This is a genomic window from Serratia sp. (in: enterobacteria) (assembly GCF_051654945.1).
In the GTDB taxonomy this organism is placed as follows: Bacteria; Pseudomonadota; Gammaproteobacteria; order Enterobacterales; family Enterobacteriaceae; genus Chania.
Genome location: NZ_JBOFZA010000072.1, coordinates 628,115 through 685,785, shown reverse-complemented (window position 1 = coordinate 685,785; position 57,671 = coordinate 628,115). Strand labels below are relative to the sequence as shown.

49 protein-coding genes (1 of these 49 cut by a window edge) are annotated in these 57,671 nt (G+C 54.2%); 26 read left to right on the top strand and 23 right to left on the bottom strand.

Annotation, left to right across the window (positions count from 1 at the left end; translation table 11 throughout):
* Positions 1-195 precede the first annotated feature (195 nt).
* The 6 genes from cspE (at position 196) to ACRDCA_RS13715 (ending at position 4,579) form a co-directional block, all read left to right on the top strand.
* On the top strand, positions 196-405 hold the full coding sequence (gene cspE, locus ACRDCA_RS13740; protein ID WP_438690009.1) for a transcription antiterminator/RNA stability regulator CspE: 210 nt from the start codon (positions 196-198) through the stop codon (positions 403-405).
* 222 nt (positions 406-627) lie between these two features.
* Positions 628-849 (top strand): cold-shock protein, encoded by a 222-nt coding sequence (locus tag ACRDCA_RS13735; RefSeq protein ID WP_025119391.1) that lies wholly within the window; start codon positions 628-630, stop codon positions 847-849.
* A 109-nt stretch (positions 850-958) separates the two neighbouring features.
* Positions 959-2,185, top strand: a complete 1,227-nt coding sequence (locus ACRDCA_RS13730; protein WP_438690008.1) for a winged helix-turn-helix domain-containing protein — start codon at positions 959-961, stop codon at positions 2,183-2,185.
* Positions 2,186-2,621: 436 nt separating this feature from the next.
* Positions 2,622-2,804 (top strand): Trm112 family protein, encoded by a 183-nt coding sequence (locus ACRDCA_RS13725; RefSeq protein ID WP_438690007.1) that lies wholly within the window; start codon positions 2,622-2,624, stop codon positions 2,802-2,804.
* Positions 2,801-3,550 (top strand): 3-deoxy-manno-octulosonate cytidylyltransferase, encoded by a 750-nt coding sequence (kdsB, locus tag ACRDCA_RS13720; RefSeq protein WP_202712295.1) that lies wholly within the window; start codon positions 2,801-2,803, stop codon positions 3,548-3,550. The genes ACRDCA_RS13725 and kdsB overlap by 4 nt, the downstream gene beginning before the upstream one ends.
* Before the next feature lie 132 nt (positions 3,551-3,682).
* Positions 3,683-4,579 (top strand): YcbJ family phosphotransferase, encoded by an 897-nt coding sequence (locus tag ACRDCA_RS13715; RefSeq protein WP_438690006.1) that lies wholly within the window; start codon positions 3,683-3,685, stop codon positions 4,577-4,579.
* Here the strand turns inward: ACRDCA_RS13715 and elyC are convergent.
* Positions 4,576-5,349: an envelope biogenesis factor ElyC gene (gene elyC, locus ACRDCA_RS13710; protein ID WP_438690005.1), complete on the bottom strand. Its 774-nt coding sequence runs from the start codon at positions 5,347-5,349 to the stop codon at positions 4,576-4,578. The two genes, ACRDCA_RS13715 and elyC, sit on opposite strands and share 4 nt — an antisense overlap.
* Before the next feature lie 152 nt (positions 5,350-5,501).
* Here elyC and cmoM point away from each other — a divergent pair, with 152 nt between their 5' ends.
* The 7 genes from cmoM (at position 5,502) to ACRDCA_RS13675 (ending at position 16,259) form a co-directional block, all read left to right on the top strand.
* Entirely contained in the window at positions 5,502-6,287 is a 786-nt protein-coding gene (gene cmoM, locus ACRDCA_RS13705) for a tRNA uridine 5-oxyacetic acid(34) methyltransferase CmoM (protein WP_438690004.1), read from the top strand.
* Positions 6,284-7,606: a chromosome partition protein MukF gene (mukF, locus tag ACRDCA_RS13700; protein ID WP_438690003.1), complete on the top strand. Its 1,323-nt coding sequence runs from the start codon at positions 6,284-6,286 to the stop codon at positions 7,604-7,606. Before cmoM ends, mukF begins: the two co-directional genes overlap by 4 nt.
* Positions 7,587-8,315, top strand: a complete 729-nt coding sequence (mukE, locus tag ACRDCA_RS13695; protein ID WP_438690002.1) for a chromosome partition protein MukE — start codon at positions 7,587-7,589, stop codon at positions 8,313-8,315. Before mukF ends, mukE begins: the two co-directional genes overlap by 20 nt.
* A complete protein-coding gene (gene mukB, locus ACRDCA_RS13690; protein WP_438690001.1) occupies positions 8,312-12,766 on the top strand; it encodes a chromosome partition protein MukB in 4,455 nt (1,484 codons plus the stop codon). Before mukE ends, mukB begins: the two co-directional genes overlap by 4 nt.
* Positions 12,767-12,970: 204 nt before the next feature.
* Entirely contained in the window at positions 12,971-14,818 is a 1,848-nt protein-coding gene (gene ldtD / locus ACRDCA_RS13685; RefSeq protein WP_438690000.1) for a L,D-transpeptidase, read from the top strand.
* Between the two features lie 176 nt (positions 14,819-14,994).
* Entirely contained in the window at positions 14,995-15,543 is a 549-nt protein-coding gene (locus ACRDCA_RS13680; protein ID WP_438689999.1) for a DUF882 domain-containing protein, read from the top strand.
* A gap of 68 nt (positions 15,544-15,611) precedes the next feature.
* Positions 15,612-16,259, top strand: coding sequence for an MBL fold metallo-hydrolase (locus ACRDCA_RS13675; protein WP_438689998.1), 648 nt, complete (start codon positions 15,612-15,614; stop codon positions 16,257-16,259).
* Positions 16,260-16,322: 63 nt separating this feature from the next.
* On the opposite strand, the gene ACRDCA_RS13670 is transcribed toward ACRDCA_RS13675, so the two are convergent.
* From ACRDCA_RS13670 to ACRDCA_RS13650, 5 genes are all read right to left on the bottom strand, one after another.
* A complete protein-coding gene (locus ACRDCA_RS13670) occupies positions 16,323-17,513 on the bottom strand; it encodes an amino acid aminotransferase (RefSeq protein WP_438689997.1) in 1,191 nt (396 codons plus the stop codon).
* A 247-nt stretch (positions 17,514-17,760) separates the two neighbouring features.
* Positions 17,761-18,858 carry a porin OmpF gene (gene ompF / locus ACRDCA_RS13665; RefSeq protein ID WP_438690157.1) on the bottom strand — a complete coding sequence of 366 codons (1,098 nt, stop codon included), beginning with the start codon at positions 18,856-18,858 and terminating at the stop codon, positions 17,761-17,763.
* A 302-nt stretch (positions 18,859-19,160) separates the two neighbouring features.
* Positions 19,161-20,561 (bottom strand): asparagine--tRNA ligase, encoded by a 1,401-nt coding sequence (asnS, locus tag ACRDCA_RS13660; protein ID WP_438689996.1) that lies wholly within the window; start codon positions 20,559-20,561, stop codon positions 19,161-19,163.
* A gap of 277 nt (positions 20,562-20,838) precedes the next feature.
* Positions 20,839-22,044, bottom strand: a complete 1,206-nt coding sequence (gene pncB, locus ACRDCA_RS13655) for a nicotinate phosphoribosyltransferase (RefSeq protein WP_438689995.1) — start codon at positions 22,042-22,044, stop codon at positions 20,839-20,841.
* Positions 22,045-22,297: 253 nt separating this feature from the next.
* Positions 22,298-23,998, bottom strand: coding sequence for a GGDEF domain-containing protein (locus tag ACRDCA_RS13650; RefSeq protein WP_438689994.1), 1,701 nt, complete (start codon positions 23,996-23,998; stop codon positions 22,298-22,300).
* 345 nt (positions 23,999-24,343) lie between these two features.
* Between ACRDCA_RS13650 and pepN the strand changes: the two genes are divergently transcribed.
* On the top strand, positions 24,344-26,959 hold the full coding sequence (gene pepN, locus ACRDCA_RS13645) for an aminopeptidase N (protein WP_438689993.1): 2,616 nt from the start codon (positions 24,344-24,346) through the stop codon (positions 26,957-26,959).
* A gap of 41 nt (positions 26,960-27,000) precedes the next feature.
* Here pepN and hdeB read toward each other — a convergent pair whose 3' ends face one another.
* The 6 genes from hdeB to ssuE all read right to left on the bottom strand — a co-directional run bounded on the left by hdeB (position 27,001) and on the right by ssuE (position 31,878).
* On the bottom strand, positions 27,001-27,327 hold the full coding sequence (gene hdeB, locus ACRDCA_RS13640; RefSeq protein WP_438689992.1) for an acid-activated periplasmic chaperone HdeB: 327 nt from the start codon (positions 27,325-27,327) through the stop codon (positions 27,001-27,003).
* 244 nt (positions 27,328-27,571) lie between these two features.
* Positions 27,572-28,345: an aliphatic sulfonates ABC transporter ATP-binding protein gene (gene ssuB, locus ACRDCA_RS13635; protein ID WP_438689991.1), complete on the bottom strand. Its 774-nt coding sequence runs from the start codon at positions 28,343-28,345 to the stop codon at positions 27,572-27,574.
* Positions 28,345-29,136, bottom strand: coding sequence for an aliphatic sulfonate ABC transporter permease SsuC (gene ssuC / locus ACRDCA_RS13630; protein WP_438689990.1), 792 nt, complete (start codon positions 29,134-29,136; stop codon positions 28,345-28,347). The genes ssuB and ssuC overlap by 1 nt, the downstream gene beginning before the upstream one ends.
* A gap of 11 nt (positions 29,137-29,147) precedes the next feature.
* The gene (ssuD, locus tag ACRDCA_RS13625; RefSeq protein WP_438689989.1) at positions 29,148-30,296 is read right to left on the bottom strand and encodes an FMNH2-dependent alkanesulfonate monooxygenase; all 1,149 of its coding nucleotides are present in this window, start codon (positions 30,294-30,296) and stop codon (positions 29,148-29,150) included.
* A gap of 15 nt (positions 30,297-30,311) precedes the next feature.
* Positions 30,312-31,277: a sulfonate ABC transporter substrate-binding protein gene (locus ACRDCA_RS13620; RefSeq protein WP_438689988.1), complete on the bottom strand. Its 966-nt coding sequence runs from the start codon at positions 31,275-31,277 to the stop codon at positions 30,312-30,314.
* Positions 31,278-31,299: 22 nt separating this feature from the next.
* On the bottom strand, positions 31,300-31,878 hold the full coding sequence (gene ssuE / locus ACRDCA_RS13615; RefSeq protein ID WP_438689987.1) for an NADPH-dependent FMN reductase: 579 nt from the start codon (positions 31,876-31,878) through the stop codon (positions 31,300-31,302).
* 479 nt (positions 31,879-32,357) lie between these two features.
* Here ssuE and pyrD point away from each other — a divergent pair, with 479 nt between their 5' ends.
* Positions 32,358-33,368: a quinone-dependent dihydroorotate dehydrogenase gene (pyrD, locus tag ACRDCA_RS13610; protein ID WP_438689986.1), complete on the top strand. Its 1,011-nt coding sequence runs from the start codon at positions 32,358-32,360 to the stop codon at positions 33,366-33,368.
* Positions 33,369-33,525: 157 nt separating this feature from the next.
* Positions 33,526-34,074, top strand: a complete 549-nt coding sequence (locus ACRDCA_RS13605) for a cell division protein ZapC (protein ID WP_438689985.1) — start codon at positions 33,526-33,528, stop codon at positions 34,072-34,074.
* Between the two features lie 5 nt (positions 34,075-34,079).
* Here the strand turns inward: ACRDCA_RS13605 and ACRDCA_RS13600 are convergent, their stop codons facing one another.
* Complete coding sequence (locus ACRDCA_RS13600; protein WP_438689984.1) at positions 34,080-35,183, bottom strand: YcbX family protein; 1,104 nt, start codon at positions 35,181-35,183, stop codon at positions 34,080-34,082.
* Positions 35,184-35,287: 104 nt separating this feature from the next.
* Here ACRDCA_RS13600 and rlmKL point away from each other — a divergent pair, with 104 nt between their 5' ends.
* From rlmKL to rmf, 6 genes are all read left to right on the top strand, one after another.
* Positions 35,288-37,408 (top strand): bifunctional 23S rRNA (guanine(2069)-N(7))-methyltransferase RlmK/23S rRNA (guanine(2445)-N(2))-methyltransferase RlmL, encoded by a 2,121-nt coding sequence (gene rlmKL / locus ACRDCA_RS13595; protein ID WP_438690156.1) that lies wholly within the window; start codon positions 35,288-35,290, stop codon positions 37,406-37,408.
* 5 nt (positions 37,409-37,413) lie between these two features.
* Entirely contained in the window at positions 37,414-39,318 is a 1,905-nt protein-coding gene (locus tag ACRDCA_RS13590; RefSeq protein ID WP_438689983.1) for an ABC transporter ATP-binding protein, read from the top strand.
* Between the two features lie 117 nt (positions 39,319-39,435).
* Positions 39,436-40,710, top strand: coding sequence for a membrane integrity-associated transporter subunit PqiA (pqiA, locus tag ACRDCA_RS13585; protein ID WP_438690155.1), 1,275 nt, complete (start codon positions 39,436-39,438; stop codon positions 40,708-40,710).
* Positions 40,697-42,343, top strand: coding sequence for an intermembrane transport protein PqiB (gene pqiB / locus ACRDCA_RS13580; RefSeq protein WP_438689982.1), 1,647 nt, complete (start codon positions 40,697-40,699; stop codon positions 42,341-42,343). Before pqiA ends, pqiB begins: the two co-directional genes overlap by 14 nt.
* Positions 42,340-42,897: a membrane integrity-associated transporter subunit PqiC gene (pqiC, locus tag ACRDCA_RS13575; RefSeq protein ID WP_438689981.1), complete on the top strand. Its 558-nt coding sequence runs from the start codon at positions 42,340-42,342 to the stop codon at positions 42,895-42,897. Before pqiB ends, pqiC begins: the two co-directional genes overlap by 4 nt.
* Before the next feature lie 270 nt (positions 42,898-43,167).
* Positions 43,168-43,335, top strand: a complete 168-nt coding sequence (gene rmf, locus ACRDCA_RS13570) for a ribosome modulation factor (RefSeq protein WP_071680718.1) — start codon at positions 43,168-43,170, stop codon at positions 43,333-43,335.
* 71 nt (positions 43,336-43,406) lie between these two features.
* Here the strand turns inward: rmf and fabF are convergent, their stop codons facing one another.
* The 4 genes from fabF to ACRDCA_RS13550 all read right to left on the bottom strand — a co-directional run bounded on the left by fabF (position 43,407) and on the right by ACRDCA_RS13550 (position 47,650).
* Positions 43,407-44,681: a beta-ketoacyl-ACP synthase II gene (gene fabF, locus ACRDCA_RS13565; RefSeq protein ID WP_438689980.1), complete on the bottom strand. Its 1,275-nt coding sequence runs from the start codon at positions 44,679-44,681 to the stop codon at positions 43,407-43,409.
* Positions 44,678-45,202 (bottom strand): winged helix-turn-helix transcriptional regulator, encoded by a 525-nt coding sequence (locus tag ACRDCA_RS13560; RefSeq protein WP_438689979.1) that lies wholly within the window; start codon positions 45,200-45,202, stop codon positions 44,678-44,680. The genes fabF and ACRDCA_RS13560 overlap by 4 nt, the downstream gene beginning before the upstream one ends.
* Positions 45,203-45,314: 112 nt before the next feature.
* Positions 45,315-45,833, bottom strand: coding sequence for a bifunctional 3-hydroxydecanoyl-ACP dehydratase/trans-2-decenoyl-ACP isomerase (gene fabA / locus ACRDCA_RS13555; protein WP_024485665.1), 519 nt, complete (start codon positions 45,831-45,833; stop codon positions 45,315-45,317).
* Positions 45,834-45,901: 68 nt separating this feature from the next.
* Positions 45,902-47,650 (bottom strand): AAA family ATPase, encoded by a 1,749-nt coding sequence (locus ACRDCA_RS13550; RefSeq protein ID WP_438689978.1) that lies wholly within the window; start codon positions 47,648-47,650, stop codon positions 45,902-45,904.
* Positions 47,651-47,858: 208 nt separating this feature from the next.
* On the opposite strand from ACRDCA_RS13550, the gene matP reads away from it, so the two are divergent.
* Positions 47,859-48,317, top strand: coding sequence for a macrodomain Ter protein MatP (gene matP / locus ACRDCA_RS13545; protein ID WP_438689977.1), 459 nt, complete (start codon positions 47,859-47,861; stop codon positions 48,315-48,317).
* A gap of 65 nt (positions 48,318-48,382) precedes the next feature.
* Here matP and ompA read toward each other — a convergent pair whose 3' ends face one another.
* The gene (ompA, locus tag ACRDCA_RS13540) at positions 48,383-49,441 is read right to left on the bottom strand and encodes a porin OmpA (RefSeq protein WP_438689976.1); all 1,059 of its coding nucleotides are present in this window, start codon (positions 49,439-49,441) and stop codon (positions 48,383-48,385) included.
* Positions 49,442-49,800: 359 nt separating this feature from the next.
* Positions 49,801-50,307 carry an SOS-induced cell division inhibitor SulA gene (gene sulA, locus ACRDCA_RS13535; RefSeq protein ID WP_438689975.1) on the bottom strand — a complete coding sequence of 169 codons (507 nt, stop codon included), beginning with the start codon at positions 50,305-50,307 and terminating at the stop codon, positions 49,801-49,803.
* 229 nt (positions 50,308-50,536) lie between these two features.
* Between sulA and ACRDCA_RS13530 the strand changes: the two genes are divergently transcribed.
* Positions 50,537-51,193 (top strand): TfoX/Sxy family protein, encoded by a 657-nt coding sequence (locus ACRDCA_RS13530; RefSeq protein WP_438689974.1) that lies wholly within the window; start codon positions 50,537-50,539, stop codon positions 51,191-51,193.
* Positions 51,194-51,196: 3 nt separating this feature from the next.
* On the opposite strand, the gene yccS is transcribed toward ACRDCA_RS13530, so the two are convergent.
* Both yccS and ACRDCA_RS13520 read right to left on the bottom strand, forming a co-directional pair.
* Positions 51,197-53,332 carry a YccS family putative transporter gene (yccS, locus tag ACRDCA_RS13525; RefSeq protein WP_438689973.1) on the bottom strand — a complete coding sequence of 712 codons (2,136 nt, stop codon included), beginning with the start codon at positions 53,330-53,332 and terminating at the stop codon, positions 51,197-51,199.
* Positions 53,333-53,363: 31 nt separating this feature from the next.
* Complete coding sequence (locus ACRDCA_RS13520) at positions 53,364-53,810, bottom strand: YccF domain-containing protein (RefSeq protein ID WP_438689972.1); 447 nt, start codon at positions 53,808-53,810, stop codon at positions 53,364-53,366.
* Positions 53,811-53,967: 157 nt separating this feature from the next.
* On the opposite strand from ACRDCA_RS13520, the gene helD reads away from it, so the two are divergent.
* Positions 53,968-56,022 carry a DNA helicase IV gene (gene helD, locus ACRDCA_RS13515; RefSeq protein WP_438689971.1) on the top strand — a complete coding sequence of 685 codons (2,055 nt, stop codon included), beginning with the start codon at positions 53,968-53,970 and terminating at the stop codon, positions 56,020-56,022.
* Positions 56,023-56,056: 34 nt separating this feature from the next.
* Here the strand turns inward: helD and ACRDCA_RS13510 are convergent, their stop codons facing one another.
* Complete coding sequence (locus ACRDCA_RS13510; RefSeq protein WP_438689970.1) at positions 56,057-56,515, bottom strand: methylglyoxal synthase; 459 nt, start codon at positions 56,513-56,515, stop codon at positions 56,057-56,059.
* A 127-nt stretch (positions 56,516-56,642) separates the two neighbouring features.
* The gene (locus ACRDCA_RS13505) at positions 56,643-57,290 is read right to left on the bottom strand and encodes a DUF2057 family protein (protein WP_438689969.1); all 648 of its coding nucleotides are present in this window, start codon (positions 57,288-57,290) and stop codon (positions 56,643-56,645) included.
* Positions 57,291-57,530: 240 nt separating this feature from the next.
* Here ACRDCA_RS13505 and ACRDCA_RS13500 point away from each other — a divergent pair, with 240 nt between their 5' ends.
* Positions 57,531-57,671 carry the 5' end (the start) of a CoA-binding protein gene (locus ACRDCA_RS13500; protein ID WP_438689968.1) on the top strand. 273 nt of this gene lie beyond the right edge of the window, so 141 of the gene's 414 nt are visible here — the first part of the coding sequence; the start codon lies at positions 57,531-57,533; its stop codon lies beyond the right edge, outside the window.

Below are 57,671 nucleotides of genomic sequence, written 5' to 3'. Positions count from 1 at the left end.
ATGAGTAAATGCATACCGGCCTGTGATGCAGCGCTATTTATGTACGAGTATAGAGTCAAGTAGTTCCTCCCAAGACGTTATCATCTGATTCCGCTTCAAAGACGAACCTTCTAAGTACCTCCCATAAGTAATGATTCTGACAAACGGCCAAATTGCCATAGGGCAGGTTTTGTAAATATTTAAAAGGTAATAGTTATGTCTAAGAAGACTGGTCAGGTTAAGTGGTTCAACGAAAGTAAAGGTTTTGGTTTCATTGAACAGCTTGATGGCGGCAAAGATGTATTCGTACACTTCTCTGCAATCATGACCGACGGTTTCAAGACTCTGGCAGAAGGCCAGCGTGTTGAGTATACCATCCAGGACAGCCCGCGCGGGCCGGCTGCCGCCAACGTTGTTGCTCTGTAAGTTTACAGGTCAAAGCGTTACGAGAGCTTAATACAACCATAATGACGCCTTGGTGCTGATTTATGCGGAAGATATTAGGTTCAACAAGCCCGCTTTTAAGCGGGTTTTTTAATTTTTGCTCACGAGAGGTTTGTTACGAAAAACTTTAGGATGGGCTGGTAGCATCCAGACAATAATAACAAGAACGTTGTTAGGGATGCTCAAGTGAAAGGATATAAAAATATGTTTAAGAATACTGTGTTAAAAATGGGCCACGTGAAATGGTTTGATCAGGCTCAAGGCTATGGTTTTATTTCACCTGTCGATGGTAGTGACGAAATTTATGTTAGCCGTCGTGCTATCGCCAATACCAAGAACAAGTCATTAAACGAAGGTCAGAACGTCGAGTTCTCGATCTATCGTAGCTCTCACGGGCTGTCAGCGGCAGACGTTATCGCGTTCTGATCCGCACTTTCCTCGCCAGTGCCGGTGCCGCCACCCCAAGCACTGGCGAAGAAAATTTCCCCAGGATCCTCTATCATCAGGCCATTGCTCAATGACCTTGGATATCAGGATGCCAATCCCAGTTATTTCGCTTTCTTCTGCCCGCGCGCTTCATCTTGCCGCTCAAGGGCTGCTATCCCCGATCAAACGCCAGGCTCGCCCCGATGATGTCGTTACCGCCATTGAGCGTATGGGCCTGCTGCAAATTGACACCATCAGCGTGGTGGCCCGCAGCCCTTATCTGGTGCTGTTCAGCCGCCTGGGTGACTATCGGCCAGAATGGCTGGAGCAGGCCTTGGCTAGCCGTAAGCTGTTTGAGTACTGGGCGCACGAAGCCTGTTTTCTCCCTATCAATGATTTTGGTCTGTTACGCCACCGCATGCTGCAACCGCAGGGGATGGGGTGGAAATACTCGCAGCAATGGATGCAGGAGCATCAGCAGGCTATCGACGAGCTGCTACAACATATCGCGGTTCAGGGACCGGTACGCTCGGCCGATTTCAGCGCCGAGAAGAAAGGCGCCAATGGTTGGTGGGATTGGAAGCCGGAAAAGCGTCATCTGGAAATTCTGTTTACTTCTGGCAAGCTGATGGTGGCAGAGCGCCGTAATTTCCACCGTGTCTACGATCTTACCGAACGATTATTACCGCAGTGGGATGACAGCGTGCATGCTCTCCCGTCAGAGGCGGCACAACAAGAGATGCTCAGCCGTAGCTGCCGTTATTTGGGCGTGTTTAAAGCCGAATGGCTGGCAGATTATTACCGCTTAAAACGCGTGACACCTAAACCGTTACTGGCAACTCTAGTAGAGCAAGGGGAGATCTCAAAGGTTGCGATCGCAGGGCTGGAGGGGGAGTTTTATGTCCATCAGTCGCTCGTAGCCGAGCTGGCGTTGGCAGAGCAGGGGAAGTTGAAATCCTCGGTGACCTGTTTGTTATCTCCGTTTGATCCGGTGGTGTGGGATCGTCGGCGCGCGCTGGAATTGTTCAACTTTGACTATCGGCTGGAATGTTACACGCCAAAAGAAAAGCGCCAATATGGTTATTTTACACTGCCGCTGTTGCAGCGCGGCGAGTTGATTGGCCGGCTGGATGCAAAGATGCACCGCAAGCAGGGCATTTTTGAGGTGATCAGTTGCCATCTGCAACCCGGGGTCAAGCTGGGCAAGCAGCGCTGTCTGGATATTCGACAAGCTATTACCCGCACGGCGAAATGGCACGGGGCGCAGCGGGTCTCGCTAGGAGACGTGCCAGCAATTCTGGCTGCGGAGTGGGGACAAGGCTGGGAAGTAGAATAACGAATGACCCCTCACCCCAACCCTCTCCCAAAGGGCGAGGGAGCTAGTGCAGAGTCGTAGGCAGACAAGGTGGCACTGCGTAGGGGCGCTGCATGCCGTGCCCGTGTTAAGGTCAGGCGCAGGAGTTAAACTGTGGCACGTTCGGTCCCCTCTCCCTGTGGGAGAGGGTTAGGGTGAGGGCGTGCGTTTCAATTGCTGTAGTTGGCAAACAGCGCGATGATTTTATGAAGACGTTTGATCATTTGCAGGTTCTCATTTTTTTTGTGATGTACATCACAAAAAATTCTACGCCTGCCGATTGGCCGATTCAACCCCCGCAGAAAAATTTCCCGTTCGGCAACCGTCTGAGCAAATCAGGCGGTGATTAACCGGCCTCATGGCGTTATGCTATCCTCACGCACTTTCCCCGTTAGCATATCTTCCCCCTGGAGGAAGCATGGATCACCGTTTACTCGAAATCGTTGCCTGCCCGGTCTGCAACGGCAAGCTCTATTTCAACAAAGAACACCAGGAACTGGTCTGCAAGCTGGACGCCCTGGCCTACCCATTGCGTGATGGTATTCCGGTATTGCTGGAAAACGAAGCGCGCACCATTCCACTGGACGAGAAACACGCATGAGTTTTATCGCTATCATCCCGGCGCGTTATGCGTCCACCCGCTTACCGGGTAAACCGTTGGCGGATATCCACGGTAAGCCGATGGTGGTGCATGTGATGGAGCGTGCCCGTGAATCGGGGGCTTCCCGTGTGATCGTCGCCACCGATCACCCTGAAGTGGCCAAAGCAGTTGAGGCTGCTGGCGGTGAGGTGTGCATGACCAGCCCGGATCATCATTCCGGTACCGAACGCCTGGCGGAAGTGATCGAAAAGTGTGGTTTTGCCGATGATGAAATCATCGTCAATGTGCAGGGTGATGAGCCGATGATCCCACCGGTTATCGTGCGTCAGGTGGCAGAAAACCTGGCGGCCAGTAGCGCAGGGATGGCCACGCTAGCGGTGCCGATCGAAACCGCAGAAGAAGCCTTCAACCCGAATGCGGTCAAGGTGGTAATGGATGCGCAAGGCTATGCGCTCTATTTCTCACGCGCCACCATCCCTTGGGATCGTGAACGTTTTGCTCAGTCCAAAGAGACTATCGGCAACAGCCTGCTGCGGCATATCGGAATTTACGCCTACCGTGCCGGTTTTGTCCGCCGCTACGTCAGTTGGCAGCCAAGCCAGTTGGAACAGATTGAACTGCTGGAGCAACTGAGGGTGCTGTGGTACGGCGAAAAGATCCACGTTGCGGTGGCGCAGGCCATTCCGAGCGTTGGCGTCGATACGCCAGAAGATTTGCAACGCGTACGCGACAGCATCAAGCGTTAACCTCCCGTTGGCCGGGGTCCCCGGCCATCTCAATGCCTGATTTATCGCTTTTATTGATCTGCATTGAGGAATTTCTCCGCTCATCGTTCGATGATGTCAGATGCTTATCCTTAATCTGGAGGGTTTCACCCCATGGAGCAGCTGCGTGCCGAATTGAGTATTGTGCTGGGGGAGTCCGTTGGTCGTCTGGAACGCGTCAGCGAACAGCCCTATGCCCATCTGTATTCGCTGTACGATCGCCAGGATCATGCGATCCCGTTGATGGCGAAAAGCTTTGTCTGTGAAGGCATTGCCCAACAGGAAGCGTATAAACTTTCCATGTTGGCACGTGAAGGGGATATTCGCCTGCCCACGGTATTTGGTGTGGTTTACACACGGCAAGCGCCCTACAAAGAGATTTTGCTGATTGAACGCCTGCGTGGCGTATCGGTCGAGGCTCCAACCCGCACCTTGGCCCGCTGGGAAGCCTTGATGGACCAGATTGTTGACGGCATGCTGGCCTGGCACCGCATCGACAGCCACGGCTGCGTCGGCACGGTAGACGGTACGCAGGAAAATGATTGGTTCAGTTGGTATCAGCAGCGTATCGAGGTGCTTTGGTCAACCCTGGGCAATCTGAATTCACCGCTGTTAACTATGGAAGATCGCCGCCTGCTGTACCGCACGCGCGAAATGTTGACCGAATTTTTTGCCGGTTTTGACGATCCTTGCGTGCTGGTACACGGTAATCTGGGTTTACGCAGCATGTTGAAAGATGCCAAAACCGACCAACTGCTGGCGATGCTCAACCCAGGTATGATGCTGTGGGCACCACGGGAATATGAACTGTTCAGGCTCTGCGAGGCGGGGATGCCGGATCGTTTGATGTTCCACTACCTGCAACGTGCGCCGGTGGCGGAGTCCTTCTTGGCTCGCCGCTGGCTTTACGTGGTGTGGGAAGCGGTGGCCAGGATGATCCATACCGGCAAGTTGGATCGCCCAGCGTTCGATCAGGCCGCGCAGCAGCTACGGCCCTGGCTGGCGAATTAATCGCTGCTGGCCTCGCCATCTCCTTTTAGCCGTTGCCACAGGCTGCCCAGCGCTTCGTACGCCGCCCGTTCGCTATGACCAAGGAACATGGCAGAAGGCATCACCCGATCCCAGATATTCAGCGGTGAGGTAATAGCCAACTGATTGGCCGGAGCCGGGATGGGGTGCAGGCCTTGGGCCTCGAAGAAGCGCATGGCTCGCGGCAGGTGATTGGCGGATGTCACCAGCAAAAACGGCTGTTGCCCTACCAATTGGGCGACCTCTGCCGCTTCCTGCTCGGTATCTCGCGGACGATCGACCAATACGATGTCGCTGGCAGGCACGCCCAGGCTTTCAGCTACCAGTGCTGCGGTAGCCGCGCTGCTTCGCGTTTTCGCGCCTTTTCCACCGGTAAAGACCAGCTTGCTACCTGGGTGCGACAGGTATAGCCTGACGCCTTCCGCCACCCGCGGCAGGCTGTTGTTGAGCAGGTTGGAACTGGGTGCCCAGTCTGGGTTATAGGTGTAACCGCCACCCAGCACCACGATATAGTCAACCGGGCCGTTGCCCCGATAGGTTGGGTAGCTGGCTTCCAGTGGCTGCAACAGCCGATCGGCGACCGGTTGCAGGCTGAGCAATAGCAACAGCAGCCAGCTCAGGCTTAACATGACTTTGCCGCTTTTCTGCCAGCGGGTAAACCACAGCAGCAATAGTGCCAGTCCCATCAGCAACAGCAGTGCGGGGAGTGGCATCATCAGGTTGCCTATAAATTTTTTTAAGTGAAATAACATCAAAAATCAGGTCCTTTTGGGCGAAAAAACGACATCTGGCCGCATTCATGCTGCAAGAAGATTTATTCTAAGCCAGTCTGTGCCAAAATAGCAGGTTTGAATGGGCAGGCGTTTTGCCGCAGGCCAAGATTAATTCAGCGGAGCCGTAGTCCATGCAGGATCGCAATTTTGACGATATTGCCGAGAAGTTTGCGCGTAATATTTACGGCACCACCAAGGGGAAAATCCGTCAGGCGGTGGTCTGGCAGGATCTGACCACGCTGCTGGCCCAACTGCCGCAGCGGCCACTGCGCATTCTGGATGCCGGTGGGGGCGAAGGCCATATGGCCTGCCAACTGGCAGAATTAGGACATCAGGTCTTGTTGTGCGATCTTTCTGGTGAGATGATCCAGCGCGCTGCACTGCTGGCGGAGCAGAAAGGTGTGAGCCACAACATGCAATTCATACAAAGTTCGGCTCAAGAGATAGGGCAGCATTTGGCACAGCCGGTTGATCTGATATTGTTCCATGCTGTTTTGGAATGGATCGCCGAACCGCAGGTGGCATTACAGGCGTTGTTTGACTGCCTGGTGCCCGGCGGCGCGCTATCCTTGATGTTCTTTAATGCCAACGGTCTGTTGATGCGTAATGTGGTGTTGGGGAATTTCCAACTGGTGGATCCCGAAGTCAGACGGCGTCGCAAGCGCTCGCTGTCGCCGCAGTATCCACACAGCCCACCGCTGGTCTACGGCTGGCTGGAGCAGATGGGCATGCAGATTTCAGGGAAAACCGGCGTGAGGGTTTTCCATGATTATCTGCAAAGCAGGCAGTTGCAGACACAAAAATTTGAAGAACTGCTGGCGCTTGAACAATTGTATTGTCGGCAAGAGCCGTACGTGAGTTTGGGGCGCTATATTCACGTCTCGGCGCATAAACCGAACCTGAAGGACGAACTATGAGTGAATTTTCCCAGACAGTACCCGAACTGGTCGCCTGGGCACGGAAAAATGATTTCTCTATTTCGCTCCCTACTGAGCGTCTTGCGTTTTTGCTGGCTATCGCCACGTTAAATGGTGAGCGGCTGGACGGCGAGATGAGCGAAGGTGAGCTGGTTGATGCATTTCGCCATGTCAGCAAAGGGTTTGAACAGACGCATGAAACGGTGGCGATCCGCGCCAACAATGCGATTAACGACATGGTGCGCCAGCGCCTGTTGAACCGTTTTACCAGCGAGTTGGCGGATGGCAATGCCATCTACCGCCTGACGCCGCTGGGCATTGGTATTACCGATTACTATATCCGCCAGCGTGAGTTTTCGACCCTGCGTCTTTCCATGCAGTTGTCGATCGTGGCGGAAGAGCTGAAGCGTGCCGCAGACGCTGCCGAAGAGGGTGGCGATGATTTCCATTGGCACCGCAACGTCTTTGCTCCACTGAAATATTCGGTGGCGGAGATCTTCGACAGTATCGACCTGACCCAGCGCCTGATGGATGAACAGCAGCAGAGCGTGAAAACCGATATCGCGGCGTTGCTCAACCAGGATTGGCGTGCGGCGATCTCCAGCTGTGAGATGCTGCTGTCGGAAACCTCCGGCACCCTGCGTGAACTACAGGATACGCTGGAGGCCGCAGGTGATAAACTCCAGGCCAACCTGCTGCGCATTCAGGACGCCACGCTGGGAGAGATGGAACTGGGCTTTGTCGATAAGCTGGTGTTTGATTTGCAAAGCAAGCTGGATCGCATCATCAGTTGGGGCCAACAGGCGATTGACCTGTGGATCGGCTATGATCGCCACGTGCACAAGTTTATCCGTACCGCCATCGATATGGACAAGAACCGCGTGTTCGCCCAGCGCCTGCGCCAATCGGTGCAAAACTACTTCGATAATCCTTGGACACTGACCCATGCCAGCGCCGATCGTCTGCTCGATATGCGTGATGAAGAGCTGGCGTTGCGCAGTGAAGAAGTTACCGGGGAACTGCCGTCCGATCTGGAATATGAAGAGTTCAGTGAAATCCGCGAACAGCTGGCAGCGATGATCGAACAGGCACTGAAGGTGTATCAGGAACAAAAAATACCGCTCAATTTGGGAGAGGTAATGCGCGATTATCTGGCGCAATTTCCGCGAGTGCGTCACTTTGACGTTGCCCGCATAGTGGTCGACCAGGCAGTGCGCCTTGGTGTGGCTGAAGCTGATTTTTCAGGGTTGTCCGCGCAGTGGCAGGCAATCAATGATTACGGAGCCAAGGTACAGGCCCATGTCATCGACAAATATTGAACAAGTAATGCCAGTCAAGCTGGCCAAGGCATTGTCTAACACGCTGTTTCCGGCATTAGATAGCCAATTGCGCGCAGGTCGTCATATCGGTATTGATGAGTTGGACAACCACGCATTCCTTATGGATTTTCAAGACGAGCTGGAAGAGTTTTATACCCGCTACAGCGTCGAGCTGATCCGGGCGCCGGAAGGGTTCTTCTATTTGCGCCCGCGCTCCACCACGCTGATCCCACGCTCGGTGCTTTCCGAACTGGACATGATGGTCGGCAAGATCCTGTGCTATCTCTACCTGAGCCCAGAACGCCTGGCGCATGAAGGGATCTTCAGCCAGCAGGAGTTGTACGATGAGCTGCTCAGCCTGGCGGATGAGAACAAGCTGCTGAAGTTCGTCAATCAGCGCTCCACCGGTTCGGATCTCGATCGTCAGAAACTGCATGAAAAAGTGCGTTCTTCGCTCAATCGCCTGCGCCGCTTGGGCATGGTGTATTTCATGGGCAGTGACAACAGCAAATTCCGCATTACCGAGGCGGTGTTCCGCTTCGGTGCCGATGTGCGCAGCGGTGATGATCCACGCGAAGCCCAGTTGCGGATGATCCGCGACGGTGAGGCCATGCCGGTTGAAAACAGCCTGTCACTGAACGATGAGAGCGACGCGGAAGATGCGCAGGCAGACACCACCCCGGACAGTGCAGAGGATGAACAGGAATGATTGAACGCGGTAAATTTCGCTCACTGACGCTGGTTAACTGGAACGGTTTCTTTGCCCGCACCTTTGATCTGGATGAACTGGTCACTACGCTTTCGGGCGGTAACGGGGCCGGTAAGTCCACTACCATGGCGGCCTTCGTCACGGCGTTGATCCCGGATCTGACGTTGCTGCACTTTCGTAACACCACCGAGGCCGGTGCCACCAGTGGCTCGCGCGATAAAGGCCTGCACGGTAAATTGCGTGCCGGTGTCTGCTACTCCACGTTAGATGTAGTCAACTCGCGCCACCAGCGTGTAGTGGTTGGGGTTCGTCTGCAACAGGTGGCGGGGCGCGATCGCAAGGTTGATATCAAGCCCTTCACCATTCAGGGGCTGCCAACGGCGGTGCAACCGACCGAACTGCTGACCCAGACCGTGGGCGAGCGTCAGGCACGCGTCCTGTCGTTACAGGAGCTGAAAGAGCGTGTGGAAGAGATGGAAGGGGTGCAGTTCAAGCAGTTCAACTCCATCACCGATTACCATGCCCTGATGTTCGATCTGGGGGTGCTGCCCAAGCGTCTGCGCACTTCTTCCGACCGCAGCAAGTTCTATCGCCTGATCGAAGCCTCGCTGTACGGCGGGATCTCCAGTGCCATCACCCGCTCGCTGCGTGATTACCTGCTGCCGGAAAACGGCGGCGTGCGCAAGGCGTTCCAGGATATGGAAGCCGCGCTGCGCGAGAACCGCATGACGCTGGAAGCAATCCGCGTCACCCAGTCGGACCGCGACCTGTTCAAGCATCTGATCTCTGAAGCGACCTCGTATGTGGCCGCAGACTACATGCGCCATGCCAATGAACGCCGTATCCATCTGGATGGGGCATTGGTCTTGCGTAACGAGTTGCTGGGCAGCCGCAAACAGTTGGCCGCAGAGCAGTTCCGCCATGTTGAGATGTCGCGTGAACTGCACGAGCAAAGCGGCGCAGAATCCGATCTGGAAACCGATTATCAAGCCGCCAGCGATCACTTGAATCTGGTACAGACGGCGATGCGCCAGCAGGAAAAGATCGAGCGTTATGAAGGCGATCTGGAAGAGCTGACCTACCGTCTGGAAGAACAGAACGAAGTCGTTGCAGAAGCAGGCGAGCAACAGGCCGAAAACGAAGCGCGTGCCGAAGCGGCAGAGCTGGAAGTCGATGAGCTGAAAAGCCAGCTCGCCGATTATCAGCAGGCACTGGACGTGCAGCAAACCCGTGCCATTCAGTATCAACAAGCACTCCAGGCGCTTGAACGCGCTCGTGCGTTGTGCCAGGTGCCGGATCTCACCGCCGAAAATGCCGAAGAGTGGCTGGATACCTTCCAGGCGCGTGAGCAGGAAGCGACCGAGTCCCTGTTGCAGCTGGAACAAAAACTCAGCGTGGCGGACGCGGCACACAGCCAGTTCGAACAGGCCTATCAGCTGGTGGGTAAAATTGCGGGTGAAGTCAGCCGCAGTGAGGCCTGGCAGACTGCGCGCGAACTGTTGCGTGACTGGCCTTCGCAGCAGCATCAGGCCGAGCGTGTACAGCCGTTGCGCATGCGTTTGAGCGAGCTGGAGCAGCGTCTGCGCTCGCAGCAGGACGCCGAGCGTCTGTTGCAGGAGTTCTGTAAACGCCACGGAGAGAGTTATCAGCCGGATGAACTGGATGCCTTGCAGCAAGAACTGGAAGAGCGTTTAGAGTCGCTGTCGCAAAGCGTCAGCGATGCCGGTGAGCGCCGGATGGAAATGCGTCAGGAACTGGAGCAGATCCAACAACGCATCAAAGAACTGACCGCCAGGGCACCGATCTGGCTGGCCGCGCAGGATTCACTGACCCAGCTCAGCGAGCAGAGCGGTGAAGCCTTCGAAGATAGCCAGCAGGTTACCGAATACATGCAGCAACTGCTGGAGCGCGAACGCGAAACCACCGTTGAGCGTGATGAAGTCGCCAGCCGCAAGCGTGAAATCGAAGCGCAGATTGAACGCCTCAGCCAGCCAAGCGGGGCGGAAGATCAGCGTCTGGTGACGTTGGCCGAGCGCTTTGGCGGCGTACTGTTGTCGGAAATCTACGACGATGTGACCATCGATGATGCTCCGTACTTCTCCGCGCTGTACGGCCCGTCGCGCCACGCCATTGTGGTGCCGGATCTGTCGTTGGTGCGTGATCAACTGCAAGGTCTGGAAGACTGTCCGGAAGATCTTTACCTGATCGAAGGGGATCCGCAGTCGTTTGATGACAGCGTGTTCGCCGTTGAAGAGCAAGACAAAGCGGTAGTGGTGAAAATCGCCGATCGTCAGTGGCGTTACTCCCGCTACCCGGAAGTGCCGCTGTTTGGCCGTGCTGCGCGCGAAAATCGCCTGGAAGTGCTGTACGCAGAGCGTGACTCGTTAGCAGAACGCTACGCCACTCTGTCATTTGACGTACAGAAAACCCAGCGTTCTCATCAGGCGTTCAGCCGCTTTATCGGTTCGCACCTTGCCGTGGCGTTTGACGCGGATCCCGAAGCGGATATCCGTGCTCTGAACAGCCGCCGTGGTGAAATCGAGCGTGCGCTCAATAACCACGAAGCGCAAAATCAGCAGCAGCGCCAGCAATTTGATCAGGCCAAAGAGGGCATTTCCGCGCTCAACCGCCTGATACCGCTGGTGTCACTGTTAAATGACGAAACCTTGCAGGATCGCGTTGAAGAGATCCGCGAGGAAATGGAAGAGGCGCAGGATGCTGCGCGCTATATCCAACAGCACGGTGTTGCTTTAGCCAAGCTGGAGCCGATGTTGTCGGTACTGCAAAGCGATCCGGAGCAACATGAACAGTTGCAACAGGATTATGTACAGGCACAGGCCACCCAACGTCAGGCCAAGCAGCAAGCCTTTGCCCTGACGGAAGTGGTGCAGCGCCGCGCGCACTTCAGCTATACCGATTCTGCCGGCATGCAGAATGCCGATAACGATCTCAACGATAAACTGCGTCAGCGCCTGGAGCATGCGGAAGCCGAACGTACTCGCGCTCGTGAGCAATTGCGCCAGTACCAGACCCAGTTTACGCAATACAGCCAGGTGTTGGCCTCGTTGAAAAGCTCTTATGACGCCAAGCGCGACATGCTTAAAGAGTTGAGCCAGGAGCTGGTGGATATTGGCGTGCAGGCCGATGCCAATGCCGAAGCCCGTGCGCGTCAGCGTCGGGACGAATTGCATGCCTCGCTGAGTAACAACCGTAACCGCCGTAACCAGTTGGAGAAGCAACTGACCTTCTGCGAAGCGGAAATGGACAGTCTGCAAAAAAGACTGCGCAAGCTGGAGCGGGATTATTACCAACTGCGTGAGCAGGTGGTGACCGCCAAGGCGGGCTGGTGTGCCGTGATGCGTATGGTGAAAGACAACGGGGTTGAACGCCGTCTGCACCGTCGTGAATTGGCCTATATGGACGGTGACGAACTGCGTTCAATGTCGGATAAGGCGTTGGGGGCGTTGCGTCTGGCGGTGGCGGATAACGAACATCTGCGCGACGTGCTGCGTCTGTCGGAAGATCCGAAACGGCCTGAGCGTAAGATCCAGTTCTTTATCGCGGTCTATCAGCATCTGCGCGAACGTATCCGCCAGGATATTATCCGCACCGACGATCCGGTTGAAGCCATCGAACAGATGGAGATCGAACTGGGCCGCCTGACCGAAGAGTTGACCGCGCGCGAGCAAAAACTGGCGATCAGCTCGAAGAGCGTGGCCAACATCATCCGCAAGACCATCCAGCGTGAGCAGAACCGTATCCGGATGCTCAACCAGGGGCTGCAAGCGGTGTCCTTCGGCCAGGTGAAGAGCGTGCGGTTGAACGTCAACGTACGTGAAGCACATGCCACCTTGCTGGACGTGCTCTCCGAGCAGCAGGAACAGCATCAGGATCTGTTCAACAGTAACCGCCTGACCTTCTCGGAGGCTTTGGCCAAACTGTATCAGCGCCTGAATCCGCAGATCGACATGGGCCAGCGCACGCCGCAAACCATCGGTGAAGAGCTGCTTGACTACCGTAACTACCTGGAGCTGGAAGTGGAAGTCTTCCGCGGTTCCGACGGCTGGCTGCGTGCGGAAAGTGGCGCACTGTCCACCGGGGAAGCGATCGGTACCGGTATGTCGATTCTGGTTATGGTGGTACAGAGCTGGGAAGAGGAATCACGCCGCCTGCGGGGTAAAGATATTTCGCCTTGCCGTCTGCTATTCCTCGATGAAGCCGCGCGTCTGGATGCCAAATCCATCGCCACGCTGTTTGAGCTGTGCGATCGTCTGGAGATGCAGCTGATTATCGCCGCGCCAGAAAACATCAGCCCGGAAAAAGGCACCACCTATAAACTGGTGCGTAAGGTGTTCCAGAACCATGAGCATGTACACGTGGTTGGTCTGCGTGGTTTTGCCAGCGAACAACCTGCTTTAGGCGCGCTGGCGGAAGAAACGTCGAAAGGCTAAAAAAACGCCCTATAAATCTGAAAATAGCTGCCTGAAGGTGGCTATTTTTTTGTATGACGTGGATGATAGGCCTGCTTTTTTTCCAGCGGTAAGCTGGGATGAAACAGTTATTTACGGTGCTGAGAGCAAAAGCGCCGTTCTGTTTGTATACTGAAACTAATAATAGTCTGTGCGGTATTTTTGTGAGCCTACAGGGGGCAAGGGATGTTGCTTAAAAATGGAAACTCAGTACGACGTCTGGCATTGAGTTGCGCAATCACGTGTGGTTTTGCCGTGTCGTTTTCCGCATGGGCAACTGTACCGGCGTTGCCGGTAGTGTCATCGTCATCGGGGATGTCCGTGGCACAAAGTCGTGCCGAACTGCTTGCGGCGCTGCCGAAAAGCGTAGTGCCGTTTTATCTCTCAACCTTGGCACCGTTATATGCTGCCAACCAGATGCAGCCTATGTGGCAGGATCGGGAAGCGGTTCTGCAATTCCAGCAACAACTGGCCGAGTTGGCGATTTCTGGCGTACAGCCACAGTTTACCCAATGGGTAAAACTGCTGACCGATCCGGCGATCACCGATATGGCGCGTGATATTGTGCTGTCGGACGCCATGCTGGGTTATCTGCAGTTTGTGTCCTCGATCGGGGCTAACGGCAACAACTGGCTGTACAGCAATATTCCCTACAAGTTGAACGTACCGGCCAATACGGTGATTAACCAATGGCAGCTCTCGATGCATCAGGGGAGAACGCTGGCCTATATCAACTCGTTGGCTCCACAGCATCCTCAGTATGCCAAAATGCATCTGGCGCTGCGCGAGATGCTGGCAGATGGTCGCCCATGGCCACAAATGGCCAATGGTGCCAGCCTGCGTCCAGGGCAACTCAGCGACGATATTCCTGCGCTGCGTGATATTCTGGCACGTACCGGTATGCTGAACGTCAGCCCGGTGAAGAGCGCTTCACCTGAGCCTGAAGTGACCAATGCAAGTGCCACGACCCCGGCGGCGGATGACGATCTTTCAGTCGATGAAGAGAAGAACCGCGATACCGCAGGGACCGTCGTAAGCCCGGCAGCGGCACCGATCAAAGATCTGGCCCCATCTCCAGAGGCGACCGCGCAGGTACAGCCTGCCAGCCCGGTTTCGGTAACGGATAATCGTTACACGGATGATTTGGTTGAAGGGGTGAAACGTTTCCAGACCTGGCAAGGGCTGACGCCTGATGGCGTCATCGGTACCCGGACGCGTGAATGGCTGAACGTTTCGCCGCAAACCCGTGCTTCATTGCTGGCGTTGAACATCCAGCGTCTGCGCATTCTGCCTGGGCACGTCGATACCGGCATTATGGTCAACATCCCGAACTACTCGCTTACCTATTATCTCAATGGTAATGAAGTGTTGTCTTCGCGAGTGATTGTTGGCCGCCCAAGCCGCAAAACCCCGCTGATGAGCAGCGCGCTGAATAACGTGGTGGTCAACCCGCCATGGAATGTGCCAACCAAACTGATCCGTGAAGATATCGTGCCCAAGGCGATGCGTGACGCCAGCTACTTCCAGAAACATGGCTACCGGGTTTTCTCTGGCTGGAGCAACGATGCAGAGGCTATCGATCCGGCCATGATTGACTGGGCTGTGGTTTCACCGCGTAATTTCCCTTACCGTATACAGCAGGCACCCGGAGCCAGCAACTCTTTGGGGCGTTTCAAGTTTAACATGCCAAGTTCGGATGCTATCTACCTGCACGACACGCCGAATCATGGCCTGTTCCAGAAAGATATCCGTGCGTTAAGCTCTGGCTGTGTACGCGTCAACAAGGCTTCCGACCTGGCCAACATGCTGTTGCAGGATGCCGGTTGGAACAATACGCGCGTCTCTTCCACGCTGAAAGGCGGTAACACGACGTACGTGAACATCCGTCAGCGCATCCCGGTTCAACTGTACTATCTGACCGCCTGGATCTCAGAAGACGGCAAGCCGCAGTTCCGCACAGATATTTACAATTATGATGCGACAGTGAGATCGGGTGCACAAATTTTGGCTCAGGCCGAAAAATTGATGCGATAAATGCAGTAATTCTAGATAAATAACGGTCTGAATGTCTGGCTAGTTACCCGCACTCTTTTGGTGAGTGCAGGTAAACCACGGCGTATCGCGGGTTGACTCCGCATACGCCGGCGGTTATGGTTCGGGCAGTGCGCAGTTTTGTGCATATATTTTGACATTCTTGCCGGGTTTAAGTCATGGACAAAATTGATCATCATCGCCGTAAATGGCTGGCGTTAGGTAGCGCCGCCGTGGGTATCGCGCTGCTCCCTGGGCAGGCGTTTGCCAGTCTTTCTACCACTCGCCCGCGTATTCTGTTATTGAATAACCTCAATACCGGCGAATCAATCAAGGCCGAGTTCTTCAATGGTAAAGGTTACAATAAAGAAGAATTGGCGCGCCTGAACCATATCTTCCGTGACTATCGGGCCAACAAGGTCAAGAGCATTGATCCTGCTTTGTTCGATCATCTCTATCGCCTACAGGTGATGCTGGGTACCAGCAAACCGGTACAGCTGATTTCCGGCTATCGTTCAATGGCGACCAATACCGAAATGCGTGAACACAGCCGTGGCGTGGCCAAGCAGAGCTACCACACCAAAGGGCAGGCGATGGATTTCCATATCGAAGGGATCCAACTGAGTAATATCCGTAAGGCCGCGTTAAAAATGCGTGCTGGCGGAGTAGGCTATTATCCACGTAGTAACTTTGTGCACATCGATACCGGCCCGGTGCGGACCTGGTAATCATTGTGCATCATGATCGCTGAATGGCACCCGTCCGTTGGACGCGGTGCCGTTGTCGTTGGAGCTTTATGAAATACCATATTATCCCCGTAACGGCGTTTAGCCAGAACTGCACCCTTATCTGGTGTGACGTGACCAAACAGGCGGCACTGGTCGATCCTGGTGGTGACCCGGAAAAAATAAAGGCTGCCGTTGCCGAAAAGGGCGTAAAAGTCAGCCAGGTCCTACTGACGCACGGCCATCTTGACCACGTAGGCGCAGCGGCAGAAATGGCCGAGCATTATCAGGTGCCAATCTATGGGCCGGATAAAGAAGATGCCTTCTGGCTGGAAGGTTTGCCAGCACAGAGCCGTATGTTTGGCCTTGATGAATGTGCCGCTCTGACGCCGACCCAATGGCTGGAAGAAGGGGATAAAGTGCAAGTGGGCGAAATGTCGCTGAACGTGCTGCATTGCCCTGGTCATACGCCCGGCCATATCGTTTTTATCAACGAACAGGCACGTCTGGCGTTAGTGGGTGATGTGTTGTTTAACGGTGGCGTTGGCCGCAGTGATTTCCCGCGTGGTGACCATCAGGCGCTGATTGCGTCGATCCGCAATAAATTATTGCATCAGGGCGACGATATGGCGTTTATTCCTGGACATGGCCCAATGTCTACCTTTGGCCATGAACGTCAAACCAACCCGTTCCTGCGCGAAGAACCGGCTATCTGGTAACGGAGTTTGGCTGTCAAAATAACAAAGGGGCGCTAATGCGCCCCTTTTCAATGCTAAATCCGCTTACAGCACGGCAACGATGGCTTCGCACAGCGGCGCCATATTGTCCGGCGTCATCCCCGCGACGTTAACGCGGCCGGAGTTAACGGCATACACGCCAAATTCATCACGCAGACGCAGCACCTGTTCTTTGGTCAGACCGCTGAAAGAGAACATGCCGTTCTGGTTGATGATAAAGCTGAAGTCCTGCTCCGCACCTTTCTCTTGCAGGGTGTTGACGAACAGCTGACGCATGCGGTGAATACGCTGGCGCATATCGGTCAGCTCTTGTTCCCAAATGGCGCGCAGCGCCGGGTTACCCAGGATGGTGGCAACGACTGCCGCACCGTGTGACGGCGGGTTCGAGTAGTTGGCACGGATTGCCGCTTTCACCTGGCTGAAGGCGCGATCGGCGGTTTCTGCATCGGCCGCCACCACGGTGCAGGCACCCACACGCTCGTTATACAGGCCAAAGTTCTTCGAGTAGGAGCTGGCAACAATCAGTTCCTGATGTTTGGCCGCAAAGATACGCAGACCCTGTGCATCTTCTTCCAGGCCTTTGGCGAAGCCCTGGTAGGCGAAGTCGAACAGAGGCAACCAGCCCTTGGCAACGGACAGTTCAGCCAACTGGGCCCATTGAGCTTCGGTTGGATCGATACCGGTCGGGTTATGGCAGCAGCCGTGGAACAGCACCACGTCGCCGGCCTGAGCCTGGTTCAGGCTGGTGAGCAGACCATCAAAGTCCAGCGCATGGTTGGCAGCGTCGTAATAGTTGTATTCCAGCACTTCCAGGCCAACGGCACCAAACACGTTCTTATGGTTTGGCCAGCTTGGGTTACTGACCCAGATACGCTTGGCGTTGGTCTGGTTGGCAATAAAGTCGGCCGCGACACGCAGGGCACCGGTACCACCAGGGGTTTGCGCAGTGCGGGCACGTTTGTCAGCGATGATCGGGCTCTGTTTACCGAACAGCAGTTCTTGCGTGCAGCTGGCAAATTCAGGAATACCTTCAATACCCAGGTAGTTTTTGGTGGTCTCATTTTCCAGCAGATACTGTTCAGCTTTCTTAACGCTGGTCAGCACCGGCGTTTTGCCGGTTTCGTCTTTATAGACGCCAATACCTAAGTTGATTTTATTCTCACGCTTGTCCGCGCGGAAAATGTCGGTCAGACCCAGAATTGGATCGGCTGGTGCAGCGGTGATTTTTTCAAACATGTCAGATGCTTCCATGGCCTAGAGTTAAGCAGACAGAAACATCAGGGTAACGCCAGTTATCGCCTTTGCCAACCGTTTGCGAGAAAAACACATTGAACTTGTGATGGCGGCAGATTCAGCACAAAAAATGACGGGGAAGGGCGGATTGGCAGAATAAAAAATGGCGGAAGCGCTAAAAAACAAAAACAGGGCCGAAGCCCTGTTTTTTTAACTTAGCTGACGGCGAGCCGTCATCAAGTGCAACAACTTAGAACTGGTAAACCAGACCGGTAGCTACGATGTTGTCGGTGTTCAGACCCAGTGGGTTGTCGTCGTTCAACAAGTTGATCTGATAGTCCACATAAGTAGACATGTTTTTGTTGAAGTAGTAAGTTGCGCCCACTTCTACGTATTTGATCAGGTCAGCGTTACCGATACCTTCGATTTTCTTGCCTTTAGACTGTACATAGGCGACAGAAGGACGCAGGCCGAAATCAAATTGATATTGAGCAACCAATTCAATGTTCTGTGCTTTGTTAGCAAAACCAGTGGTGCCGTTCTGCGGGCTGTTAGTATTTTGGTTTTCAATGTATGTTGCGTTACGGGTTTCACCGTACATTGCTGCCAGGTAAACGTTGTTCGCATCATATTTCAGAGCGGTTGCCCACTGCTCGGCACGTCCTTCACCGTTAGCATAGGTTGCAGCACTTTGTCTGTCGGTGCGGTCAGAAGAAGCATACGCGGCAGACACGCCAACACCGATTTCTGATTCGTAGCTGCTGGAGATACCCCAACCGTCGCCATTAGCACGTTGGATGTCAGAACGTTCGTTTTTACCTTGGTATTGCAGGCCGAAGTTCAGACCGTCAACCAGACCGAAGAAGTTCTTGTTACGGTAAGTGGCCAGACCAGTAGAGCGACCCACCATGAAGTTGTCATTGTAAGCTGAATCGCCACCGAATTCTGGCAGCATATCTGTCCAGGACATTGGATCGTAAACGATACCGTAGTTACGGCCGTAGTCGAATGAACCGTAGTCAGCAAATTTCAGACCAGCGAAGCCCAGACGGGTTTTAGTGCCGTCAGTAGCATCGGTGCCACCTTCGGTTTTGTTCGCTTGAATGTTGTATTCCCACTGGCCGTAACCGGTCAGTTGGTCAGTAATCTGAGTTTCACCTTTGAAACCAAAACGAACGTAAGATTTGTCGCCATCGCTACCATCGTCTTTAGAGAAGTAGTGCAGACCGTCAACTTTACCGTACAGATCCAGTTTGTTGCCGTCTTTGTTGTAGATCTCAGCTGCGTTGGCTGCACCAGCTGCTAACAGAGCTGGGATCACTACTGCAAGAATGTTGCGCTTCATCATCATTATTACCCTCATTGGTTTTATTCGGACACCTTGCCACTGCCGCCAATAATTCTTTTGGAACTATTGTTGATAGATTGGTGTCGTCCTGTGTCTGCACGCAGTGTTCCATTCACGGGCAGGTTTATCTAGAACGAAAATGCTACCAATGTCGCAATCTGGTTTCAGAAAGCAACGATGTGTAACATTTTGTGTATTTTAGGGAACTTTGTGATGCAGGTCAATAATCAGAAATGCGAAAGGCCAGCTAAGCTGGCCTTGATTATGTAAAAAACAGGTTTAAATTATGTTTGTTTGGATGGTCAGAAACTGGCGTTACGTGGTGTTCTTGGGAACGGGATCACGTCACGAACGTTTTGTACCCCGGTCACATAGGCGATTAAACGCTCAAAACCTAAACCAAAACCTGAATGTGGCACGGTGCCATAGCGACGCAGATCGCGATACCACCAATAATCTTCTTTATTGAGACCCATCTCTGCTAGACGCTGATCCAATACATCGAGACGCTCTTCACGCTGTGAACCACCGATGATTTCACCGATGCCCGGCGCTAACACATCCATCGCCGCGACGGTTTTGCCATCTTCGTTCATACGCATATAGAAGGCTTTGATATCTTTCGGGTAGTTTTTCACGACTACCGGAGCCTTGAAGTGCTGCTCGGCCAGATAGCGCTCGTGTTCAGACGAAAGATCGATACCCCAGGAAACCGGGTTCTCGAAGGTCTGGCCGGAAGCGATCAGGATCTCAACGGCTTCGGTGTAATCCACCTGGGCGAAATCAGAAGAGACGAAGCGCTTCAGGCGGTCGATGGCGTCTTTATCTACCCGCTCGGCGAAGAATTGCAGATCGTCGGCACGTTCATCCAGAACCGCCTGGAAGACATATTTCAACATGCTCTCCGCCAGCCCGGCAACGTCGTCCAAGGTGGCAAAGGCCACTTCCGGTTCGATCATCCAGAATTCCGCCAGGTGACGGCTGGTGTTCGAGTTTTCGGCACGGAAGGTCGGGCCAAAGGTATACACTTTTGACAGCGCACAGGCGTAGGTCTCGCCGTTCAACTGGCCGGATACGGTCAGGAAGGCTTCTTTACCGAAGAAATCCTGGCTGAAATCGACGGCACCTTGATCGGTGCGTGGCAGGTTTTCCATATCCAGCGTAGAAACGCGGAACATCTCACCGGCACCTTCGGTATCCGAAGCGGTGATCAGCGGAGTGGAAACCCAGAAATAGCCATTCTCATGGAAGTAGCGGTGGATCGCCTGCGCCAGGGTGTGGCGAACGCGGGCAACCGCGCCAATCAGGTTGGTGCGCGGGCGCAGGTGGGCGACTTCACGCAGATATTCGATGCTGTGGCGTTTGGCCGCCATTGGGTAGGTATCTGGATCGTCAACCCAACCCACTACTTTGATTGCAGTGGCTTGCAGTTCGAAACTCTGGCCTTCACCCGGTGATGGCACCACGGTCCCGGTGACTTCAATCGAGCAGCCGGTGGTCAGGCGTAACACTTCGTCCTGATAATTCGACAGAGAATCATTAACAACGGCCTGTAACGGATTAAAGCAGGAGCCGTCATAAACGGCGAGGAAGGAGATACCAGCTTTAGAATCTCTCCGGGTACGTACCCAACCGCGTACGGTGACTTCACTGTCAACCGCAGCACGACCTTGCAGTACGTCGACTACAGGCACTACGCTCATAGATTTCTCTCTTATAAGTTTTGGTTCAGAAATAGGCTAACAACCCAAGAATTTGGGGATATTGCTATGTTACTTGCCGCGTTGCAGAGCACAAGCAGAAATCATCAGAATGGGTCAACATTTATTGCTGTGAGGTAAAAAGAGTCGCTATATAAAGGAAGAAAGGCACAGCGCCTGGCCCGACAGGGGGCAGATCGCGTCACAGATTAGCTCCAGCACCCGAAAATATCACCGTAATAGCACCCTCTCCCTGTGGGAGAAGGTGCGGAGGGGAACTTTAACTGGCTTTCTTGACCAGCGGCAGATCGAAGGCTTTGCGCAGGGCTTTAACAAACGCGGGATCCTGGCAGATGGTTTTGCCTGGGCTATCGGACAGTTTGGCAACCGGCTTGCCTTTGCATTCAACCAGCTTGATCACAATATTCAACGGCTTGACGCCGGGGATATTGCAGGTCAGGCGCGTGCCTATGCCAAAGGCCAGATTGATGCGCCGATCAAAGTGGCGATACAGCGCCAGCGCCTTGTCCAGATCCAGATTGTCTGAAAACACCAACGTCTTGCTCATGGGATCGATACCCAATTGCTGGTAATGGGCAATAGCTTTCTCACCCCATTCGATTGGATCGCCAGAGTCGTGGCGCAGACCTTGATAACGTTGGGCAAACTGCTGGCCGAAATCACGCAGGAACGCATCCATGGTGATGCAGTCGGTCAGCGCAATGCCGAGCTGATCGGGATATTCATCCAGCCAGGCCTGCAAGGCGGCGCGCTGGCTGTTGGCCAGCACCGGGCTAATCTGTTGATGAGCCTGGAACCATTCATGGGCCTGAGTGCCGACCGGGGCCAGATCCAGCCGATGCGCCAGATCGTAGTTACTGGTGCCGACCAGATAAGGGAATTCGTCTTGCAACGTGCTGACGATGGCCTGTTGCACATCGCGCGAGAAGCGGCGGCGGCTGCCAAAGTCCATCAGCTTGAAGCGTGAGATATCAATATCTGCGCTCAGTTGCTTGAACTGCGCCAGATTCTGGCGCAACTGGCTAATAGCCATCTCTGGTGTAGCCTGTGGCGAACGGTGGCGGTGCACCACCTCGCTGATCACCGCCAACAACGGCACTTCCCACATAATCACTTCGCGCCATGGGCCAGCGATGCGGATATGCAGTTTGCCACTGTCATTTACAATGGTGACCTGCTGCGGATCGTAACGAAACTCCCGCAGCCAGCTTAGGTAATCCTGATGGAAGAAAGGCAGGCTGGAGAGATAGCGGTATTCGGCTTCGGTCAGCGCCAACTCGCTCATCATGGCAACCTGCGCGCGGATCTCATCGGCGTATTCGCCCAGCAGTTCGTCGCCACGGCAACGGAACTCCGCCGCAACGGTAATTGCGGGGTAGCGATGGAACACTGCTTGCTGCATATGAAGCTTGTAGGCATCAGTATCAAGCAGTGAAGTCAAAATCGGGGAAGCGTATAGAGTCATATCGCGTTACAGCATCCTCGTCAGGCGCGTGTCCAAATCCGGATAATCAAAAAAGTGGGGGGAGTATACCCGGATTATCCTGTTATTGAAGCCACATCACACCACAAATGGCCGGAACGGGTCGAGGATTAAACGTGCCTTTATTGTGGCAGAGACGCCGGCTCGGAAGGGAAACGCCAGATAATCCAATAAACTGAACAACTTAGTCTATTTACTCATAAAAATTATGAGGTTAATTATTTTAAACACAGTTTCAGATAAAACCGGTTGGCGTATAGATACTGACCCGGTTACGGCCGCTCTTTTTACAAAAATACAGTGCTTCGTCGGCCTGTTTGATGGCGGGGTGAAGTTCTGCCTGACTGTTGACGGCAGCAATGCCACAGCTGATGGTAAAGCGCACCCGTTTCCCGTTGAGCAACTCCAGGCACATTTGTTGGGTTTGCTCACGCAGCGCTTCCATCATGCTGCGGGCATTCTCCAGTGAACAGTGGCCGAGCAGCAGGGCAAATTCCTCGCCGCCATAGCGGCAAAAGATATCGCTGGAACGGAAGGTGTCAGTGAGCGATTGGGCGAACATCACCAGCACACGGTCACCGATATCGTGGCCATAGGTATCGTTGAGACGCTTGAAGTTATCGATATCGATCAGACAGAACGCCTGCGGGTAGCTACTCTGCGCGAGCATCTCGCACTCGAGGAAAAATTTACGGCGGTTATAAATGTTGGTCAACGGATCGAAGAACGATGAGACTTCCAGCTCTTTGATCAGTTGCTGCTTTTCATTTTCCAGCGCAATTTTAACCTGATTGTAGTGCTTGAGCTGGGTAATGGCATCGCTGATGGCGATCAGCTCTTTGCTGTAAAAAGGTTCGTTCTCATCAATGTCCATATCGCCTTTGGACAGGCGCAGAATATTTTTATGTGTTTTAGTCAGCCAGCGGGTGATGTTGGAACAGAAGATCATGGAAGGTAACAGGATGAACAGGGCAATCAGCCCACTCAGTGAAATCATGCCGTAGATGGCCGTCTGGCTGTCATACATTTTGGCTTCGGAGGCCGCCATCTCCAGCTCAAAGCTGCGCTCATAAAGCCCTTGGGAAAGTTGATCCATTTCCTCAATGTAGCTGGCGATCAGATTGATGTCATAGACGGTATTGTGGGTTATGGCCTGATATAAGCCGTCTGAAATATTGCTGATGCGATGGTTTGAGATGTTACGGAGCATCGCATCCACCAGTTCGGTGATCTGCGGGTCGTTATAGGCCAGCTTTAGAAATGCCAATCGCGTGCCGAGCGGGGTAAACACACCGGTTAACTGAATGGCTTTCAGATAAGCATTCTTACGTTCCAGACTGTTGAGATTGACGTCGATAATCTGATCGATCAATTCGGTCAGGGACATATTCATGCGGTTATTAAGACGAATCGCTTCTAAAAACAGGAAGGAGTCCGCATTGATCAGTCGGGTGTCGTAGGTATAGCGGTAGAAGGCTTTGGTCGTTTGAACGATATAATAGGCACTGTTGATATTGAACAGATTGCTGTTGGTACCGTTGATTTGGGAAACCTGATGGGAATCGTTATCCAGCAGCCTTTCCATCCAATCAAGCATTGAAAGTATGGCGATCTTTTGCCGAATGCCCAGCCGCACGGAGAGCTCGCCGTCGACATGGGATTTAACAATCGCGATTTTTTCACGGGCCTGTTTATCGGCCTGTTGCCATTGCTCCTTGCTCACGGCTTTATCAACCAGACCCAACCTTTTTAACCGGTGTGCCAGCAATGTTGCCTGGAAGGCTTCGGCAACTTCCTTGGTTCTGCTGATTTTATACAGATTTTCCAAACTTTGGGCATGACTGGCCTGCGCCTTCATTAGCCCATTAGCAATAAAAATGGCGAAGGAGAGCATAATGGCAAAGGTGAAGAAATAGATCAGGTATTTTACTTTCATGCCAATCCGTTTCTCCTGCTGGCTCAGGGGTAATTATATCATTGCCTGCCGCAGTTTTCCTCAGTAATGAGGTTGCCGGACGGCACTAGGCGACGTTTGTTTTAAGCATAAAATGCTGAGTCTGACGTTCAGCAAAGCGCCATGCTGGCAACCGTAGCGTTAACCGCAGCGAATGTCTGCGTCTGATGTGTGATTTTATGGTGCGACTTGCTGCCATCTCTGGGTTTTTTTTATAGCTGTGATACAGTTTATTCACAATCGGGCCATTGAGGTACTGCACCTTCCTTTGCTGCGGTATGCTCCGAACCCGGAACCTGTAACTCACTGAGACGTCAAAGGGTTTTTATGACACAACTGCCACAGGCGAAGTATCGCCACGATTATCGCGCCCCGGATTATACCATCACCGATATCGATCTGAATTTCGAACTGGATGCAGACACCACGCGCGTGACGGCCGTCAGCCAGATCAAACGACAGGGCGCTGCCGGAGCCCCGCTAACGCTGAATGGCGAAGACCTGACGCTGGTGAGTATTCAGGTGGATGGGCAGCCGTGGAGCGCCTATCACCAGCAGGAAAACCAGTTGGTGATTGAACAGTTACCAGCTCAGTTCACTCTGACGATCGTTAACGACATCCACCCAGCCAAGAATAGTGCGCTGGAAGGGCTATACCTGTCTGGCGAAGCGCTGTGCACTCAATGTGAAGCCGAAGGCTTCCGCCATATCACGTTCTATCTGGATCGCCCAGACGTGTTGGCTCGCTTTACTACCCGCATCGTCGCTGACAAAGCGCGCTATCCGTTCCTGCTGTCGAACGGTAACCGGATGGCCGAAGGGGACCTGGAGGATGGGCGTCACTGGGTACAATGGCAGGATCCTTTCCCGAAGCCTAGCTATCTGTTTGCGCTGGTGGCGGGGGATTTCGACGTCCTGCGAGATAGCTTCACCACCCGCTCTGGTCGCAAGGTGGCGTTAGAACTGTTTGTCGACCGTGGCAATCTGGATCGCGCCGATTGGGCCATGACCTCGCTGAGAAACTCGATGAAGTGGGACGAAACCCGCTTTGGCCTGGAATACGATCTGGATATCTATATGATCGTTGCCGTGGATTTCTTCAACATGGGGGCGATGGAGAACAAAGGGTTAAATATCTTTAACTCCAAGTATGTACTGGCCAAGGCGGAAACCGCCACGGACAAGGACTACCTGAATATCGAAGCGGTGATCGGCCACGAATATTTCCATAACTGGACCGGCAACCGCGTGACCTGCCGCGACTGGTTCCAGCTCAGCCTGAAAGAAGGGCTGACGGTGTTCCGCGATCAGGAATTCAGCTCAGACCTGGGTTCCCGTTCGGTCAACCGCATCGATAACGTGCGGGTGATGCGTGGTGCGCAGTTTGCCGAAGACGCCAGCCCGATGGCGCACGCTATCCGTCCGGACAAAGTGATCGAAATGAACAACTTCTACACCTTGACGGTGTATGAGAAGGGCTCCGAAGTGATCCGCATGTTGCACACGCTGTTGGGGGAACAACAGTTCCAGGCGGGAATGCAGCTCTATTTCGAACGCCACGACGGCAGCGCAGCAACCTGCGATGATTTTGTACAGGCGATGGAAGATGCTTCCAATGTCGATCTGTCGCTGTTCCGCCGTTGGTACAGTCAGTCTGGTACGCCGCTGCTGACGGTGCGTGACGACTATAGCGCCGAGCATCAGCAGTATCGTTTGCACGTCAGCCAGAAAACCGCGCCGACGGCCGATCAGCCAGAAAAACTGCCGTTGCATATCCCGCTGGATATTGAGCTTTACGACAGTGAAGGCAACGTCATTGCTTTGCAGAAAGACGGCTCACCGGTCAATAACGTGTTGAATGTCACCGCCGCAGAGCAGACGTTTGTCTTTGATGGCGTTGCGCATAAGCCGGTTCCTTCGCTGCTGCGTGAGTTCTCGGCACCGGTCAAGCTGGACTATCCGTACAGCGATCAGCAACTGACTTTCCTGATGCAGCATGCACGCAATGAGTTTGCTCGTTGGGATGCCGCGCAGAGCCTGTTAGCCATTTACATCAAACTGAACGTCGCCAAGTATCAGCAAAAGCAGCCATTGTCGTTGCCGCTGCATGTGGCCGACGCCTTCCGTGCGGTGCTACTGGATGAGCAACTGGATCCGGCCCTGGCGGCGCAGATCCTCACGCTGCCATCGGAAAACGAAATTGCCGAGCTGTTCACCACTATCGATCCAGAAGCGATCTCTGCGGTGCACGAAGCGATCACACGCTGTTTGGCCAAAGAGTTGGCCGATGAGTGGCTGGCGGTGTATCACGCCAATAAAACCGAAGGTTACCGGGTTGAGCACGGTGATATCGCCAAGCGTGCGCTGCGTAACACCTGCCTGCATTACTTGGCTTTTGGCGATGCAGAACTGGCCGACAAGCTGGTGGTGCAACAGTTCCAGCAGGCCGACAACATGACCGATTCGCTGGCGGCACTGGCTGCCGCGATGGGGGCACAGTTGCCTTGTAGTGATGCCTTGATGGCCGAATTTGATGAACGCTGGCATCAGGATGGTCTGGTGATGGACAAATGGTTCATTCTCCAGGCCACCAGCCCGGCGGCAGACGTGCTGAGCAAGGTCCGTTCGCTGTTGCAACATCGTTCATTCAGCCTGAGTAATCCAAACCGCACTCGTTCGCTGATTGGTGGGTTCGCTTCGGCCAATCCGGCGGCGTTCCACGCGGCGGACGGCAGCGGCTATCAATTCCTGGTAGAGATCCTCAGCGATCTGAACAAGCGTAACCCACAGGTTGCCGCGCGATTAATTGAACCGCTGATCCGCCTGAAGCGTTACGATGCTTCTCGTCAGGCGTTGATGCGTAAGGCACTGGAACAGTTGAAAGGGTTGGAAAACCTGTCTGGCGATCTGTTTGAGAAGATCACCAAGGCATTAGACGCGTAAAACAGAGGGACGGCATTTGCCGTCCCTCACTTTTTCAGGCATCAGAAGTGTTTTTTCGCGAAGGCGACAATGTCATCCTTCATTTCGGTCAGCTTTTTATCCGGGGTTTTTTGACAGGCTTCAACCACTTTGGGTGTGACAATTGAACCCGTTTCATGCAGGTCAACGTAGTCCCCGCCTTTATACTGGGTATCATCATTCAGCATCCAGAACACCACCGGTGTCATCGACTTGGGGTTCAGATCCAGGAATTCTTTGCAAGTCATATCACTCGGTGTCGTCGGGTCTGTCGTTGCGGCGATGGCGAGCGTCGCTGCGGGAAGGATCAGGCAGCCCAGGGCGATATTGCGCAATGATTTTCTCAACATGGTATTCCTCTTGTTAACTTGGTAGAGGTAAAAGTTTTTGTAAAATCCGGTTCAGTCTTTGTAGTTAGAGAAGAATCCCTCATCAAATAGTGTCATCGTCAGGCAAGAACGTGATGCCTGATAAAAATATAGCTAGGGATTTTTGAGATAGGCAACTATGACACTGCCGAGTTTCGGGATTTTACGAGCGGATGGGATGGGTTGATTATTGTAAGGTTAGGGGACGGCATTGCCGCCCCCCAGATTAATTGGCTACCTGGCGTGAGATATCGCAGGCCTGCGGTGGTGTCAATACTCTGGCCAGCACCTCTGCTTCCAACTCTGCCAGCTTGGCCAAACCTTTACGGCGTGGTCTTGGTAAATCAATGGTCAGATCCAGCCCGATGCGTCCGTTTTCGATTAACAGCACCCGATCGGCCAGGGCGATCGCCTCGCTGACATCGTGAGTCACCAGCAGCACGGTGAAGCCATGCTGTTGCCAGAGCGTTTCAATCAACCCCTGCATTTCGATACGGGTTAACGCATCCAGCGCCCCTAACGGTTCATCCAACAGCAATAGTCTTGGGCGATGGATCAATGCGCGAGCCAGTGCAACCCTCTGTTTCTGCCCACCAGACAGAGCGGCTGGCCACTCATTGGCGCGGTCGGCCAGCCCGACGGTGGCTAGCGCTTGCAATGCATCTTCACGCCAGTTGCCACGCAGCCCAAGCCCCACGTTGTCGATCACCTTTTTCCATGGCAACAGGCGGGCATCCTGAAACATCAGCCGAGTTTCGTCTTTGGCATGGCTGAGTGGCGCATTACCGCTGAGCAGCGTCCCACTGTTGGCTGTTTCCAACCCGGCGAGCAACCGTAATAAGGTGCTTTTACCACAGCCGCTGCGGCCAACCACGGCCACAAACTGGCCAGCGGTGATGCGTAGTTGCAGATCGTCCAATACGGTGCGGTTGCCATACCCCTTGCTGATGGCTTCCAGCGTGATGGGGGTGCCTTGCGGAATACGAGTCGGAGTCGTCATTATGCTTCTCCTGATGTCAGTTGATAGGCTGGGTGCCAACGTAACCAGATGCGTTCAAGTAACTGTGCGCTGGCGTCGGCCAGTTTGCCGAGCAGGGCATACAAAACGATGGCGACCACTACCACATCAGTTTGCAGGAATTCACGGGCGTTCATCGCCAGATAACCGATGCCCGAGTTGGCGGAGATGGTTTCGGCGACGATCAGCGTCAACCACATAAAACCGAGAGCAAAACGCACGCCAACCATGATCGAAGGCAATGCACCGGGCAGCACCACCTGCGTAAACAGGCGAAAGCCGCTCAGGCCGTAGCTACGCGCCATTTCCAGCAGGCCACGATCGATATTCTTGATGCCGTGATAGGTATTCAGGTAGATCGGGAACAGCGTACCCAGCGCCACCAGGAAGATTTTGGCGGACTCGTCGATGCCGAACCACAGGATCACCAGCGGGATCAGTGCCAGATGGGGCACGTTGCGGATCATCTGAACCGAGCTGTCGAGTAACCGTTCTCCCCAGCGGGACAGGCCGGTAATAAATCCCAGCACCAGGCCAATGCTGCCGCCGATGCTGAAGCCAATCAGCGCGCGCCAACTGCTGATAGTCAGGTGTTGCCACAGTTCGCCGCTCTTGGTCAACGCCCAAAAGGCGGCCACCACGGCACTCGGCGCGGGCAAGATGCGGTTAGATAACCAGCCAGCCTCAACGGCGGTCTGCCAGCCAATCACCAGCGCTACCGGCAAAGCCCAGGGGGCCAGCCGGTGCAGAATTTGTTGTGCACCGATCGCCATCCTCGTTCTCCTCAGCTTTGTGACACTTGTTGTGGAACATAGATATTGGCGACCACCTCGCCTTGCGGCTTGATCGCGCGCCGTTGGACTGGTGGTTCACTGGAAGCCAGATCGAGATGCGGGAACAGCAGTTCACCGACGCGATATGCTTCTTCCAGATGCGGATAGCCAGAAAGAATAAAGGTATCGATACCCAGATCGGCATATTCCTGGATACGTTCCGCCACCGTCGGGCCATCGCCCACCAAGGCCGTGCCAGCGCCGCCACGCACTAGACCGACGCCTGCCCACAGGTTAGGGCTGATTTCCAGGTTGTCCTTCTTGCCACCGTGCAGGGCTGCCATACGCTGCTGGCCAACGGAGTCGAAGCGGGCAAAGACTTTTTGGGCGTCGGCAATGGTTTGCTCATCCAGATTGGCGATCAAACGGTCGGCCGCTCGCCAGGCTTCTTCGGTGGTTTCACGCACGATGACGTGCAGGCGGATGCCGAAGCGGACTTTGCGTCCCAGGGCCGCCGCTTTGGCCCGTACTTCTGCTATTTTTTCTTTTACCTGAGCAGGGGGTTCTCCCCAGGTCAGATACAATTCGACCTGCTCGGCCGCCAGATCCTGAGCCGCCTCGGAGGATCCACCAAAATACAGCGGCGGGCGAGGAAGCTGCACCGGCGGGAACAACAGCTTGGCGCCTTTAACCTCAATATGCTTACCGGCGAAATCGACGGTTTCGCCTTCCAACACTTTGCGCCACACGTGGGTAAACTCGGCGGAGGCTTCATAGCGTTCGGTGTGGTTAAGGTGTAAACCTTCCGCAGCCAGTTCTTCCGGATCGCCACCGGTCACCAGATTGAACAGGGCACGGCCGTTGGAAAGTCGATCCAGCGTAGCGGCCTGTCTGGCTGCCAACGTCGGGGAGATGATGCCAGGGCGCAGAGCCACCAGGAATTTCAACCGTTGGGTGACCGGAATTAATGAAGCGGCAACCAGCCAAGAGTCCTCGCAAGAACGCCCCGTTGGGATCAGCACGCCGCCGAAACCGAGCCGGTCAGCGGCCTGGGCTATCTGCTGAAGATAACCGTAATCGACCGTTCGTGCCCCTTCTGAACTCCCCAGATAGTGGCCATCTCCGTGAGTAGGTAAAAACCAGAATACGTTAATGCTCATAGCGTGCTCTCCTGATTACTGTGCGGCTGGGTGCCAGACGCGTTGAGAAATATCGACCTGTACCGGAACCAACCGGTTGGCGAAAAAGAGATCGGCGGTTTTCTGCTGGGCGGCAACGGTGGTTTCGCCCAATGGCTTGATGGCCGTTGGCGGGCGATGATCCAGATAGCTGGCAATCACCGCTTCCGGTAAGCCCATTGCTTTGGCCAACAGGGTGATACTCTGTGTACGATCGCTATGCGTCAGTGCATCGGCCTGGGTCAGCACCGCTAGTACCTGCTGGATGAACGGGCCATTGGTTTCGGTATAGGGTCGGGAGGCCAGGTAGAAGGAGCCGGTCTGGTTCAAATCGCTGCCATCGGTTAATACTCGCACTCCACCTTGCAGCAACGCGGCAGAATAGTAGGGATCCCAAATGACCCAGGCATCGACGTTGCCCTGTTGGAAAGCCGCTCTGGCATCGGCGGGGGTCAGGTAAACCGGCTGAATATCGGTGAACTTCAGTCCGTCTCTTTGCAGTGCGCGCAGCAGCAGGTTGTGTGAGCTGGAGCCTTTCTGGAAGGCCACCTTACGGCCCTTCAGTCCGGCGACGCTCTGGATCGGACTGTTTTCCGGCACCAGGATCACTTCTGCCTTGGGTTTTGGTGGCTCGACACCCACGTACAGCAAATCGGCTCCGGCCGCTTGGGCAAAGATCGGTGGGATATCGCCGGTGCTGCCTAGATCGATACTGCCGACGTTGAGCGCTTCAAGCATCTGTGGGCCTGCCGGGAATTCTATCCAACTGATCTTGGTCGCGGGAAAGCGCTGTTCCAGCAGTTGATGGGTTTTGGCCAATACCAGGCTCACCGAGCCTTTCTGGTAGCCGATACGAAACTGAGCGGGCGCGTTATCTTGTGCGACGGCGGTGTTGGTCAGCGCCAGCGCCATGATGGCGGCCAGCGCTCCGGTATTAAGCCAACGGCGAAAAGAGAGTGGCATGGTGATTTCCTTAATGCCGTTTTCAGGCAGTTTGTCGGGTTAACAGGGAGGATGCGGTTGTTAACGTCGGTGGTTTACGGCGGCTAAGCGCCAGATAAAAACTGTCCAACGCTTCGGTCAGGCGTGCCGCCACCCCATCGGATAACTGAGCCTGCTCACCGTTGAGCACTATCTGGCTGTCATCGGCAAATACGCCGTGCAGCACTTCCTGAGCCTTCAGCGCCGTCAGTACGGGTTTCAGCGCATAGTCCACCGCCAGCATGTGGCCGATGGAACCGCCGGTGGCCAGCGGTAACACCACTTTGTGTTCCAGCGCCCGTTCGGGAAGCAGATCGAGTAAGGTTTTCAGCGCGCCGGAAAATGACGCCTTGTACACCGGCGTGGCGATCAATAGGCCATCAGCGGCGGCCAGTTGTGCGGCGAACGCCTTGATGTCTGGGCTATTGAAATTGGCGCGCAGCAGATCTTCTGCCTGGAAATCGAGCAGGGTATAGGGGATCACTTCCACCCGTTGCTGTTGTAGCCAGCGTTGGCTCAGTTGTAACAGCGCCGCCGAGCGTGAGGGGGTTCTTGGACTGCCGGCCAGAGAGAGTACACGCATCGCCACTCCTTATATCAAAAAGTTATCAATGTTAATGTAATGTTCGTAAAGTGTTTTAAAACTACCAGCAAAAGGGGGCGTTGGTTAAATCTCATTTTTTGATTTTGATATGCGTAAATGGGCAAAGCAGGGGGAAATGACGGCATGCAAGGGAAACGATTGCGTTAAACACGCTTTTTTTGCCTTTAATCAATTCCAATTGCTGAGGGGATACCGGATAATACGCCCCCGGTCGACAGGCCTATCCAAATTCATTGAAGTTGCTGCTGGTAATGCTGCTACAGGTGGGCATTATGCAGAACACCGACACGCCGTAATCCCGTCCCTGGGGGCTCGCAATCGCGCATCCATGCGCTCAACGGTCGGTTAACCTGCATAATGCCCACCCGCCTTAGGCTTCAGAGGTGCGGTATGAAAAGGCAATTAGCATCGTAGCGGCTTCAAGTCAGCAGGATATCACCGGGAAATCAGGAGAGTACATGTACTACCCCATCGTCAGGAAAGCCTTGTTCCAGCTCGATCCCGAGCGCGCACACGAATTGACCTTCAGTCAACTGCGCCGGATTACCGGCACCCCCCTAGAATTTCTTATCCGTCAGTCGGTGCCGAGCAAGCCGGTGAGCTGCATGGGGCTCTCTTTTAGCAACCCGTTAGGTTTGGCTGCCGGTCTGGATAAAGACGGCGAGTGCATCGATGCCTTTGGCGCGATGGGCTTTGGCTTTGTTGAGGTGGGAACCGTTACGCCACGTCCGCAAGCGGGCAATGATAAACCGCGCCTGTTCCGCCTGGTCCCGGCCGAGGGGCTGATCAACCGCATGGGGTTCAATAACCATGGCGTAGACAATCTGGTTGAAAACGTTAAGAAATCCCATTTTGGCGGCGTGTTGGGGATCAATATCGGCAAGAATAAAGATACGCCGGTCGAGCAGGGCAAAGACGATTATCTGATCTGTATGGATAAGGTTTATCCGTATGCTGGCTATATCGCGATTAATATCTCATCACCCAATACTCCGGGATTACGATCCCTACAGTATGGCGAAGCGCTGGACGATCTGCTGGCGGCGATTAAAAATAAGCAGGCTGAACTGCACGCTCGCCATCATAAATATGTGCCGGTGGCGGTAAAGATCGCGCCGGATCTTTCAGAAGAAGAACTGATCCAAATAGCAGACAGTTTAGTGCGCCATAATATTGATGGCGTCATCGCTACCAATACCACCCTCGATCGTAAACTGGTTCAGGGGCTGAATTACTGCGATCAGGCAGGGGGATTAAGTGGCCGTCCGGTACAGTTACGCAGCACCGAAGTGATCCGTCGTCTATCGCAAGAGTTGCAAGGGCGCTTGCCGATTATCGGCGTGGGCGGAATTGATTCCCTGACGGCGGCGCGGGAAAAAATGGAGGCCGGGGCATCCCTGGTGCAAATTTATTCCGGTTTTATCTTCCATGGACCGCGTTTGATTAAAGATATCGTTACCCATATCTAATATTTTGCCTTTCATTTTCGACCGGGGGTTTATTTCTGCCCCCGGCTCGTCTATATTTTGTTCGGTAGCGGAATTATCCGATGTTTAAGCAACTTTTCTGGTGATAAAGTCGCCTTTTGCGTAATAGCGTGTTGGCATGTGGTGAGAAGGATAAGCAATGAAGATAAAACCTGACGACAATTGGCGTTGGTATTTTGACGCTGAACACGATCGACTGATGCTCGATTTAGCCAATGGTATGATCTTCCGTTCACGCTTTCCGGCAAAAATGCTCACCCCGGACGCCTTCGCTGAATGTGCATTCTGTGTCGATGATGCAGCGCTGTATTTTGATTATGAAGAGCAGTGCAAACAGATAAAGCTCAGCCATGAACAACGTGCCGAGTTGGTATTAAATGCGCTGGTTGCCTTTCGCTTTCTTAAACCTCTGATGCCCAAGAGCTGGCATTTTGCTCAGCAGCACTACCCGCTACGCCCTAAAAATGGCGAGTTGGCGGCGGTGAAGGTGATGGATAGCGGTGTCGAGGCACGTCTGCTGGTGGTTGAAGCCGGGGATAATGCCAGCCTGTGCCTGCTGGCACAAAATCAGCTGTCGCTGGCTGGGCGCACCATGGTGCTGGGGGATGCGATCAAAGTCATGCACGATCGCCTGAAACCTTGCGCTACGGATGAACTTTCTGCCCCGGCTTACGACAGGGCAGTCTAGGCAGACTAGGCCAGTTTCAAATTGCTCTTGGGAATGCAGCTGCAAGCCAGGATGGTGCCGTTGGCGGCCACCGCACTTTTCTTCAGCGGCGCGACCTCGCCCTCAACCAGCGTCATCTTGCAACTACCGCACAGGCCGGCCCGGCAGGAGTAAGGAATGCGGATGCCTTGCTGCTCCAACTGCTCCAACAAGATCTGCTGGTTATTACCGGCAAACTCCTTCCCTTCATACTCGATGGTTACGCTGGTCGTACTGTCCTGCGGTGCCTGCAAGCTTTCGACCACTTTGCCTGCCCCATAAGGCCGTGGCGGTTTGGTTGACAGTACTTCCACACTATCGCCGACGCGGATAATTCCGCTGTTGCGGGCAATCATGTTTTGACCAAAGTCGACGTCGCCATTATCGCCAGTGCGGAACTGTTGCAGCGTGCTTAACGGCTCACCGTTGGGATGTTTGCGGCCACGCTCGATGCTGACCGTGGTCAAGACGCAACGGCTGCAAGGTTTAACCAGGTCGAACATCACGTTACCGACGCGGATCACCTGCCAGCCATCTTCTGCCCAGGCCGGACTGCCGGTCACCACCAGGTTCGGGCGGAACTGCTCCAGCCTGATGCTGCTTGGGCAACGCTGTTGCAGATCCTGGAACGAGGCTTCATTAATCAGCAGATAGGGATAGCCATCGGCAAAGGAGAGGGGAATTTCCGGATGTTTTTTTACCCGACGGGTTAATTCAGGCCCCAGCCAGCGTAGCTGTACCTCGCGTTGAAAATACCCGCTCAGCCAACTATTGATTTCTGCCGGTGCGATCAGCGCGGTGAAATGGTTGCCCCATACCTCGGTCGGCTGTGCCTGCGGCGCAAAATCAATGAAGCGGATCGCCGCGCTGTCACCGTCCGGTGCGGTCAGGAACAGGCCATCGGCTAACAACGCTGGGGTAAACAGCACCATCTGCGGATATTGGCGGGCGGTGATAAAGGTCCCATCCGGCTCGGTGATCATAAAACTACGGTCAAAAGCCAGGCCATGGCTGGCAACCTGAGCGTGAGAAAGCTGTAAACCCCGTAGAGATTTGACCGGATGAACGTAAAGTCGGGAAAGCGTGATCACCCCTGCCTCCGTGCGATAAATGAAATAGAAGGGAGCAACTTTATGACAAGCGGTCTGGATTAGCTATAATGCGCAACAATTTTCTTTTTGGTGATAAGCACGATATGAACACTCTGTTTGCCAGCACGGCGCGTGGACTGGAAGAACTGTTAAAAAGCGAACTCGAGCGGCTTGGCGCTCACTCCTGCAAAGTCGTGCAGGGTGGAGTACATTTTCAGGGTGACGATCGTCTTCTGTACCAAAGCTTGCTCTGGAGCCGCTTGGCTTCGCGTATTCTGCTGCCGCTGAATGAGTTCCGTGTGCACAGCGATCTGGATCTGTACCTTGGTGTGCAGGCCATTGACTGGCCATCGATCTTTGGCCTGGATAAAACCTTCGCCGTGCACTTCAGCGGCCTCAATGAAGAGATCCGCAATAGCCAATATGGTGCGTTGAAGGTCAAGGACGCCATTGTGGACAGCTTTACACGTAAGCTGAACGATCGGCCAACGGTAGAGAAGCAACAGCCGGACATCCGCGTGAACGTGTTCCTGCAGCGTGATATGGCCAGCGTAGCGCTCGACCTGAGCGGCGAAGGTTTGCACCAGCGTGGCTACCGCGATCTTACCGGCCAGGCTCCGCTGAAGGAAAACCTGGCGGCGGCGATTGTCCAACGTTCTGGCTGGCAGCCAGGCACGCCGATGCTGGATCCGATGTGCGGTTCCGGCACGCTGCTGATCGAAGCGGCGATGATCGCTGCCGATCGTGCGCCTGGTCTGCACCGCCAACATTGGGGCTTTACCGCCTGGAACGGCCATAACGCCGACCTGTGGCGTGAAGTGATCGCCGAAGCGCAAGTCCGTGCAAATCGTGGCCTGCAAGAAACGCCGTCACGCTTCTTCGGCTCGGATATCGATCGTCGCGTTATCGAAATGGCGAAGGGTAACGCCCGTCGCGCTGGTGTGGCCGAATTGATCTCCTTCAACGTGAGTGACGTCAGCAAACTGACCAACCCGCTGCCGGAAGGTCCGGTAGGCACGGTAGTCAGTAACCCGCCATACGGTGAACGCCTTGAGAGCGAACCGGCACTGATTGCGCTGCACAATATGTTAGGGCGCATCATGAAGAGCAACTTTGGCGGCTGGCAGCTTTCGTTGTTCAGCGCCTCACCGGAATTGCTCAGTTGCCTGCAACTGCGTGCCGAGCGCCAGTTCAAGGCGAAAAACGGCCCGCTGGACTGCGTGCAGAAAAACTACCAGCTGGCAGAAAACCCGCAGGGTGCTGGCGGCGTGCAGGTGGCGGAAGACTTTGCCAACCGCCTGCGCAAGAATCTGAAGAAACTGGACAAGTGGGCGAAACAGCAGGGGATCGAATGCTACCGCCTGTATGATGCCGATCTGCCAGACTATAACGTGGCGGTAGACCGCTACGGCAGCAAAGTGGTGGTACAGGAATACGCGCCGCCGAAAACCATCGACGCACAGAAAGCCCGCCAGCGCCTGTTTGACGTGATTAACGCCACGCTAGCGGTGCTGGAGCTGCCTTCGAATCAGCTGATATTGAAAACCCGCGAACGCCAAAAGGGTAAGAATCAGTATGAGAAGCTGGCACAGAAGGGCGAGTTCCTGCTGGTGGCAGAGTTTAATGCCAAACTGTGGGTTAACCTGACGGATTATCTCGATACCGGCTTGTTCCTCGATCACCGCATCGCGCGCCGTATGCTGGGCGAGATGAGCAAAGGTAAAGACTTCCTTAATCTGTTTGCCTATACCGGCACCGCCAGCGTGCATGCCGGGTTGGGGGGCGCACGTAGCACCACCACGGTGGATATGTCGCGCACCTACCTGGAATGGGCAGAGAAGAACCTGCGGGTAAACGGCCTGACCGGCAGACAGCACCGCTTGATCCAGGCAGATTGCCTGTCCTGGTTGCATAATGCCGACGAACAGTTCGACGTGATCTTTATCGATCCGCCGACGTTCTCCAACTCCAAGCGGATGGAGAACACCTTTGACGTACAGCGTGACCATTTGGCGCTGATGAAAGATTTACAACGGATACTGCGCCGTAACGGAACCATCATGTTCTCCAACAACAAACGCGGTTTCCAGATGGATCTGGCGGGTCTGCAAGCACTGGGTCTGGAGGCGAAAGAAATTACCGCCAAGACGCAGTCAGAAGACTTTGCCCGTAACCGTCAGATACACAACTGCTGGCTGGTTACCCACGCCGGCGAAGGAAAATAATTACTATGTCGTTAATCAGCATGTCCGGTGCCTGGCTCTCTTTCAGCGATGCACCTTTGTTAGACAACACCGAAATTCATATTGAAGACAATGAACGCGTCTGTCTGGTTGGGCGCAACGGGGCCGGTAAATCGACCCTGCTGAAGATCCTCGGTAAAGAGATCCCATTGGACGATGGGCGCATCATTTATGAGCAGGATCTGATTGTGGCGCGTTTGCAGCAGGATCCTCCGCGCAATATCGGCGGCACGGTGTTCGACTTTGTGGCCGAAGGCGTAGCCGAGCAAGCGGAACACCTGAAGGCGTATCATGCCATCTCGCATCTGGTGGAACTGGATCCGAGCGAAAAGAACCTGACGCGTATGGCGCAGGTGATGGAGATCCTCGATCACCAGGGCCTGTGGCAGCTAGACAGCCGCATCAGTGAGGTGTTGCTGCAGCTGGGTCTGGACGGCGATGCGGAACTTTCCTCGCTCTCTGGCGGCTGGCTGCGTAAAGCGGCGCTCGGGCGTGCGTTGGTGAGTTCTCCGCGCGTACTACTGCTGGATGAACCGACCAACCACCTGGATATCACCACCATCGACTGGCTGGAAGGGTTCCTGAAAGAGTTCCAGGGCAGCATCGTGTTCATCTCGCACGACCGTTCGTTCATCCGCAATATGGCTACGCGCATTGTCGATCTCGATCGTGGCAAGCTGGTGTCATGGCCGGGCAACTACGAGCTGTACCTGGAAAGCAAAGAAGAAGCGCTGCGGGTTGAAGAACTGCAGAACGCTGAATTTGACCGCAAACTGGCGCAGGAAGAGGTTTGGATCCGTCAGGGCATCAAGGCACGTCGTACGCGTAACGAAGGCCGTGTGCGTGCCCTGAAGGCGCTGCGTAACGAACGTTCAGAACGCCGTGAAGTAATGGGCACCGCCAAGATGCAGGTGGAAGAGGCGGTACGTTCGGGCAAGATCGTGTTCGAAATGGAAGACGTCCATTACCAGGTTGCCGATAAAGTGCTGGTCCGGGGCTTCAGTGCCCAGGTGCAGCGCGGTGATAAAATCGCGTTGATCGGGCCAAACGGCTGTGGCAAAACCACCTTGCTGAAATTGATGCTCGGTCAACTGAAAGCCGACAGCGGGCGAGTGCACTGCGGTACCAAGCTGGAAGTGGCCTATTTTGACCAGCACCGTGCCGAGTTGGATCCAGAGCGCACGGTGATGGACAACCTGGCGGAAGGCAAGCAGGAAGTGATGGTCAATGGCCGCTCGCGCCATGTGCTGGGCTATCTGCAAGACTTCCTGTTCCACCCCAAACGTGCGATGACGCCGGTCAAAGCGCTGTCCGGCGGGGAACGTAACCGTTTGTTGCTGGCCAAGTTATTTCTGAAACCGAGCAATTTACTGATCCTCGATGAACCAACCAACGATCTTGACGTCGAAACGCTCGAACTGTTGGAAGAGATGATCGATAGCTACCAGGGCACCGTGCTGCTGGTGAGCCACGATCGTCAGTTTGTTGATAACTCGGTGACCGAATGCTGGATTTTCGAAGGCAATGGCGTGATCGATACTTACGTTGGGGGTTACTACGATGCTCATCATCAACGAGCCACCGCCAAGCCGATCCGCACGGTAGCCACCAGCCAAACCAAGGCGGCGGCGGAGAAAAAAACCGAGCAGCCCAAGAAGCCAGCGGCCAAACTGAGTTATAACCTGCTACGCGAGCTGGAGCAGTTGCCACAGCGCCTGGAACAGTTGGAAGTGGACATTGAAGCCTTGCAGGCTCAGGTAAGCGACGCAGGCTTCTTCTCCCGCCCGCATAGCGAAACCCAGCAGGTACTGGCCGATCTTGCTGCGGCGGAACAGGCGTTGGAACTAGCCTTCGCCCGTTGGGAAGAGCTGGAAGCAATGAAAAACGGCTGATTGGTAACACATTGCCCGCAAGCTGCTGCTGCGGGCAATTCTGTTGTTTCGACGGCTATGCGGTTAAGGAGGAAAATGGTGTGTTCCCACGAAAGTCATAAGCAGCAGAGTCATGCGATGCATGGCGAACGTCAGCAGGATAACCGGATACTGTGCCCACAATGCGATATGCTGGTGGCGCTGCCGCCGTTGCTATCGGGCTCCAAGGCCGTTTGCCCCCGTTGTAAAACCACGCTCAGCGCCCGCTGGGCAGAACCGCGTAAACAGCCTATTGGCTTTGCCCTCAGCGCGCTATTCATGCTGGTGTTGGCCAATATCTTTCCGTTTATCAATATGCGCGTTGCCGGTCTTGGCAATGAAATCAAACTGATCCAAATTCCACAGGTGATGGTGGCTGAAGACTATGCCAGCATGGCCACGCTGTTTATGGTATTTGTGCAATTGATCCCGGCGTTTTGCATGGTGGCGATCATCCTGTTGTGCGCCAGAGTGCGGCTGCCACGAGTGTGGAAGGTCTGGATGGCCAAGGTGCTGTTCCAGCTAAAGACCTGGTGTATGGTCGAGATCTTCCTGGCTGGCGTGCTGGTCAGTTTCGTCAAGCTGATGGCTTATGGCGATATCGGCATTGGCTCCAGCTTCATTCCTTATTGTCTGTTTTGTCTGTTACAGGTGCGCGCCTTCCAGTGTGTCGATCGTCGCTGGCTATGGCAGGATATTGAACCCGCTCCTTTGATTGAGCAACCCTTACAGGTTGGCCGTACCGGCTTGCGTCAAGGCGTGCGCTCTTGTTCGTGCTGTACGGCCATTCTGCCCGCACAGCAATCCAAATGCCCGCGTTGTCACACGGTGGGCTATGTACGTCGCCGCCACAGCCTGCAATGGACGATGGCGTTATTGGTCACCTCGATCATATTGTATATTCCGGCGATGCTGATGCCGATTATGATCACCGAGGCGTTGGGTAATAAAATGCCTTCCACGGTCATGGCCGGGGTCGTGCTGCTCTGGGGCGAAGGCTCTTATCCGGTGGCAATGGTGATTTTCATTGCCAGTATTATGGTGCCCTCGCTCAAGATGTTGGCGATCGGCTGGCTCTGCCTGGATGCCAATGGCAAAGGCAAGGCCAATGCCGATAGTGAACGCATGCATCTGATTTATGAAGTGGTAGAGTTTGTTGGCCGTTGGTCAATGATCGACGTGTTTGTGATCGCCGTGCTTTCGGCGTTGGTACGTATGGGACAGCTGATGAGTATTTATCCAGACATTGGTGCGCTACTGTTCGCCATGGTGGTCATTCTCACCATGTTTGCTGCTATGACGTTTGATCCCCGTCTAACCTGGGATCGCGCAAATGAAACAATGAAGAAGGAGCCGCAAGGTGACGGAAAGTAATCATGGCGTCGCGGATGTTGAGAAGATCAAGCGCTGGTCGCCGGTGTGGATCATTCCCATTGTCACCGCGTTGATCGGTGCGTGGATCCTGTTTTATCACTTCAGCCATCAAGGGCCGCAGGTGACGTTGGTCACCACCTCCGCCGAAGGGTTGGAAGCCGGTAAAACCAAGATCAAAAGCCGCAGTGTGGATGTCGGAACGGTTGAAACCGTCACCTTGAGCGAGGACTTGAGTAAGGTGCTGGTGCAGGCTCGCCTGAATTCCGGTATGGAAAAGCTGCTGCGAGATGATTCAGCCTTCTGGGTGGTGAAACCCCAGATTGGCCGCGAAGGCGTTTCTGGGTTAGGAACCTTGTTCTCCGGGGCTTATATAGAATTACAGCCGGGCAACAAGGGCAAAGCAGGGAAAGAGGATTATCAGCTGCTGGATTCTCCGCCGTTGGCATCTCCAGACGCCAAAGGGCTGCGCGTCGTACTGGACAGTGATAAGTCCGGTCAATTGAATGCTGGCGATCCGGTGCTGTTCCGCGGCTACCGCGTTGGCACCGTGGAAACCAGCTATTTCGATCCCAAGCTGCGCTCCATGCGCTATCAGCTGTTTATTTCCGCGCCTTACGACCAGTTGATCACTGCTAACGTCCGTTTCTGGAAAGACAGCGGTGTTGCCTTTGATATGTCGGCGCAGGGTATGCGTGTAGAAATGGGATCCTTGGCGACCCTGTTTGGTGGCGGCGTGAGCTTTGATGTGCCAGAAGGTTGGGAGCGTGGCGAACGGGTAAAACAAAAGGCCGAGTTTACCCTGTTCGACAACCAGCGCAATATTCAGGACTCGCTGTACACCGAGCATGTCGATTATCTGGTGTTCTTCTCTGAATCGATCCGTGGCTTGCAGCCAGGGGCGCCAGTCGAGTTCCGTGGTATTCGCCTGGGTACCGTTGGGCAAGTGCCATTCTACAAAGAAGGAATGCTTCAGCGGCTGGATAATGATTTCCGTATTCCAGTGCTGATCCGTATCGAGCCAGAGCGTTTCAGCAAAGAAGTGGGTAAAGAGTTCGACGTGGTGCAGCATTTGAAAGATGCAGAATCACGGGGCATCAGAGCCTCACTGAAATCCGCTAACCTGCTGACCGGAGCGCTGTATATCGATCTGGATTTCTATCCCAATGAGAAGCCGTGGAAAGGGCCGCGCGAGCTGTTTGGTTATCCGCTGTTGCCAACCACTAACGGTGGCCTGGCGCAGATCCAACAGAAGCTGATGCAGACGCTGGACAAGATCAACTCGATGCCGATCAATCCGATGATCAACGAAGCGACCAAAACGCTGGCCGAAAGCCAGAAAACCATGCGTGATACGCAGAAAACCATGCAGTCGCTCAATGACATCATCGGCAGTAAAGAGATGAAGGCATTGCCTGATGATATGCAGAAAACCCTGCAAGAACTTAATCGCAGCATGAAAGGGTTCCAGCCAGGCTCGCCAGCCTACAACAAGATGGTTGGCGATATGCAACGCCTCGATCAGGTGCTGCGTGAGCTGCAACCGGTACTGCGTACCCTGAACGATAAGAGCAACGCCCTGGTATTTGAAGCCGCGGGCAGTGACGACCCTCAGCCGAAAAAGGCCAAAAAATGAACAAATGGATCCCGGTAGTCCTGGCGCTGTTGCTGAGTGCCTGTAGCAGTACGCCAAGCAAGACCTACTATCAGTTGCCGGCGTTGGGAACGCCGGCTCAGGTGAGCGGCACCCCGGCATCGCGCCAGCTGTGGCTGGAACACGTCGGTGTGGCGGATTTCCTGGCGCAGAATGGGGTGGTGTATCAGACCAACGATGTGCAGTTTGTGATTGGGCAAAACAACCTGTGGGCCAGCCCGTTGGATCAGCAGTTGCAACAGACGCTGGTGACCAACCTGGGTAGCGCCTTGCCGGGTTGGGTGGTGTCTTCGCAGCCGATGAGCAGCGATCAGGACGTACTTAACGTCACCATCAGCGGTTTCCATGGCCGCTACGATGGCAAAGCGATCATTCGTGGCGAATGGGTGCTGAACCATCAGGGTAAACTGATCAAACGCCCATTCAACCTGGAACTGAAACAGGGTGAAGATGGCTATGATGCGTTGGTACGTACCTTGGCCCAAGGCTGGTTGCAGGAAGCGCAGGAGATTGCAGCACAGGCGACTCGCCTTTAGTCATAACCTGTAATAAAACAATCTAACCCGATCCCGGTGAGGCCAATCATCAGCCTTGCCGGGATTTTTTTTCGTTTATTATCATAAAATTATAACCAATTCAGTAATATCAGTCAGTTAGCTTTTTCGCCGTGCATAGCTCACAAATATGACAACGGTATGAAATTTGAACATTGATCTTCCCGCCATTTAGGGCTATCTCTTAAAGGTGGCTGTATTCCATGCGGCCATTGTTTTCTTTCCACAGAGTCACAACGAGGGAAACGAGGCATGAAGAGACAGAAAAGAGATCGTCTGGAGCGAGCTGAATCACGTGGTTACCAAGCGGGTATTGCAGGGCGTTCAAGGGAACTTTGTCCCTACCAATCTTTAGACGCCCGGGCTAACTGGCTGGGAGGGTGGCGCAAAGCCATGGAGGACAGGGCTGTGACCGCTTAAGCGGCTCTCTGTCATTGAATTAAGGAACGACCTCCGCCAAACAAGCGGAGGTTTTCGTTTTGAGTGTTAAATTATCCTTCCCAGCGTTTTAGCAAAATACTCGCGTTGACTCCCCCAAAACCAAATCCGTTCGACAGGGCATAGGTGATCGCCATCGGTTGCGCTTTATTCGCTACCAGATGCAAACCGGCGGCAGCAGGATCTGGATTGTCCAGATTCAGGGTGGCCGGAGCGATTTGGTCGCGCAGCGCCAGGGCGGTGAAAATGGTTTCCAGGCCGCCAGCGGCCCCCAGCAGATGGCCGGTGGCCGATTTGGTGGAGGTGATGGCGATGTGCCCATCGGTGCCGAACAGGTGTTTGATGGCGTTGATTTCACCCAGATCGCCAACCGGAGTGGAGGTGGCGTGCGCGTTGAGGTGCTGAACCTGATCGGGCGTGACTCCGGCCTGTTTCAGCGCAATCTTCATCGCCCGATAGGCTCCGTCGCCATCTTCGGCCCCCGACGTCATATGATAAGCATCCGCACTGGTGCCGTAACCGACAATCTCCGCTAACGGCTTGGCACCACGCGCCAACGCATGCTCCAACGTCTCGATCACCAGCATTCCGGCACCTTCACCCATCACAAAGCCGTCGCGGGCACTGTCGAATGGGCGGGATGCTTTGATTGCGCTATCCGCAGGCGTGGTAGACATGGCCCGGGCAGCGGCAAACCCTCCCAGGCTGACGGTATCGATCGCCGCCTCGGTTCCGCCGCATAAGGCAATATCGGCTTCATCATTGCGGATCATTCGCACCGCATCGCCTATGGCCTGCACACCCGCTGCACAGGCGGTAACCGGCGCGCCGATTGGCCCTTTAAACTGATGCTTGATGGAGACATGGCCGGCGGCAAGGTTCACCAAAAAAGAGGGAATGGTGAAAGGAGAGAGGCGTTTCGGTCCGCGGCTATCCGTGGTGCGTACCGCATGAGCGATAGCGGGGAAGCCACCAATGCCGGAAGCGATAACGGTAGCCGTCCGCTCCTGTTTCTCTTCGCTATCGGCACTCCAGCCCGCCTGCTTGATGGCTTCGTCGGCTGCGGCCATCGCCAACAGGATAAAGCGATCCATTTTCTTTTGATCTTTCGGTGCTACGCTCAGATCGGGATTAAAACCGGCAACGGCATCCTGCTCCAGCGTGGGCACCTGGCCGCCGATTTTGACCTGTAACTCTGCCACCATCGGTTCTGGCAGCGGGCTGATGCCTGACTGGCCAGCCAGCAAACGTTGCCAGATCGGCTCTACGCCGCAACCCAAAGGAGAGACGGCCCCCATACCGGTGATAACTATACGACGACTGCTCATAGTGACTCCTTGGATGATTCGCTAAATAAGGCGTAGTGATGCTGCATGAGAGATGCGCGCTGTGACATGGCTTCTCCGGCCGCAGGGCCTGCCGCTAAGGTGATGTGCTGTAGGGCGATAGGCTGCTGGGTTAGTGCATCGATTAATTGCGGTTGTATTGGCTGGCCGCTGCGCCGATCGACCAGTTCCGCAGCGTTGTCCCCCTCAACCAGATGAGTATTTCCCCACTGGAACAGGGTGACCAGCACCGGGAAAAAATCCTTGCCGCGCTCGGTTAACAGATATTGAAAGCGTACTGGGCGGGTTTGATAGCGTTGCTTATACAAAATGCCGCTTTCCACCAGGAATTTCAGCCTGCGCGTCAGCAGCGTGGGGGACAGCCCCAGGCTTTGCTGAAATTCGTCAAATTTGCTCAGGCCATGAAAGGCATCGCGCAGGATCAGGATGCTCCACCATTCCCCAACCTGGCCCAAGGAGCGGGCGATCGGGCAGGGAGTGGTTGCGAAACTGGTCTTTTTCATTGCAGCCCCCTTAGTAGATACATTTATTGTAGTCACTGATTGATAAAAAATGTGCGATTCAGTCATCATGCAAAGGAAATTAACGGCGACCAGGAAAGGCCGCCGTAGGGCATTAGAACGCTGCAGCGTCTTTGAACAGGCCCACTTTCAGATCGCTGGCGGTATAGATTACTTTGCCATCGCACAGCACTTCGCCGTCAGCCACGCCCATAATCAGCTTGCGGATGATCACGCGTTTGAAGTTGATGCGGTAGGTGACTTTCTTGGCGGTTGGCAGCACCTGACCGGTGAACTTCACTTCGCCCACGCCGAGCGCACGGCCTTTGCCTTCGCCGCCCATCCAGCCGAGATAGAAACCGACCAACTGCCACATGGCATCCAGACCCAGGCAGCCTGGCATGACCGGATCGCCAATAAAGTGGCAGTCGAAGAACCACAGGTCCGGGTTGATATCGAGCTCTGCTTCTACGTAGCCTTTGTTATGGCTACCACCGTCTTCGGTCATCTTGACCACGCGGTCCATCATTAACATGTTACCTGATGGCAACGGTGGGCCACCGGCACCAAACAGTTCGCCACGGCCCGATGCTTCGAGATCTTGTTTCGTATAGGATTCGCGTTTATCTACCATGTTCTCAGTAAACCTTATTTTGATGAAGGACGCAGATTAACTTACACGTGTACGCTGAACAAGTCCGATCAGCCACGGCCGAACCAATTAAGCCAACGCAATGGCCACGGTAACGGGCGTCTTTCTGGCAACATTGCCTGAGCAATTCGCTCCTGGATGGCGGCCAGCAGGCTAGGTTGTTGCTCATCGGCATACGGATGGCCGGTCAATAATGGCAACGCCTCCGCGACGCTATCTACCGCCCACAGATGGAATTGCCCTTCACGTACTGCTTCGACGACGTCTGGGCGCAGGCAAAGGTGCCGCACGTTGCTGGCAGGCAGGATCACGCCCTGTTTGCCGGTCAGGCCGCGACGCAGACAGACCTCAAAGAAGCCTTCGATCTTTTCGTTGGCACCGCCGATCGGTTGCACATTACCAAATTGGTCAACGGAACCGGTCACGGCGATTTGCTGGGTGATCGGCTGCTGTGACAATGCGCTGATCAGGGCGCAGAGTTCGGCCAGCGAGGCGCTATCACCGTCAACTTCGCCATAGGATTGCTCAAAGACGATCGAAGCGGAGAAGGGCAGTTGCTGATCGAGATCCAGTTCGGAGATCAGGAACGCCTGCATGATCATCATGCCTTTGGCATGCAGATTCCCGCCTAACTCGGCTTTGCGCTCCACATCGGTGAATTCACCATCGCCCAGGTGAACGACACAGCTGATGCGTGAAGGTTCCCCAAAGCTACGCGGATGCCCTGGATAATCCAGCACCGACAGGCCGTTAATCTGACCGATCACTTCACCTTCGGTTTCGATCATGATCTGGCCCAGCTCAATCTCATCTTGCATACGTTCTGCGAGATAGCTTTCACGCCATTCACGGGCATTGAGCGCCGCTTCTAACGCGTTGGCGGTGATCTGCTCTCCTTCGGCATACAGAGCGGCCTCAGAAAGCTGCTGGCTGACCCACAGTGGTGATAGCGGCAGGTTACCCTGGTCACCGGTATGGCGCACCGCCTGGACCATCAGAGGCTGCCAGGCGTCGGCTGCCAGCGGCGGCAGTTGCTGTTCGGCGGCAACGGTATTGATATAACCGCACCATTGCGCCATATCATCTGGCTCGGTAAGTTGCAGGTCATCTTCATATTCACCGTAGACGGCCTGTGCGCAGACTTCAGGTTCCATATCGTGGAAATCAGCCAGGCCATGGCGATCGCCGACCACAATCAGGCGTAACTCCAGCGGCATCGCGGGGATGGAAATCGGCAGTGGCCGGGTCTCATCTGGCGTCAACCATTGGAATTGGCGCTGGGTAATCATCTGCTTGAGACGTAGCCACAGCAGCGGCTGTGCCAATAGGGCTCGCGCCGACAGGATCAGCACGCCGCCGTTTGCCTGATGGATCAGACCCGGCTGTAAGGTGATGGCACCGTTATGCATTCTGACGCAGCCAAATAACTGTTCTGGCTCAACCCATTCCTGGTAAACGCAAGCACCGCCGGCGGCAAAAGGCTCATCCCCGCGAACTGCATCGTTAACGCTGACGGTATCGCCCTCAATCACGTAGTGACTGCCTTTAACGGTACCCTGCGGTTGCAACTGCTCTGCCGCTCGGGCGATCAACGCCAGATACTCACGTGTTTCCTGTGCTTTCAACAGCATAAAACGTGGCAGAGACAGCGGATGCAAAAACAGCGTCAGCGCATTCTCCAAACGGGGCTGGATTGCAGAAAAGGCCACGGGTGCCAATTGCGCAGCGGAATCGAATATCGCCTGATAAGGCGTAGCAGCAGGCAACAGAGATTGCCATTCAAGTCGGTTATTGGTCAAAGTGTTAGATGCAATCGTCAAAAAGGGAAAGCGCGATTATACAAGAATAACGCCAGCTTGATACCTCCAGAATCATTGTTGGTCATCGGAGTTTGACATTGCACGATGACCGTGCAAAAAACAGTCAAAAACAGCGGGTAATTGCCGAGGAAAAACGGGCTAAAGCTGTTATGCTTATTAAAGTTACACGGTCACAGCAGAGTTCAAGATGAAATATCAGCAACTGGAAAACCTGGAGAGCGGTTGGAAATGGAAGTACCTGGTGAAAAAGCACCGGGAAGGTGAAGCGATCACCCGCTACATTGAAAACAGCCTTGCTCAGGAGGTCATTGAGCAACTGCTGAAGCTGGAAAATGAACCGGTAAAAGTGCTGGCGTGGATCGATGAGCATATGAATCCGGCGCTGGATAACCGGATGAAACAAACCATCCGTGCCCGGCGCAAGCGCCACTTTAACTCCGAACATCAGCATACGCGCAAGAAATCGATCGATCTGGAGTTTCTGGTCTGGCAACGTTTGGCGGCGTTGGCGCATCGCCGTGGCGTCACCCTGTCGGAAACCGTGGTACAACTGATCGAAGATGCTGAGCGCAAAGAGAAGTATGCCACCCAAATGTCATCGCTGAAACAGGATCTGCAGGCGATCCTGGGTAACGATGATAAATAATTTTGTTGCCGTTCAGATCAAAAAAAACCCCGCAATGCGGGGTTTTTTACTAAGAAGGGGATGACTTAGCCCTGAGGCTGAGCAACAACTTCTTTGATACCTTTAACTTCGATCTCTACGCGACGATCTGGAGCCAGACATGCGATCTGAGCTGCAGTTGCGCGGCCTGAACGGTAGCCACAGGTGTCGCCAGTGATTGGGTTAGCTTCGCCCATACCACGTGCAGAAATCTTGTCTGAAGGGATACCTTTAGATACGAGGTAATCCACAACGCTTTGTGCGCGACGCTCAGACAGACGTTGGTTAGATTCAGCTGAACCTACTACGTCGGTGAAGCCCAGAACAACAACAGAACCGTCTTTCGGATCCAGTGAGCTCAGTTGGGTGTACAGCTGATCCAGGGCTTGTTGGCCTTCTGGTTTCAGAGTCGCTTTACCGAATGCAAACAGAACGTCAGAAGTCAGAGTGAACTTCTTGGTTTCAACAACTGGTGCTGGGGCCGGAGCTGGAGCGATTACTGGAGCCGCTTCTTCCTGGCCAAAGCGGTAGGAAACACCTACGCTCAGCATGCCGTTGTCTGGACGTGCGCCAACGGTACCTGCGTCACCGATGTTGTTAACCCACTGGTAGTCCAGGCGAGTAGCCCAGTCACGGTTCAGTGCGTATTCCAGACCTACTGCTGCCAATGGAGAAACGCCAGTGTCATGGTTGCCGCCGTTAGAGCCAGCACCATCACTGTCTGCACGCCATACCATGCCGCCCAGACGGGTGTAGATGTCCAGATCGTCAACGATTGGGTAGCTCAGTTTAGCTGCCAGTTGAACGCCTTGAGCTTTGAAAGAACCGGTGTTAGCGCCGGTATATTTCATACGACCTAACCAGTCGTAGCCCATTTCGAAGCCCAGGTATTGGTTTGCCTGATAGCCAACGAACGCACCAGCACCAAGCTGGTCTTTACGTGCGTCGTTATCAACGGTGTAACCGTTACCGTAGAACCCGGTGTCATGGAACTGGGACCAGCCCAGTTTGGCACCAGTGTACCAAGTGTCGTCTTTTGGTGCGGCTTGCGCTACTGTAGCGAAACCAACCAGTGCCACTGCTAATGCGATAGCTGTCTTTTTCATTTTGCGCCTCGTTATCATCCAAATAGGCAATGAGCTTTAAAGCTGCTTTAAGCCCTTGGTTTAAATTCCTTCGCCAAGGTTTGAGCCCTCGTTTGTTACTCTGCCAGTTTTTCTGGCGTTATAGAGCAACCTTGGCGATGTAAAGTCTACAACGTGGCGCGAAAGTTACAAGTGTGATGTGATAAAGCTCTAAAAAAAAACATGGAATTAGACATATCCTCTAACATATTGCAGCAGTAAATGGCGTTTTTATTAACCTGTAAGGTCGCGGAGAGCCGCATCCAACCTCGCTTTTCGCCTGATCTCTCTGGTGTTGCCAGAGCAGAGAAGAAAATTGATGGGAAAAGTCCTAAATTTACTTAATGATACAAAGAAGAGTGAATTTTTAGGGTGGAACAGTGTCTGCCGGCTGCAACGATGTCACGTTGCGGTCGCATAATGAACCCATAGGCATTGCCCAATTCGGCCGCTCGGCTTAGCCGTAAACGATCCTCTTGCGTCAATTCGGGTAACCAGCCCAGCACAACACTGTAATTTCCTGTCAGTAACGCTTTCTCCATGGCGTCTACGGTAGCCAGCGGGCTGATCTGATTAAGTTGTACCACCTTATCGACCGGTAAACAGGCCTTTTGCAACCAGCGTTTGCTCAGTTTTTGCTGTGGAGTCAACCACAATAACCAGCGTGACTGCTGCCCCAACTGCTGCAACAGAGGCACCAGCAACTGGGCTACGGCGGGTTGCTGTTCATTATACACCAGCTCACTGATCAGGCCGTTTTCGTTGCCCTCTGGCGCAGGGATCGCCGTTTGGTCCGCTGGCAATGAGGATTGGCTAAACTGAGGTTGATAAAGTGATTGAGTACGCATGTCGTCTCCCGCCCGTAGTGTTACTGTATGCATATACAGTATATCCATCGAATCATAAGATCAACCCAAATTTTCGTAACGCTTCGCATAATTGAGATTATTTTTTGTACGCCTCGAATTTATCATTGGCACGGCTGGGGATAATGCGTATTTTTCATAATTAGTTGTTCCGGTTACGTTTATTCCAACAAAAATGCCTGATGGCTGTGATTTATATAAGGAGATATAAATGAATGGAGGATCGGTAAGGAGGATTGAACAGGCAAAGGCCTGCTTTGGTGCCTTGGGAAACATAGCCATACGCTCGCAGTTTGGGGGTTATGGCCTGCTGGCGGACGGCACCATGTTCGCCGTCATAGCCGAAGGCGAACTGTATTTACGCGCAACAGAAAGCCTGGAACCGGCATTTCGTGAGCGAGGCATGGTAAATATGACCTATTTAAAGCGTGGCGTCCCTATGGTCATGCGCTATTACTGGGTGAATGAAACGTTGTGGCGCCAGCGCCGCGAACTGTTTGCGCTCGCCTGGCAGGCCCTCTGTGAGACGCGTAAAGAGCTCAAGGTGAAAAAACGCTGCAATGGCCGATTGAAAGATTTACCGAATATCGATGCCTCACTAGAGCGGCAACTGTGGCGAGCGGGCATCCGTAATGTCTATGATTTTCGCCTGCTGGGGGCCAGAGAGAGTTATCTTAAGCTGCTGCAACAGCAAAAAAAGCTGGGCATGAAAGTGCTGATGTCTCTGGCTGGAGCCATGGCGGGTTACCATCATGCTGCCTTGCCTAACCAACAGAGGGAGGCGTTGATCGAATGGTTCGAACAAAACGCGCTCCTTCCCTGCTTTGAGGCGCGGCCAGAAGTCCGCGCCTGCAACTCACATCTTTGACCATCAACCCGCTTTGGCAATTTGCGTATTCAGTGCCGTCAGCTCTGGCAGCAATTCGAGCACCAGACCAATTTGCTGCAACACCAGCTGTTCCTTACTTTCCGGCTCCGGAACCAGCGCGGTAATACGCTCTGAGAGGGTTTCCAGTGCCTGCATGATACGCTGATGATCGTCAGCCTCGTGGTGCAATGCGCCGTCAACATAGCAAACCGCATCGTTGAGCAAGTCCAGCACGGCGGCATTTTCCAGCCGCTCACGGTGGGCACCAAGGGCAGAAATATAGCTCAGCAAGGTATGGTTAAGGCACAGCAGGCGGAATGCCGCTTCCTGAATGGTGTTATCGGCCTTGGGGTCGGCAGACATGTTGGAGATCACCGACGCCAGTTCGGCATCGCTATTATGGGCATCGCGGCGGGCAATACGATACGGCAGCCCGTTATCCTTGCCCTGATGGTACTGCACCAGAATGGCATCCAGATAGCGGCAGTCGGCATCCAGCGTCTTACGTACCATGGCCGGTAGCTGACGGAACTTCCAGTCTGGCCAGATAAAACTCACCGCTGCCCAGGCAATGGCACAGCCCAGCAGGGTGTCGTAGACGCGTGGGGCAGCCACTTCGAACCCTTCACCCAACAGGTTAAAGCAGAGTAACACCAGCAGGGTGATAAACATCGTGGCGTGAGCATATTGCACGGTACGGAAAGCGAAGAACAACACGCCAGAGATAACGATCAGGATCAGTTGCCCTTCCAGCGAAGGGACAAAATACAGGATTGGCAGACCGATCAAAATACCCGCCAGGGTGCCGATAATACGTAACGCCAGACGCCTGCGGGTGGCGTTGTAATTGGGCTGACAGACAAACAGGCTGGTCAGCAGGATCCAGTAACCGTGTTGCATCCCGGTAAGCTGAATAAACGCATAACCCAGGCACAGCACCACGGACATACGGATGGCGTGGCGGAACAGGGCAGATTGTGGCGTCAGGTGGCGGCTGATGCGCAGGCGAATATCGCTCCAGCCGGTGAGCCGGTCATCTGACAGGCTGTTTTCCTCGGTCGGGCCATTCGCCAAGGACTGTTCGGACTCGATATTGGCCAATTGGGCGTCGATCGCCCGTAAATTCTTCAGCAGGTGGGATAGCGCTTTGGTCAGTTCGCGATTTTCCGGGGTAACGGCGATGTGGGTCAATGCCTCCTCCAACCGCGAGAAGGCGGGCTCAAAACGCGGGCTATGCAGATATTTCTGCCGCAGCAGTATTGATTGTGCCAGTTGCTGGCAGGCACGAGCCTGCTTGGCCAGCAACCGCTGGAAGCGGAACAGGATATCGCTGTGGCGAAACTGCTGGCTCAGCGCCTGATACTGTACGTGAGAAGAACTGGCACGTTCATGAATATCCTGCGCAACAAAATAGTAGTGCAGCGTCCTGCGGGTGCCGCGCTGGCCCCGATCGCCTTTCAGGCGGGTCAATAGTGAAGCTTTGGTCAGGTTCAGCGTAGTGACCAGCGTGCTGTTGGCCATTGCCACGTCCACCCAGGGCAGATCGGCGTCCGTTTCAGCATCCGGATCGAACAGGTTGGCCTTGGCATCCAGATAGTTGGCCAGTTGTTCATAACAACGGGCCAGATTTTCCTGCAAGGGTTTGATGGGGAACAACAGATGGCCGATCAACGTCAGCAGGTTATACCAGACGGCGCCAATAATCAGCAGAGCAGGCTGCTGGTACCAGGCGTCGTACATGGACGTGCCCAGCATGGTGTAAACGGCAATCAGCAAGGCACCGAAAGCGATGGTGGCGTAACGCTGGCCTAACGCGCCCAGCAGGATAAAGCCGCAGGTTGAGGTGGTCAGCCCAAGGGCAAACAGCCAGGGGTAGGGAAACAGCAGTTCAATGGATGCCGAGGCCACAAAAAAACACACCAGCGTAATGACCAGGTTACGCAATCTGCCCGCTAGCCGGTCATCCAGATCCGCTAGCGCGGCAGCCACTACCCCCAGCGTTAACGGGATGGTCAGTTTAGGGACACCCAACCACCACGGAACCGCAGTGGCTCCGGCCAAAGCGATAAAAATACGCAGGTTATAAAGCAGGTTACTGTTATAGGTATAACGCCGAATTTTGGGTGCAAAAGAGAGCACAACAAGCTCCTGAACGGGAGAAAAATTAACACTAGTGAGAACGGCGCCTGGCGTTGTCGATCCGCGCCTGTTGTGCCACTTCAACGGAAACGACGCGGCGGCCAACCGGCCACAGGGCGATCGCGGCGATCTTGAAATTGGCGATGCCGACTGGGATGCCAATAATGGTGATGCACTGCGCGATACCCGCAAAGATGTGTGACAGACACAGCCACCAGCCGAACAGCACCAGCCAGACGATATTCAGCAAAGAGCCGCCGGTAGCCAGCAAGACATTGCTTTTTTCTGGGTATAATTCATCGACAGAGATCGCTTCGTTGCCAAATGGCAGCAAGGAAAGCTTGGTAATTTCCCAGCAGGAACGGGTCAGGGGTAGGGTGAAAATCAGCACAATGCTGAAGAAGGTGGCAATCAGCCAACCGAGAGTGGTGAAAAAACCACCCAACACAAAATTAAGAACGTTCAATACGGTACGCATAGTCGTCATTCTGCTCTAATGATGGCCAAACGGCACAGGGAAGGTATTCATCAGCATAACGCAAAAACTATTCTACCCTTTTTTTAACGCTAGAGTGCCATTGCTTAACGCGGGTAAACTGGTGACATCGTTTTCATTATGATTATGGCGTGGGCATATGGAACTTAAAGCGACATCGCTGGGCAAACACCTGGCACAGCATCCCTACAACCGCGTACGGTTGTTGCATGCCGGCGTTGAGGTGAGCGGCGAGAAGCATGAATACCTTATTCCTTTCAACCAGTTGATCCAGGTTCGTTGTAAACGAGGGATCGTCTGGGGGGAACTTGAGTTCGAACTGCCGGATGAAAAGGTCGTACGCCTGCATGGCACCGAATGGCAAGAGACCCAGCGCTTCTACCACTATCTGCAACAGTCCTGGCAGCAGTGGAGCAGTGAAATGAGTGAGGTGAGCGCGGAGGTGTTGCAACAGCAGGTCGCTCATATCCAGCAAATCGAGCAGCAGGACAAGTGGTTCAAGCGGGCCGAGTTAAGCCACTTGCAACAGCAGATCCGCCAGTCGTTTGGCGCATTACCGATGCCGGTTGCGCGGCTGGATGACTTTGAAAACTGTCGTGAAAGCTATCACTTATGCCTGCAATGGCTCAAATCTGGCCAGCGCAGCGTGGCGCAGCGCAATCAACGCTGGTGCGACCGCATGTTGGAAATGCATCAGGACTTCTTCCAGACGGTTGAAACCTCACCGTTGAATGAATCGCAAAGCCGGGCAGTGGTCAATGGTGAAGATGCCGTGCTGGTGCTCGCGGGGGCAGGCAGTGGTAAAACTTCGGTGCTGGTAGCGCGGGCGGGCTGGTTACTGCTGCGCCAAGAGGCTGAACCTGAGCAGATCCTGTTACTGGCATTTGGGCGCAAAGCCGCCGAAGAGATGAATGAACGCATTCAGGAGCGCTTGGGCAACGTGGCGATCCAGGCGAAAACCTTCCATGCGCTAGCACTACAGATTATCCAGCAGGGCAGCCGCAAAGCGCCGACGATCAGCAAGCTGGAAAGCGACAGCAAAGCGCGCCGGGCGTTGCTGATCGCTCACTGGCAACAGCAGTGCAGCGAAAAGAAAGCACAGGCCAAGGGTTGGCGGCAATGGTTGACGGAAGAGCTGGAATGGGAATTGCCCGAGGGCGACTTCTGGCATGACAAACGGCTAGCAGAGCGCCTGAGCGGGCGTCTGGAGCGCTGGCTTGGCCTGATGCGTACCCACGGCGGCAGCCAGGCAGAAATGATTGAGCAGGCCGATGAAGAGATCCGCGATCTGTTCAGCAAACGTATTCGTCTGATGGCTCCGTTGCTGAAAGCGTGGAAAACCGCGTTGAAGGATGAAGGGGCGGTCGATTTTGCCGGGCTGATCCATCAAGCCGTCAATCTGCTGGAAAAAGGGCGTTTCATCAGTCCGTGGAAACATATTCTGGTGGATGAATTCCAGGATATCTCACCACAACGGGCGCAGCTGCTGGCGGCACTGCGTAAACAAAACAAGCAGACCAGCCTGTTTGCCGTCGGTGATGATTGGCAGGCCATCTATCGTTTCAGTGGGGCAGAGCTGTCGCTGACCACCGCTTTTACCGAGAATTTCGGCACAGGCGACCAGTGTGCATTGGATACCACCTACCGCTTTAACGACCGGATCGGTGAAGTGGCTAACGGTTTTATACAGCAGAACCCGCACCAGTTGAAAAAACCGCTCAATAGCCTGACCAAGGGCAACAACAAGTCGGTGGTGATCCTGCCGCAAGAGCAGTTGGAAGCGTTACTGGACAAGCTGAGTGGTTATGCAAAGCCGCAAGAGCGTATCCTGGTGCTGGCGCGTTACCATCACCTCAAGCCAGAGGTGTTGCAAAAGGCGGCGACGCGTTGGCCGAAGCTGAATATCGAGTTTATGACGATCCATGCCAGTAAAGGACAGCAGGCAGACTATGTGATTATTGCCGGGCTGTATGAGGGCAAGGATGGGTTCCCGGCGGTGGTGCGTGAATCCGTACTGGAAGAGGTATTGTTGCCTCAGCCAGAAGATTTCCCGGATGCAGAGGAGCGGCGTTTGCTCTATGTTGCTCTCACGCGGGCCAGACATCAGGTTTGGTTATTGCAGGATCGCGAACGCCCATCGGTATTTATCCAGCAGTTGCAGGATATTGGCGTGCCGTCGCAGAGAAAGCCGTAAATCACAGGCCTGGCACTACGCCAGGCCTGGAGCATTACTTCAGACGTTCGGCGAGATACTTTTCGTAATCCGGGATAGCGATCACGACTTCGCTCTTGAACAGCGATGAATCAATCAGGAAATCTGCGGTGGAACGGTTGGTCGCCACCGGGATGTTCCAGACCGTGGCCAGGCGCAGCAAGGCTTTGACATCGGGATCGTGGGGAACGGCGTTGAGCGGATCCCAAAAGAAAATCAGCATATCAATCTTGCCTTCGGATATCAGCGCCCCCACTTGCTGATCGCCGCCCATTGGGCCGCTCAGCATGCTCTGCACCGGAATACCGCTGGCCCGCTGGATCAAGTTGCCGGTGGTACCTGTAGCGTAGAGCTGATGCTGGGCAAGGATCTGTTTATTATCTTCAACCCATTTCAGCAAGGCTTGCTTGCAGTGGTCGTGGGCAACGAGCGCAATGTGCTTGCGTGCTGCGATAGTACGGGTGGTTTGTTCCATGTCGCTATCCTTGGAAAATCGAATGATTCGCCACAGGTTACTGAAACTCAATTTCACTGCCTAGTGCTAACGCGGGAAAATGCGAACAAAACACGCCTTTGCGGGATAAAGGCGTGGTTGGCAGCATTTAAGGGTTGCGCTGAAGATCGGCCCAAGCGACAAAACGTTTTTGCGTTTCCGCATCGGCACGCAGGAACCAGTATTGCAGCATTTTCTCGGCAACGTTGTCATCGTTCATGGCATTATCCGCTGCTGCGGCGATCACACTGGCGCGCAGGTGGGCTAACGCAGGAACGGAAGCTCGGCGATTTTGAGCGTTATAATCGGCGACGATCTTTTCCAGATCCTTGTCATTGGGCGCGTTGTTTAGCGGTAATACATCGTGCTTGGTCGCCAACGGCTTGCCGTGGCTACCCAGAATGCGATAGCTCGGTGCTTTATCAAAGCGCTGGGCGTCTTGTTCACTCTCGATACGCGGTAGCTCTATGGTGACGGCGCTGACGTTTTGACTGTTGAACACCACAATCTGTGCGGGTGAAGTGTAGAGCACCTGAGATCGGGGTTCTTTGCGTACGGATTTGGTGACTTTGAACAACAACTGATGCTGCCCTTCATTCAATTCCAGACTATCGGCCCCTTTTAACAATGAGCCCGTCATTTTCTTGCCGTCGACCACCATCAGCTCGATGTCCGGGGAAAGCTTCAGGGTCGTAGCTGCGGCCGAAACGCTTAGCGATATTCCAAGCAGCCCCGCAACCACCAGACCAAATTTCATTATTACTTCCTTTTCGTGAAACAGTATGACTAGTGTTGGATACGCCACTAGTTATGTCAAATCTTTTCAGAATGCCGTTTAATTTACATTTACACACATTTTAATAATATTTGAAACACGGATTAACTCAAACCAGCCTGCGGGCAGTATAGACGCAGACTGATAACAAATTTTAACCGATGTTGGCGTTTCAGTTACACTGGTGAAAGGGCATTTCCGGCAAAATATCAGGAGCGAAAAATGCAAGACCAAGCAATTGCAGAGGTACTCAAGCAGGTCAAAACCATTGCGCTGGTGGGCGCCAGTGAAAAAGCGAACCGGCCAAGCTATGGCGTGATGGCTTATCTATTGGCGCAGGGCTATCAGGTGACTCCGGTCAGC

What these genes read in the sequence shown, in the direction of transcription:
- ACRDCA_RS13735 (WP_025119391.1), top strand. Translation starts at nt 628, where the DNA reads ATGTTTAAGAATACTGTGTTAAAAATGGGCCACGTGAAATGGTTTGAT.
- ssuB (WP_438689991.1), bottom strand. Translation starts at nt 28,345, where the DNA reads ATGACGACTCCGACTCGTATTCCGCAAGGCACCCCCATCACGCTGGAA.
- ACRDCA_RS13730 (WP_438690008.1), top strand. Translation starts at nt 959, where the DNA reads ATGCCAATCCCAGTTATTTCGCTTTCTTCTGCCCGCGCGCTTCATCTT.
- kdsB (WP_202712295.1), top strand. Translation starts at nt 2,801, where the DNA reads ATGAGTTTTATCGCTATCATCCCGGCGCGTTATGCGTCCACCCGCTTA.
- mukF (WP_438690003.1), top strand. Translation starts at nt 6,284, where the DNA reads ATGAGTGAATTTTCCCAGACAGTACCCGAACTGGTCGCCTGGGCACGG.
- ACRDCA_RS13505 (WP_438689969.1), bottom strand. Translation starts at nt 57,290, where the DNA reads ATGAAATTTGGTCTGGTGGTTGCGGGGCTGCTTGGAATATCGCTAAGC.
- ACRDCA_RS13530 (WP_438689974.1), top strand. Translation starts at nt 50,537, where the DNA reads ATGAATGGAGGATCGGTAAGGAGGATTGAACAGGCAAAGGCCTGCTTT.
- pyrD (WP_438689986.1), top strand. Translation starts at nt 32,358, where the DNA reads ATGTACTACCCCATCGTCAGGAAAGCCTTGTTCCAGCTCGATCCCGAG.
- matP (WP_438689977.1), top strand. Translation starts at nt 47,859, where the DNA reads ATGAAATATCAGCAACTGGAAAACCTGGAGAGCGGTTGGAAATGGAAG.
- ssuD (WP_438689989.1), bottom strand. Translation starts at nt 30,296, where the DNA reads ATGAGCATTAACGTATTCTGGTTTTTACCTACTCACGGAGATGGCCAC.
- ACRDCA_RS13605 (WP_438689985.1), top strand. Translation starts at nt 33,526, where the DNA reads ATGAAGATAAAACCTGACGACAATTGGCGTTGGTATTTTGACGCTGAA.
- ssuC (WP_438689990.1), bottom strand. Translation starts at nt 29,136, where the DNA reads ATGGCGATCGGTGCACAACAAATTCTGCACCGGCTGGCCCCCTGGGCT.
- pepN (WP_438689993.1), top strand. Translation starts at nt 24,344, where the DNA reads ATGACACAACTGCCACAGGCGAAGTATCGCCACGATTATCGCGCCCCG.
- pqiA (WP_438690155.1), top strand. Translation starts at nt 39,436, where the DNA reads ATGCATGGCGAACGTCAGCAGGATAACCGGATACTGTGCCCACAATGC.
- ACRDCA_RS13715 (WP_438690006.1), top strand. Translation starts at nt 3,683, where the DNA reads ATGGAGCAGCTGCGTGCCGAATTGAGTATTGTGCTGGGGGAGTCCGTT.
- hdeB (WP_438689992.1), bottom strand. Translation starts at nt 27,327, where the DNA reads ATGTTGAGAAAATCATTGCGCAATATCGCCCTGGGCTGCCTGATCCTT.
- ACRDCA_RS13590 (WP_438689983.1), top strand. Translation starts at nt 37,414, where the DNA reads ATGTCGTTAATCAGCATGTCCGGTGCCTGGCTCTCTTTCAGCGATGCA.
- ACRDCA_RS13620 (WP_438689988.1), bottom strand. Translation starts at nt 31,277, where the DNA reads ATGCCACTCTCTTTTCGCCGTTGGCTTAATACCGGAGCGCTGGCCGCC.
- cmoM (WP_438690004.1), top strand. Translation starts at nt 5,502, where the DNA reads ATGCAGGATCGCAATTTTGACGATATTGCCGAGAAGTTTGCGCGTAAT.
- sulA (WP_438689975.1), bottom strand. Translation starts at nt 50,307, where the DNA reads ATGCGTACTCAATCACTTTATCAACCTCAGTTTAGCCAATCCTCATTG.
- ACRDCA_RS13650 (WP_438689994.1), bottom strand. Translation starts at nt 23,998, where the DNA reads ATGAAAGTAAAATACCTGATCTATTTCTTCACCTTTGCCATTATGCTC.
- ompF (WP_438690157.1), bottom strand. Translation starts at nt 18,858, where the DNA reads ATGATGAAGCGCAACATTCTTGCAGTAGTGATCCCAGCTCTGTTAGCA.
- ACRDCA_RS13510 (WP_438689970.1), bottom strand. Translation starts at nt 56,515, where the DNA reads ATGGAACAAACCACCCGTACTATCGCAGCACGCAAGCACATTGCGCTC.
- ldtD (WP_438690000.1), top strand. Translation starts at nt 12,971, where the DNA reads ATGTTGCTTAAAAATGGAAACTCAGTACGACGTCTGGCATTGAGTTGC.
- asnS (WP_438689996.1), bottom strand. Translation starts at nt 20,561, where the DNA reads ATGAGCGTAGTGCCTGTAGTCGACGTACTGCAAGGTCGTGCTGCGGTT.
- mukE (WP_438690002.1), top strand. Translation starts at nt 7,587, where the DNA reads ATGTCATCGACAAATATTGAACAAGTAATGCCAGTCAAGCTGGCCAAG.
- ompA (WP_438689976.1), bottom strand. Translation starts at nt 49,441, where the DNA reads ATGAAAAAGACAGCTATCGCATTAGCAGTGGCACTGGTTGGTTTCGCT.
- rmf (WP_071680718.1), top strand. Translation starts at nt 43,168, where the DNA reads ATGAAGAGACAGAAAAGAGATCGTCTGGAGCGAGCTGAATCACGTGGT.
- fabA (WP_024485665.1), bottom strand. Translation starts at nt 45,833, where the DNA reads ATGGTAGATAAACGCGAATCCTATACGAAACAAGATCTCGAAGCATCG.
- pncB (WP_438689995.1), bottom strand. Translation starts at nt 22,044, where the DNA reads ATGACTCTATACGCTTCCCCGATTTTGACTTCACTGCTTGATACTGAT.
- cspE (WP_438690009.1), top strand. Translation starts at nt 196, where the DNA reads ATGTCTAAGAAGACTGGTCAGGTTAAGTGGTTCAACGAAAGTAAAGGT.
- ACRDCA_RS13680 (WP_438689999.1), top strand. Translation starts at nt 14,995, where the DNA reads ATGGACAAAATTGATCATCATCGCCGTAAATGGCTGGCGTTAGGTAGC.
- fabF (WP_438689980.1), bottom strand. Translation starts at nt 44,681, where the DNA reads ATGAGCAGTCGTCGTATAGTTATCACCGGTATGGGGGCCGTCTCTCCT.
- elyC (WP_438690005.1), bottom strand. Translation starts at nt 5,349, where the DNA reads ATGTTATTTCACTTAAAAAAATTTATAGGCAACCTGATGATGCCACTC.
- ACRDCA_RS13560 (WP_438689979.1), bottom strand. Translation starts at nt 45,202, where the DNA reads ATGAAAAAGACCAGTTTCGCAACCACTCCCTGCCCGATCGCCCGCTCC.
- ACRDCA_RS13675 (WP_438689998.1), top strand. Translation starts at nt 15,612, where the DNA reads ATGAAATACCATATTATCCCCGTAACGGCGTTTAGCCAGAACTGCACC.
- ACRDCA_RS13670 (WP_438689997.1), bottom strand. Translation starts at nt 17,513, where the DNA reads ATGTTTGAAAAAATCACCGCTGCACCAGCCGATCCAATTCTGGGTCTG.
- ACRDCA_RS13520 (WP_438689972.1), bottom strand. Translation starts at nt 53,810, where the DNA reads ATGCGTACCGTATTGAACGTTCTTAATTTTGTGTTGGGTGGTTTTTTC.
- ACRDCA_RS13725 (WP_438690007.1), top strand. Translation starts at nt 2,622, where the DNA reads ATGGATCACCGTTTACTCGAAATCGTTGCCTGCCCGGTCTGCAACGGC.
- ssuE (WP_438689987.1), bottom strand. Translation starts at nt 31,878, where the DNA reads ATGCGTGTACTCTCTCTGGCCGGCAGTCCAAGAACCCCCTCACGCTCG.
- helD (WP_438689971.1), top strand. Translation starts at nt 53,968, where the DNA reads ATGGAACTTAAAGCGACATCGCTGGGCAAACACCTGGCACAGCATCCC.
- rlmKL (WP_438690156.1), top strand. Translation starts at nt 35,288, where the DNA reads ATGAACACTCTGTTTGCCAGCACGGCGCGTGGACTGGAAGAACTGTTA.
- mukB (WP_438690001.1), top strand. Translation starts at nt 8,312, where the DNA reads ATGATTGAACGCGGTAAATTTCGCTCACTGACGCTGGTTAACTGGAAC.
- pqiC (WP_438689981.1), top strand. Translation starts at nt 42,340, where the DNA reads ATGAACAAATGGATCCCGGTAGTCCTGGCGCTGTTGCTGAGTGCCTGT.